The organism is Streptomyces sp. NPDC041796 (assembly GCF_055590785.1).
The window spans coordinates 1-57,437 of the sequence record NZ_JBVJAH010000016.1; the positions used below are offsets into that span (position 1 = coordinate 1).

At 71.9% G+C, this 57,437-nt stretch carries 51 protein-coding genes (1 of these 51 running past the window's edge); 39 read left to right on the forward strand and 12 right to left on the reverse strand.

The window, feature by feature from the left end; all coding sequences use genetic code 11:
* Window positions 1–164: 164 nt before the first annotated feature.
* From ACZ6C1_RS28060 to ACZ6C1_RS28080, 5 genes are all read right to left on the reverse strand, one after another.
* Complete coding sequence (locus ACZ6C1_RS28060) at window positions 165–1,049, reverse strand: geranyl diphosphate 2-C-methyltransferase (RefSeq protein ID WP_469244413.1); 885 nt, start codon at window positions 1,047–1,049, stop codon at window positions 165–167.
* 13 nt (window positions 1,050–1,062) lie between these two features.
* Window positions 1,063–2,457, reverse strand: coding sequence for a family 2 encapsulin nanocompartment cargo protein terpene cyclase (locus ACZ6C1_RS28065; RefSeq protein WP_469244415.1), 1,395 nt, complete (start codon window positions 2,455–2,457; stop codon window positions 1,063–1,065).
* Window positions 2,458–2,555: 98 nt separating this feature from the next.
* Entirely contained in the window at window positions 2,556–3,968 is a 1,413-nt protein-coding gene (locus ACZ6C1_RS28070) for a family 2B encapsulin nanocompartment shell protein (RefSeq protein ID WP_469244417.1), read from the reverse strand.
* A 273-nt stretch (window positions 3,969–4,241) separates the two neighbouring features.
* Window positions 4,242–5,486, reverse strand: a complete 1,245-nt coding sequence (locus ACZ6C1_RS28075; RefSeq protein WP_469244418.1) for an MFS transporter — start codon at window positions 5,484–5,486, stop codon at window positions 4,242–4,244.
* A gap of 123 nt (window positions 5,487–5,609) precedes the next feature.
* Complete coding sequence (locus ACZ6C1_RS28080) at window positions 5,610–6,326, reverse strand: TioE family transcriptional regulator (RefSeq protein ID WP_469244420.1); 717 nt, start codon at window positions 6,324–6,326, stop codon at window positions 5,610–5,612.
* 58 nt (window positions 6,327–6,384) lie between these two features.
* Here ACZ6C1_RS28080 and ACZ6C1_RS28085 point away from each other — a divergent pair, with 58 nt between their 5' ends.
* Window positions 6,385–7,617, forward strand: a complete 1,233-nt coding sequence (locus tag ACZ6C1_RS28085; protein ID WP_469244422.1) for an erythromycin esterase family protein — start codon at window positions 6,385–6,387, stop codon at window positions 7,615–7,617.
* Window positions 7,618–7,633: 16 nt separating this feature from the next.
* On the opposite strand, the gene ACZ6C1_RS28090 is transcribed toward ACZ6C1_RS28085, so the two are convergent.
* Entirely contained in the window at window positions 7,634–8,524 is an 891-nt protein-coding gene (locus ACZ6C1_RS28090) for a helix-turn-helix domain-containing protein (RefSeq protein ID WP_469244423.1), read from the reverse strand.
* Between the two features lie 198 nt (window positions 8,525–8,722).
* On the opposite strand from ACZ6C1_RS28090, the gene ACZ6C1_RS28095 reads away from it, so the two are divergent.
* Complete coding sequence (locus ACZ6C1_RS28095; RefSeq protein WP_469244425.1) at window positions 8,723–9,031, forward strand: hypothetical protein; 309 nt, start codon at window positions 8,723–8,725, stop codon at window positions 9,029–9,031.
* A 148-nt stretch (window positions 9,032–9,179) separates the two neighbouring features.
* Here the strand turns inward: ACZ6C1_RS28095 and ACZ6C1_RS28100 are convergent, their stop codons facing one another.
* Entirely contained in the window at window positions 9,180–10,745 is a 1,566-nt protein-coding gene (locus ACZ6C1_RS28100; RefSeq protein ID WP_469244427.1) for a phytoene desaturase family protein, read from the reverse strand.
* Between the two features lie 83 nt (window positions 10,746–10,828).
* Window positions 10,829–12,244 (reverse strand): amidase, encoded by a 1,416-nt coding sequence (locus ACZ6C1_RS28105; protein ID WP_469244429.1) that lies wholly within the window; start codon window positions 12,242–12,244, stop codon window positions 10,829–10,831.
* Between the two features lie 218 nt (window positions 12,245–12,462).
* On the opposite strand from ACZ6C1_RS28105, the gene ACZ6C1_RS28110 reads away from it, so the two are divergent.
* From ACZ6C1_RS28110 to ACZ6C1_RS28175, 14 genes are all read left to right on the forward strand, one after another.
* Window positions 12,463–12,612 carry a hypothetical protein gene (locus tag ACZ6C1_RS28110; RefSeq protein ID WP_469244431.1) on the forward strand — a complete coding sequence of 50 codons (150 nt, stop codon included), beginning with the start codon at window positions 12,463–12,465 and terminating at the stop codon, window positions 12,610–12,612.
* Between the two features lie 80 nt (window positions 12,613–12,692).
* Window positions 12,693–13,097, forward strand: a complete 405-nt coding sequence (locus ACZ6C1_RS28115) for a CU044_2847 family protein (RefSeq protein ID WP_469244433.1) — start codon at window positions 12,693–12,695, stop codon at window positions 13,095–13,097.
* A 41-nt stretch (window positions 13,098–13,138) separates the two neighbouring features.
* Window positions 13,139–17,440, forward strand: a complete 4,302-nt coding sequence (locus tag ACZ6C1_RS28120) for an nSTAND1 domain-containing NTPase (RefSeq protein ID WP_469244435.1) — start codon at window positions 13,139–13,141, stop codon at window positions 17,438–17,440.
* 9 nt (window positions 17,441–17,449) lie between these two features.
* Complete coding sequence (locus ACZ6C1_RS28125; protein ID WP_469244437.1) at window positions 17,450–17,839, forward strand: TOBE domain-containing protein; 390 nt, start codon at window positions 17,450–17,452, stop codon at window positions 17,837–17,839.
* Window positions 17,840–18,041: 202 nt separating this feature from the next.
* Window positions 18,042–18,437: a TOBE domain-containing protein gene (locus tag ACZ6C1_RS28130; RefSeq protein ID WP_469244439.1), complete on the forward strand. Its 396-nt coding sequence runs from the start codon at window positions 18,042–18,044 to the stop codon at window positions 18,435–18,437.
* 101 nt (window positions 18,438–18,538) lie between these two features.
* A complete protein-coding gene (modA, locus tag ACZ6C1_RS28135; protein WP_469244441.1) occupies window positions 18,539–19,345 on the forward strand; it encodes a molybdate ABC transporter substrate-binding protein in 807 nt (268 codons plus the stop codon).
* Window positions 19,346–19,424: 79 nt separating this feature from the next.
* On the forward strand, window positions 19,425–21,356 hold the full coding sequence (locus ACZ6C1_RS28140; RefSeq protein WP_469244443.1) for an ABC transporter permease: 1,932 nt from the start codon (window positions 19,425–19,427) through the stop codon (window positions 21,354–21,356).
* A gap of 118 nt (window positions 21,357–21,474) precedes the next feature.
* On the forward strand, window positions 21,475–22,563 hold the full coding sequence (locus ACZ6C1_RS28145) for a magnesium and cobalt transport protein CorA (RefSeq protein ID WP_469244445.1): 1,089 nt from the start codon (window positions 21,475–21,477) through the stop codon (window positions 22,561–22,563).
* 164 nt (window positions 22,564–22,727) lie between these two features.
* Complete coding sequence (locus tag ACZ6C1_RS28150) at window positions 22,728–23,279, forward strand: hypothetical protein (protein ID WP_469244447.1); 552 nt, start codon at window positions 22,728–22,730, stop codon at window positions 23,277–23,279.
* Window positions 23,280–23,414: 135 nt separating this feature from the next.
* On the forward strand, window positions 23,415–24,251 hold the full coding sequence (locus tag ACZ6C1_RS28155; protein WP_469244449.1) for a DUF4097 family beta strand repeat-containing protein: 837 nt from the start codon (window positions 23,415–23,417) through the stop codon (window positions 24,249–24,251).
* Between the two features lie 29 nt (window positions 24,252–24,280).
* On the forward strand, window positions 24,281–25,258 hold the full coding sequence (locus ACZ6C1_RS28160) for an ATP-binding cassette domain-containing protein (RefSeq protein ID WP_469244451.1): 978 nt from the start codon (window positions 24,281–24,283) through the stop codon (window positions 25,256–25,258).
* A complete protein-coding gene (locus ACZ6C1_RS28165) occupies window positions 25,255–26,049 on the forward strand; it encodes an ABC transporter permease (RefSeq protein WP_469244453.1) in 795 nt (264 codons plus the stop codon). Before ACZ6C1_RS28160 ends, ACZ6C1_RS28165 begins: the two co-directional genes overlap by 4 nt.
* A gap of 66 nt (window positions 26,050–26,115) precedes the next feature.
* A complete protein-coding gene (locus tag ACZ6C1_RS28170) occupies window positions 26,116–27,351 on the forward strand; it encodes a cytochrome P450 (protein WP_469244455.1) in 1,236 nt (411 codons plus the stop codon).
* A gap of 4 nt (window positions 27,352–27,355) precedes the next feature.
* The gene (locus ACZ6C1_RS28175) at window positions 27,356–27,571 is read left to right on the forward strand and encodes a ferredoxin (protein ID WP_469244457.1); all 216 of its coding nucleotides are present in this window, start codon (window positions 27,356–27,358) and stop codon (window positions 27,569–27,571) included.
* A gap of 232 nt (window positions 27,572–27,803) precedes the next feature.
* On the opposite strand, the gene ACZ6C1_RS28180 is transcribed toward ACZ6C1_RS28175, so the two are convergent.
* The gene (locus ACZ6C1_RS28180) at window positions 27,804–28,187 is read right to left on the reverse strand and encodes a hypothetical protein (RefSeq protein ID WP_469244459.1); all 384 of its coding nucleotides are present in this window, start codon (window positions 28,185–28,187) and stop codon (window positions 27,804–27,806) included.
* 269 nt (window positions 28,188–28,456) lie between these two features.
* Between ACZ6C1_RS28180 and ACZ6C1_RS28185 the strand changes: the two genes are divergently transcribed.
* From ACZ6C1_RS28185 to hypE, 15 genes are all read left to right on the forward strand, one after another.
* Window positions 28,457–30,181: a hydrogenase maturation protein gene (locus tag ACZ6C1_RS28185; RefSeq protein ID WP_469244662.1), complete on the forward strand. Its 1,725-nt coding sequence runs from the start codon at window positions 28,457–28,459 to the stop codon at window positions 30,179–30,181.
* 56 nt (window positions 30,182–30,237) lie between these two features.
* Window positions 30,238–31,326, forward strand: a complete 1,089-nt coding sequence (locus ACZ6C1_RS28190) for an NADH-quinone oxidoreductase subunit B family protein (RefSeq protein WP_469244461.1) — start codon at window positions 30,238–30,240, stop codon at window positions 31,324–31,326.
* Window positions 31,327–31,430: 104 nt separating this feature from the next.
* Window positions 31,431–33,212 (forward strand): nickel-dependent hydrogenase large subunit, encoded by a 1,782-nt coding sequence (locus ACZ6C1_RS28195; RefSeq protein WP_469244463.1) that lies wholly within the window; start codon window positions 31,431–31,433, stop codon window positions 33,210–33,212.
* Window positions 33,209–33,820: a hypothetical protein gene (locus ACZ6C1_RS28200; protein WP_469244465.1), complete on the forward strand. Its 612-nt coding sequence runs from the start codon at window positions 33,209–33,211 to the stop codon at window positions 33,818–33,820. Before ACZ6C1_RS28195 ends, ACZ6C1_RS28200 begins: the two co-directional genes overlap by 4 nt.
* Window positions 33,821–33,918: 98 nt before the next feature.
* Window positions 33,919–34,611 carry a DUF5947 family protein gene (locus ACZ6C1_RS28205; protein WP_469244467.1) on the forward strand — a complete coding sequence of 231 codons (693 nt, stop codon included), beginning with the start codon at window positions 33,919–33,921 and terminating at the stop codon, window positions 34,609–34,611.
* A complete protein-coding gene (locus tag ACZ6C1_RS28210; RefSeq protein ID WP_469244469.1) occupies window positions 34,608–35,246 on the forward strand; it encodes a DUF6084 family protein in 639 nt (212 codons plus the stop codon). The genes ACZ6C1_RS28205 and ACZ6C1_RS28210 overlap by 4 nt, the downstream gene beginning before the upstream one ends.
* Window positions 35,243–36,685, forward strand: coding sequence for a hypothetical protein (locus tag ACZ6C1_RS28215; RefSeq protein ID WP_469244470.1), 1,443 nt, complete (start codon window positions 35,243–35,245; stop codon window positions 36,683–36,685). The genes ACZ6C1_RS28210 and ACZ6C1_RS28215 overlap by 4 nt, the downstream gene beginning before the upstream one ends.
* On the forward strand, window positions 36,685–37,260 hold the full coding sequence (locus ACZ6C1_RS28220; RefSeq protein ID WP_469244472.1) for a hydrogenase maturation protease: 576 nt from the start codon (window positions 36,685–36,687) through the stop codon (window positions 37,258–37,260). The genes ACZ6C1_RS28215 and ACZ6C1_RS28220 overlap by 1 nt, the downstream gene beginning before the upstream one ends.
* Complete coding sequence (locus ACZ6C1_RS28225) at window positions 37,257–37,376, forward strand: DUF6893 family small protein (RefSeq protein ID WP_399430220.1); 120 nt, start codon at window positions 37,257–37,259, stop codon at window positions 37,374–37,376. Before ACZ6C1_RS28220 ends, ACZ6C1_RS28225 begins: the two co-directional genes overlap by 4 nt.
* Window positions 37,377–37,529: 153 nt before the next feature.
* Window positions 37,530–37,934, forward strand: coding sequence for a hydrogenase maturation nickel metallochaperone HypA/HybF (locus tag ACZ6C1_RS28230; protein WP_469244474.1), 405 nt, complete (start codon window positions 37,530–37,532; stop codon window positions 37,932–37,934).
* Between the two features lie 2 nt (window positions 37,935–37,936).
* Entirely contained in the window at window positions 37,937–38,632 is a 696-nt protein-coding gene (gene hypB, locus ACZ6C1_RS28235) for a hydrogenase nickel incorporation protein HypB (protein ID WP_469244476.1), read from the forward strand.
* Complete coding sequence (hypF, locus tag ACZ6C1_RS28240) at window positions 38,629–41,058, forward strand: carbamoyltransferase HypF (RefSeq protein ID WP_469244478.1); 2,430 nt, start codon at window positions 38,629–38,631, stop codon at window positions 41,056–41,058. Before hypB ends, hypF begins: the two co-directional genes overlap by 4 nt.
* Window positions 41,059–41,068: 10 nt before the next feature.
* The gene (locus ACZ6C1_RS28245) at window positions 41,069–41,395 is read left to right on the forward strand and encodes a HypC/HybG/HupF family hydrogenase formation chaperone (protein ID WP_469244480.1); all 327 of its coding nucleotides are present in this window, start codon (window positions 41,069–41,071) and stop codon (window positions 41,393–41,395) included.
* A complete protein-coding gene (hypD, locus tag ACZ6C1_RS28250) occupies window positions 41,392–42,552 on the forward strand; it encodes a hydrogenase formation protein HypD (RefSeq protein WP_469244482.1) in 1,161 nt (386 codons plus the stop codon). Before ACZ6C1_RS28245 ends, hypD begins: the two co-directional genes overlap by 4 nt.
* Before the next feature lie 70 nt (window positions 42,553–42,622).
* Window positions 42,623–43,612 (forward strand): hydrogenase expression/formation protein HypE, encoded by a 990-nt coding sequence (hypE, locus tag ACZ6C1_RS28255; protein ID WP_469244664.1) that lies wholly within the window; start codon window positions 42,623–42,625, stop codon window positions 43,610–43,612.
* A gap of 34 nt (window positions 43,613–43,646) precedes the next feature.
* On the opposite strand, the gene ACZ6C1_RS28260 is transcribed toward hypE, so the two are convergent.
* From ACZ6C1_RS28260 to ACZ6C1_RS28270, 3 genes are all read right to left on the reverse strand, one after another.
* Window positions 43,647–43,877 carry a hypothetical protein gene (locus tag ACZ6C1_RS28260; RefSeq protein WP_469244484.1) on the reverse strand — a complete coding sequence of 77 codons (231 nt, stop codon included), beginning with the start codon at window positions 43,875–43,877 and terminating at the stop codon, window positions 43,647–43,649.
* Window positions 43,861–44,112: a DUF6400 family protein gene (locus ACZ6C1_RS28265; RefSeq protein WP_469244486.1), complete on the reverse strand. Its 252-nt coding sequence runs from the start codon at window positions 44,110–44,112 to the stop codon at window positions 43,861–43,863. Before ACZ6C1_RS28265 ends, ACZ6C1_RS28260 begins: the two co-directional genes overlap by 17 nt.
* 517 nt (window positions 44,113–44,629) lie before the next feature.
* On the reverse strand, window positions 44,630–45,253 hold the full coding sequence (locus ACZ6C1_RS28270) for a TetR/AcrR family transcriptional regulator (protein WP_469244488.1): 624 nt from the start codon (window positions 45,251–45,253) through the stop codon (window positions 44,630–44,632).
* Window positions 45,254–45,379: 126 nt separating this feature from the next.
* Between ACZ6C1_RS28270 and ACZ6C1_RS28275 the strand changes: the two genes are divergently transcribed.
* The 8 genes from ACZ6C1_RS28275 to ACZ6C1_RS28310 form a co-directional block, all read left to right on the forward strand.
* Window positions 45,380–46,549 (forward strand): FAD-dependent monooxygenase, encoded by a 1,170-nt coding sequence (locus ACZ6C1_RS28275; protein ID WP_469244490.1) that lies wholly within the window; start codon window positions 45,380–45,382, stop codon window positions 46,547–46,549.
* Between the two features lie 326 nt (window positions 46,550–46,875).
* Window positions 46,876–47,559 carry a Crp/Fnr family transcriptional regulator gene (locus tag ACZ6C1_RS28280; protein ID WP_469244492.1) on the forward strand — a complete coding sequence of 228 codons (684 nt, stop codon included), beginning with the start codon at window positions 46,876–46,878 and terminating at the stop codon, window positions 47,557–47,559.
* Window positions 47,560–47,773: 214 nt separating this feature from the next.
* Complete coding sequence (locus tag ACZ6C1_RS28285; protein ID WP_469244512.1) at window positions 47,774–48,937, forward strand: hypothetical protein; 1,164 nt, start codon at window positions 47,774–47,776, stop codon at window positions 48,935–48,937.
* Window positions 48,922–49,719 carry a hypothetical protein gene (locus ACZ6C1_RS28290; RefSeq protein WP_469244516.1) on the forward strand — a complete coding sequence of 266 codons (798 nt, stop codon included), beginning with the start codon at window positions 48,922–48,924 and terminating at the stop codon, window positions 49,717–49,719. The genes ACZ6C1_RS28285 and ACZ6C1_RS28290 overlap by 16 nt, the downstream gene beginning before the upstream one ends.
* Window positions 49,716–53,462: a CHAT domain-containing protein gene (locus tag ACZ6C1_RS28295; RefSeq protein ID WP_469244518.1), complete on the forward strand. Its 3,747-nt coding sequence runs from the start codon at window positions 49,716–49,718 to the stop codon at window positions 53,460–53,462. The genes ACZ6C1_RS28290 and ACZ6C1_RS28295 overlap by 4 nt, the downstream gene beginning before the upstream one ends.
* Before the next feature lie 66 nt (window positions 53,463–53,528).
* Window positions 53,529–55,388 carry a caspase family protein gene (locus ACZ6C1_RS28300; RefSeq protein WP_469244520.1) on the forward strand — a complete coding sequence of 620 codons (1,860 nt, stop codon included), beginning with the start codon at window positions 53,529–53,531 and terminating at the stop codon, window positions 55,386–55,388.
* An 87-nt stretch (window positions 55,389–55,475) separates the two neighbouring features.
* Window positions 55,476–56,777, forward strand: a complete 1,302-nt coding sequence (locus tag ACZ6C1_RS28305) for a hypothetical protein (protein ID WP_469244522.1) — start codon at window positions 55,476–55,478, stop codon at window positions 56,775–56,777.
* A 120-nt stretch (window positions 56,778–56,897) separates the two neighbouring features.
* Window positions 56,898–57,437 carry the 5' portion of a cytochrome P450 gene (locus ACZ6C1_RS28310; protein WP_469244525.1) on the forward strand. The gene runs 786 nt beyond the window's last position, so only the first 540 of its 1,326 coding nucleotides appear in the window; it begins with the start codon at window positions 56,898–56,900; the stop codon falls past the right edge of the window.

Here is a 57,437-nt window from a genome sequence, read left to right on the forward strand (position 1 = left end):
CTGCTGCTTACGGCGCCCGTCCCCCTCCACCGCGCCCGTACATACCCCCCCCCCCCCCCCCCCCCCCCCCCCCCCCCCCCCCCCCGCCCCCCTCCCCCCCCCCCCCCCCCCCCCCCCCCCCCCGGCGGTCGGCGGATCGGCCGGTCGACGTGCCGACGGGCCGGTCAGACCCGGTCGGCCGCGATCAGGACGTACTGGAAGGAGCCGTCCTTGTACGAGTTGATGAACGCTTCCTCGATGCCGGTGACCAGGGAGGAGGTGGCCCGCAGCTCCCAGTAGGGCAGGGTCGCGGCAGTCAGGTCGACCACGGCCTGCGGTACGAGACGGTTGTCGGCCATGGCCCTCAGGTACTCCCGGCGGGAGTGGATGTTGCACTCGAAGTGCGCGTTGATCTGGGAGACCCACTTGGAGGGCTGGCCGTAGCGCGGGTTCCAGCAGCCGGTGATGGTCACGTAGCGGCCGCCGACCGCGAGGATGCGGGAGTGCTCGGCGAAGAGGTCGTGGAGGTCGACGTACATGCTCGACTCGTTGTTCCACGAGCCCGCCGCCCGGCCCGTCTCGAAGGGCATGTCGAGCATGTTGCACACGCGGGCGCGGACATGGTCGTCGATGCCGAGTTCCCCGGCGCGCCTGTTGGCGAAGTCGGCCTGCTTGGCCGACAGGGTGACGCCCTCGACGCGGCATCCGAAGCGCTGGTGCGCCATGACCATGGAGCCGCCCCGGCCGCAGCCGGCGTCCACGAGCGTGTCGTCGTGGCCGATGGAGCCGAGGTGGTCCAGGAGCACCTCGGCCTGGGCCGACTCCAGACGGTGCAGCTCGGCGATCAGCTTCTTCTCGTACTCGCTGTCGTCGGGGCCGCCGAGGGCGGCGTGGTCGACGTCGCCGATGCCGTAGTGGTGGTGGTACAGCCCGTCGACGTCGCCGAGACGCAGGTTCACGGGCCTGGCCTCCTGGTCCCAGTAACGGGCGATGTCACCCTGGTAGGGCGACGCCGGGGAGGGAACGAACGTGGAGGTGCCGTTGGCGGTGGTGAGCTCGGTGCTGGTCACAGATAAGTCCTTCTTACCAGAAATCGGGCAGGCTGTAGCGGTAGGTGTTGGTCATGTGCCAGTAGTGGTTGCCGTCGACCCAGACGGCCACCCCTCGCAGGAAACGCAGCACGCTCGGCACGGGACAGGCGGCGGCCAGGGCTGCGGCTTCGGATTCGAAGGCGTGCATGAGGTCGTTGTGAACCTCGACGGCCTTCAGGTAGGCGTCCCGTTCGGACCGGTCCTCGCGTTCGGCGATGACCACGGGGAGGTTGAGGTGACGGCCGGGACTGTCGAGTTCCTTGGTGTACGAGTACAGGTCGTTGACGATGGTGGTCGCGTTTCCGGCGAGCGCGATGACCCTTTGCATGGCGGGCTGGGCGTGCAGGTCCGCCGGCAGCTCGTACCCTCCGACGGCGTCCGTGATGGTGGGACAGGGACGGAAGTTGTTGAACTGACGCATCGCCAGGTACTCCCACACCTCCGGCACATGATCGGTCTCCGCCCACGCGGCTTCCGCCAGGTACCCCATGTGCAGACGGGCCATGTCGTGCCGGTACCGGTCGGCCTGGGACGGCGTGGCCAGCCGGGTGAAGTACTCCATGGCGGAGCGGTAGGCGCGCCGGGGGGCGTCCGACTCGAGCGACTCCACCCAGCCCGGCTCGTACTCCTTCGTCGTGTGCAGCGGGTCGAGAGCCGTGTGCGCCAGCAGAAGCCGGCTGCCGAGACCGATGGGTGAGCCGCCGTGGTCCTCGCAGTAGCAGTCGTCGACCGCGTTCTCGGCGACCATCAGCCGCGTGGCGATCATCAGGTGGTCGATGGTGGGAGCGTCCGGGTGGCAGGCGACCATGTAGCGCCCGACGGAGAAACCGTCGAACTGGTCCTCCCACTCCGGGGGGTACGCCTGGACCTCGTCCACGGCCCATGACTTGATCCTGCGGCTGACCTCGGCCACCCGCACCGGATCCGGCTCCGCGACCGGGTGGTGGTAGAGCCCGGGGATCGGCCTGCCCTGCGCCGGTGCCTCCGGCGCCGGGGGCGCCTCGGGCTCCTCGTGCCGGACCAGGTGCAGACCGGCCGTCCCCAGACCGCTGGGGCCGCGCAGGATCCGTTCCAGGGCGGGGTTGCCGTTGGGCAAGGACATGGACGCGGATGCGGATACGGGTGCGGGTGCGTTCGCGGACGCGGCCGCCGGTGCGGATGCGGTCGCGGAGGCGGACCCGGGCGCGGATGCGGATGAGGTCGCGGGCGCGGGCATGGTGACGGCGGTGCGCACGGAGGGCGGGCCGGGCAGGGGGGACAGGGTGGGCGGGACGTCGGCGGCGGCCTCGGCCCCGGTGGTGCGGGCCTGCTCGACGACGTGGGTGCCGAAGCGTTCCGCAGCGGCGGGCAGGCTCGACTGCAGAGGGGAAAGCCCAGGATCGGGCATCCGTAGCTCCTTGGTGAGGTGGGTGGGCTGCCCCGGGTCCCGGGCGGGCTCGCCCGGCCCGGGAAGGTCCGGGCCGAGGTGGCCGTCGGACGGGTCCACTAGTCTCGCCTGCGAGCGATCTGCACGTTCTCCAACACGCCGAGTGCGTCGGGCACCAGGATGGCGGCGGAGTAGTAGGTCGTGACCAGGTACGAGATGATCGCCTGCTCGCTGATGCCCATGAAGCGCACCGAAAGGCCCGGCTCGTACTCCTCCGGCAGGCCGGTCTGGCGCAGACCGATGACGCCCTGGTTGTCCTCACCGGTTCGCATGGCGAGGATGGAGCTGGTGTTCTCCTTGCTGATGGGAATCTTGTTGCAGGGCAGGATCGGGACCCCGCGCCAGGCCGGGACGTGCTGGCCGCCGACGTCGACGTGGTCCGGGTAGATCCCGCGGGCGTTCCACTCCCGCCCGATCGCGGCGATCGTCCTGGGGTGGGCGAGGAAGAGCCTGGTGCCGCGACGGCGGCAGAGCAGCTCGTCGAGGTCGTCCGGGGTGGGCGGGCCGGAGTGGGGCTGGATGCGCTGCTTGAAGGCGGCGTTGTGGAGCAGACCGAACTCCCGGTTGTTGATCAGCTCATACTCCTGGCGCTCGCGCAGCGCCTCGATGGTGAGCCTGAGTTGCTCCTCCGTCTGGTTCATCGGCCCGTTGTAGAGGTCGGCGACCCTCGTGTGGACCCGCAGGACGGTTTGCGCGACGGAGAGTTCGTACTCGCGCGGGTTGAGTTCGTAGTCGACGAAGGCGCCGGGCAGCTCGACTTCGCCGGTGTGACCCGCGGACATCGCGATCTCGGCCTCGCCGTGACGGTTCTGGCGCTGCAGGGGCAGCGAGCTGAACCGCCGGATGTGCTCCTGGAGCGTCGGCGCGGAGGACATCACGGCGGCGAAGTCGGCGCGGGACAGGGTCAGCAGGGTGCCCGAGGTCTCGGCGGTGGCGGTGTAGTCCCAGGTGGCATCGGCGTCCAGGAGGGCGTTCTCGCCGAAGCGGTCGCCGTCGGCGAGGACGGCGACGGTGACCTCGTCGCCGTACTTGCCGACGGAGGTCTGGTTGACGCGGCCGTGGGCGATCAGGTGGATCTGGTCGGCGGGAGCACCGCGCTCGGCCAGCACCTCGCCGGCCCGGAAGTCCCGCTGGACGCACCGGCCCGCGATCGTGGTCAGCACCTCCACGTCGTCGAAGCCCCGCAGCAGGGCCAGTTCGCCGAGCTCGCGGGGGATGACGCGGACGGAGGCGCCGTCCTGGACGAACTCGATCTGCCCGTCGCCGACGGTGTAGGTCAGCCTGCGGTTCACCCGGTAGGTGCCGCCCTTGGTCTCCACCCAGGGGAGCATCCGCAGCAGCCAGCGAGAGGTGATCTCCTGCATCTGCGGGGCGGACTTGGTGGTGGTGGCGAGGTTGCGGGCGGCCGCGGTGCTCAGGCTGGACTGCCGAGGCGGTTCCGGCCGCGTGTCCGGGCTGGTCTCAACGGTCATCGGGTGAGCTCTCCTTGGCGAGGGGGGTGAGGGGCGTACGCGCGCACGCCGGTCGGCGAAAGAGGCGAAAGACGTGCAAGACGTGCAAGACGTGCAAGACGAGCAAGAGGAGCAAGAAGGAGCAATCTCTTGGGAATCCGTCCAGATCCCGGGGAACACTAACGGCCGGTAGGCCCCGTTCGCCCCATGAGAACGAGATCATTACCTCGATGCGGTGATCTTGCTTGGCGCGAGGTTTGCCCGAACGACCGATGACGCACGGAGCCGGATCGGTCAGACGGTGTCCGGGGCCGGCCGTCGCTCGCCCTGTGTCGTGTGCCGGCGGCGGGGAAGCAGGAACGGGGTCATCAGCATCAGGACACCGGCCACCCCGATCGCGGCACGCGACCCGATGAGGCCGGCCAACACGCCCCACAGGGTGGTCAGTACGGCGACGCCGGCGTTGCTGGTGACCGTCCAGGCGGACAGGGTCCGGGCGACCCGGTCCGTCGCGGTCTGCCGCAGGCGGTAGGTGGCGAACACCGGGTTGAACACGCCCATGCAGGTGATCATGCCGAACTGGACGGCCACCACGAGCACGATGCCGGCGGCGCCCGGCTGGACGAAGACCAGCCCGAGCAGCCAGCAGGCACGCAGTGTTCCGGCGGTGAGCATCACCCGGTGCTCACCGAACCGCTCGACCAGTGGACGGGCCAGGCGTGAACCGAGGATGCCGCCGACGCAGGGGAGTCCGAAGGCGAGTCCGTACTGCCAGGGGGCGAAGCCGAGCGGCCCGAGCATGAGGACGGCGAGCAGCGGCGAGGTGGCCAGGATCAGGCCATTGATCAGGACGGTGTTGAACAGCAGCGGGCGGAGCGCCGGGTGGGTGAGGACGAACCGCCACCCCGCGAACAGTTCACCCGTCCTCGTGCCCGGTTTCCCGGTGCGCTCCGGCCGCTGTTCCGTGCCACCGATCGCGTGGATCCCGAGGGCGGAGAGCAGGTAGCCGGCCGCGTTGGCGACGACGGTCGCCACCGGGCCGAGCAGGCCGATCGCGGCACCACCGAGCGGCGGTCCCAGCACGGTGGCGGTCCAGGTGGTGGATTCCAGCCGCCCGTTCGCGATGAGCAGGCCCTCCGGCGGCACGAGTGCCTTCAGGTACGCCCCGCTTGCCGCGCGGTACGTGATGCCGGTGGCCGCGAGGACCACCGACACCACCAGGAGGTGGGCGAGGCCGAGCACATCGAAGAGGAACGCGAGGGGGATGGTCATCAGCGCCACGAAGCGGACGAGGTCCATCGCGATCATCACCGGCCGCTTGCGGCGGAACTCCACCCACGGCCCCAGCGGCACCGCCACCAGGGCTCCCACCGCCGGCCCCACGGCCGCCAGCGCCGACACCGCGGCCGGCCCGGCGTCCAGCACGAGGATCGCCATCAGGGGAAAGGCGTCGAAGGCGAGCCACGTACCCACGGTTCCGGCCGTGTACGACGCCCAGAGCAGGCCGAACCCCCGCCCCAGGGACTGTGCCCCCACCACGCTCCCTTTCCCTTGCCCGCCTTGGACCGTCGCTCGCGGAACGGTGAGATCGAAGCGAGCAGCGTACCGGGTGGCCCCGGCCCGGGAGCAGGCCGACATCGGGGGGATCCGGGCTCCCGGGTGTCATCCGCGCTCGTCGAGGTACGCCTCCAGCTCCGCCGCTCCGGTCAGCATCGCCCGGCCGCGGGCGGCCAGCCGGCCGTGCCAGTCGCGCAGGGCGGCCTCCAGAGGCCGGAGCCCGCCGGCCGCCCGCACCTGGGTGATCAGCGGGGCGATCTGCTCCAGCAGGTGGCCGCCCCGCCTGAGTTGGTGGACCAGCCGGGCGTCCCGTACGTCGTCCTCGTCGTAGACGCGGTACCCGGTCCGCGGGTCACGGCGCGGTCGTACCAGCCCGAGGCGCTCCCAGGTGCGCAGGGTCGCGGGCCGGACGCCGAGCTTGTTCGCCAGCGGTCCGATGAACGTGCCGCCGGGCTCGGGCGCCGCGGTGGTGGGCTCCAGGTCGCGGAGGGCGCTCTCGACGGCCTGGAGGGTCCGCCGGTCGTCGAGGAGCTGGGCGTGGCTCTCGTCAATGTGACGGAACGCCTCTTCGGCCGCGCCCTGGTTCACGGCCCGCATGATCGACGTCGCCGTGCGGTGGCCGTGGCCGGGCAGCAGGGCGAGGAACGCGCGCAGGGCCGCCGCGTGCAGCGGGGTGTAGGTGCGGTAGCCGTGCGGTGTGCGATCGGCGGGCGGCAGGATGCCGGCCTCCTCGTAGTTCCTGATGGCCTGGGTGGACAGACCGTGCCCCCGTGCCAGATCAACCGGCCTGAGCCGCCTGCCGGTTTGAAGGTTTCGCCCCATGAGGCCGAGGATACTGCGCAAAAGTTTCAACCGAGGCTTCAACGATAGCGTTGATGGCATGGCTACCGACATCAAGGACACCGCCCATGCCGTCGCGGCTTCCGCCGTCATGAGGCTGCTTCCGGCCCGGCCCAGGCTGCTCGCCCTGGGCGAGCCCACCCATGGCGAGGACGCCCTGCTCGACCTACGCAACGAGCTCTTCCGGCAGTTCGTCGAGCAGGAGGGCTACCGAACGATCGCGATCGAGAGCGACTGCGTGACGGGCCTGCTCGTGGACGACTACGTCACCTCGGGCACGGGCACGCTCGACGAGGTCATGGAGCACGGATTCAGCCACGGCTGGGGCGCCTCCGCGGCCAACCGTGAGCTCGTGCGCTGGATGCGCACCCACAACGACGGCCGGCCCGCCTCCGAGCGGATCCGCTTCGCCGGTTTCGACGGCCCGCTGGAGATCGCCGGCGCCGCGAGCCCCCGGCAGGCCCTCACCGCGCTCCACGGTTACCTCTCCGCCCGGGTGGACGCGAGCCTCCTCCCCTGCACCGCGGAAGCACTCGACCGCCTGCTCGGCGCCGACGACCGGTGGACCGAGCCCGCCGCGATGATGGATCCGGCCCGGTCCACGGGTCGGTCGGCCGAGGCCCGGGAACTGCGGTTGCTCGCCGGCGAACTGGTGGCACTGCTCGACGAGCAGACGCCGCACCTGCTGGCGGTGACCTCCCGGGACGACTGGGACCGGGCACGCCTGTACGGGCGCACCGCCACCGGCCTGCTGCGCTACCACCACTGGATGGCCGACACCTCGGCGGTCCGCCTGACCCGGCTCGCGGGCGTACGGGACCGGATGATGGCCCACAACCTCCTCGCCCTCGCCGACCGGGGCCCGGTGCTGGTCCACGCCCACAACTCCCATCTCCAGCGGGAGAAGAGCTCGATGCGCATGGGCGGGATGCCGCTGGAGTGGTGGGGCGCCGGTGCGCTGGTGAGCGCCCGGCTCGGCGCGGAGTACGCCTTCGTGGCCACGGCCCTCGGCACGATCCGGCACCAGGGGGTGGACACGCCGCCGCCGGACACCGTCGAAGGTCTCCTGTACGCGCTCCCGGAGGAGCGCTGCCTGATCGACGCCCGGCGGCTGGCCGCCGTCCTCGGCGACAGGCGGCCCGCGCCCCGCGTGTCCCCGTGGTTCGGCTACGCCCCCTTCGACCCGGCCCACCTGGCGGACAGCGACGGCATCGTGTTCGTCAGGGACGTTCCGCGCAGTGTGTCCGGCGGACAGGTTCCGTCCAGCGGGTGACGTGCGGGACGTGAGGTCAGCGTGGGAACGCGACCGAGGTGAAGGGGTGGGTGAGGGTACTGGTGTCGCCCGTGGCGCCGTGGGCGGCGAGTGCCTGGAGGCCGGTTGCGGTCATGCCGGCGAAGGCGCGGAAGTCGCGGGCGAGATGGGCCTGGTCGTGGTAGCCGCACGCAGCGGCCGTCTCGGCCCAGGTTCCGCCCGGCTTCAGCAGCCTTGTCAGGGCTTTCTGAAAGCGGAGAACACGGGCGGCGCTCTTGGGAGCGAGGCCGATCTGCTCCGCGAAGAGGACCTCCAGGCGGCGACGGCTCCGCCCGGTCGCCTCGGCCAGTCGCCCGACCGGCAGCGTGCCGTGGCTGGCCCGGAGCAGGGACCACGCCTCCGACACCACGGGTGAGGGCCAGCAGCGGCTGTCGGCGAGCCGCAAGGAGATCGCCGCGTCGAGAATCGCCCAGCGGCTTCCCCAGTCGGCCGCGGAGGCGAGTTGCTCGGTCAGGCCGGCGCCCCAGTGTCGTCCCAGGACGTCCGCCGGGTGGGCCATGCTGTCGGCCAGGCGATGAAGCGGCATGCCGAGGAGGGCGTAACCTCCCAACGGCGTCAGCTCCACCTGGACGCCGTGGCCGGTGCCGCCGGTGCGGCTGGTCACCGGGCCGGTCTGCAGCCCCAGCAGCACCGCGTCCCAGCCGCTGCCCGATGGCTGTTCCCGGTCGGAGGCGAGGTCCAGCGGGGCTCCCCACGTCAGACACAGCGTCACGGTGGTCGAGGGGAGGTTCAGCCTCCGTGTGACCGGCGCCGCACTCATGCGGTAACCGGTGTAGCTGACCACATGCGCCCGCAGCGGTGCCGGGGGACGGTGGCGCACCCGGCAGCGCTCCGAGGCCGAGCCGTTCGGTGCTGACTCGCGGGCCACAACCGCCGCCCTTCTCGATCCACCCGGGCTCCCGAGGACACGTGCCCGGCAGAGTGCGCGTTCCTACAAGACGCGGCCCGGCCGTGGTTCCAGTCTGGTGGTGTTCACAACGGGTCGTGAAGCCAAGATCACGCCATCTGGTCGCCGGCGTGTTGTCGGCCACGGCGCCTTTCCTCCAGACGAATCGAAGGAGCACCCATGCGTTTCCGTACGGCTGTCGCAGGACTGGGGATAGGAGCGGCACTGGTGGTGGGAGGTGTGTCGGCGCCCGCGCAGGCCGCCGCCCACGACGGGGCGTCCCCGGCGCTCGGGCCCTCGTGCGACAAGGGCAAGAACCTCACCAACGGGTGGGGGAAGTGCAGGACTCCCGGGAACTACAAGTGGCGTGTCAACGTCGACTGCACGCTGGGGGGTTGGGGGTCGAGCAGCACCGTGACCGGAGCGACCCGGACGAACGCGTACTGCAACTGGGGCAACGTGGAGTACGTGTCGATCGAGTTCCTCTGATCAGCCCTGCGCCTGCGGCGTCCCACCGGTGCCGCGAGCGCGCCGAGGTGCTGACCGCCGGACCCTGATCCGCGGTCGTCCCGGAACGGCCCGGCCGCAGGGGTGCCGGGCCGTTCCTCCGCGACGGCGTCACCACGCCACCGGCCGGTCAGCCGCCCAGCACGGCCATCGCCGCGTTGTGACCGGGGATGCCGCTCACGCCGCCGCCGCGCACGGCGCCCGCGCCGCACAGCAGCACGTTGGGGTGGGCGGTCTCCACACCCCAGCGTCCCGTCGTCCCGTCCGCGTACGGGAAGGCGAGGGAACGGTGGAAGATGTTGCCGCCCGGCAGCCGCAGTTCGCCCTCCAGGTCGATCGGCGTCTTGGCCTCGATGCAGGGACGGCCGTCCCGGTCGAGTGCGAGGCAGTCGGCGAGCGGCTCGGCCAGCACCGCGTCCAGTTCCGCCAGGGCCGCCTTGACCAGGGTGTCCCGTGCCGCCGCGTTGTTCCGGCGGAACAGCCGGGCCGGGGTGTGCAGGCCGAACATCGTCAGCGTCTGGTAACCACGGGCGGCGAGTTCCGGACCGAGGATGGAGGGGTCGGTCAGCGAGTGGCAGTAGATCTCCGAGGGCGGGGCCGACGGGAGCCGCCCGTCTGCCGCCTCCTGGTGGGCGCGGGCCAGTTGGCCGTAGCTCTCGGCGATGTGGAACGTACCGGCGAAGGCCTCCTTCGGGTCCACGGAGGTGTCCCGGAGCCGTGGCAGGCGGCGCACCAGCATGTTGACCTTGAGCTGCGCGCCCTCGGCGGACTCGGTGACGGTGTCCCCGAGCATCCCGGCCAGCGCCTGAGGTGAGGCGTTGACGAGGACCTTGCGGCCCCCGACGGTGGCCTCGCCGGAGCCGTCGTCGTAGGTGACGAGCGGGAGGCTCGCGTCGGGTTCGATGCGCACCACCTCGTGGCCGGTCGCGATCTCGGTGCCCGCTTCCCGTGCCACCCGGGCCAGTTCGTCGGTGAGCGCCCCCATGCCGCCGATCGGTACGTCCCAGTCGCCCGTCCCGCCGCCGATGACGTGGTAGAGGAAGCAGACGTTCTGGGCCAGTGAAGGGTCGTGCGCGTCGGCGAAGGTGCCGATGAGCCCGTCGGTGAGCACGACACCGCGTACCACGTCGTCCCGGAACCGCTCCTCGACGGCGACACCGAGCGGTTCCTCGAACAGCGTCCGCCAGGCTTCGTCGTCGCCGATCCGGGCGCGCAGGTCCTCGCGGCTCGGCAGCGGTTCGGTGAGTGTGGGGAACACCCGCCGGGCCACCCGGCCGGTCATGTCGTAGAAGTCCCGCCAGGCCGTGTACTCGGCGTCGGAGCCGGTGAAGTCGCGGAAGGCGGTCCGGGTCCGCGCCTCTCCGCCGCCGATCAGCAGACCGGTGGCGCGACCGTCGCGGACGGCCGGGGTGTACGAGGCGATGGACCGCTTCCGCACCCGGAAGCGCAGCCCGAGATCGGCCACGATCTTCGAGGGGAGGAGGGACACGAGGTACGAGTAGCGCGAAAGACGCGCGTCCACGCCGGAGAAGGCGCGGGTCGACACCGCCGCGCCGCCGGTGGTGGCGAGCCGTTCGAGCACGAGCACGGAACGTCCCGCACGGGCCAGGTAGGCGGCGGCGACCAGACCGTTGTGACCGCCACCGACAATGACGACGTCGTAGACGTCCTTCGCGAACGCGGCTTTCCGAGGCATGCCCCTTGCTAACACGCCGCCCCGCAGGCCCACAATCACGCGACGGGCGCAGGCGTCCGGTCAAGCCGAACGGGTCCGTGCGGTCACACGTCCTGGATACGCCGGAAGGGCCGGTCCTGCTCCAGGGCGAAGGCCACTTCGAGCAGCGTCCGTTCACTGCCGGGGCGGCCGGAGAACATGACACCGATCGGCAGACCGTCCGCCGTCGTCCGCGGGGCCGGCACCGAGATCGACGGTGTGCCGACGACGTTGTTGAGCGGTGTGAAGGCGACGTACGCGAGGATCCGCTCGATCAGTTCCCGATAGGGAACGGTCGGGCTGAGGTGGCCGATCGGCGGCGTGGTGTGGGCGAGCACGGGGGAAAGGACGAGGTCGAGCCCGCGGAAGGCCGCCGCGTACGCCTCCCTCGTACGCTTCAGCCTCCGCAGTGTGCCCGGGGTGTTCCGCCAGTTCGCCAGGTAGGCCTCGCGCAGCCCCCGGCTGAGGCCGTCCATGCGGCGCCGGTCGAAATCCGTGCCGAGGGTCCGGCCCGTGACGCCGAGGAGGAACGACAGCAGGCCCCAGTAGGTGAGGAAGTCCTCGGTGAAACGCGGGTCGAGTGCCAGCTCCACCGGCTCCACGGTGTGGCCGAGCCGTTCGAGTGTCGCCGCCGTCTCCGTGACGGCGGCGCGGGTGGCGGTGTCGGATGGGACACCGTTGGGCGAGTCCAGCAGGAACCCGACGCGCAGCCGCCGCTCCGAGGGGCCTTCGACCAGCCCCAGGGGTGGGAGCTTCGGGTTGCGCCAGTACGTCTCGGCGGCGGCGAGGAACGCGGCGGTGTCCCGGACGGAACGGCTCACGACACCGTCGGAGACGATGTCAATGGGCAGTTGACGGCTCTGGGCATTGGGCAGGACCCGGCCACGGGTCGGCTTGAGGCCGACGAGTCCGCACGCGGCGGCGGGGATCCGGATCGATCCACCGCCGTCGTTGGCGTGCGCGATGGGCACCGCCCCGGCAGCGACGAGCGCCGCGCTGCCGCCCGACGAACCGCCCGCCGAATAGTTTGTGTTCCACGGATTGCGGACGGGCTCGGCGCCCTCGTACTCCGTGGTCGGACTGAACCCGAACTCCGGCAGCCGGGTCTTTCCCAGCACCGTGACGCCGCTGCTCAGGAACTGCCGGGCGAACGGCGCGTGCCGCCGTGCGGCCCTCGGGGTGAAGGCAGCGCTGCCGTGGCCGGTGGGCAGTCCGAGGTAGTCGGTGTTGTCCTTGACGAACGTCGGCACCCCGGCGAGGGCACCGCCCTCCCCCGCGGCGTGCGCGGGCGCGTCGATGTGCACCTGGACCGCGTTGAGCCGCGCCTCCACCGCCCGCACCCGCTCGGCCGCGTCCCGGGCGACCTCGGCGGCGCCCACCTCGCCCCGCCGGAGGGCATCGGCGAGCCCGACGGCGTCGTACTCGCCGAGGGCGTCGTCCCGGAAGGCGTGCACCGTGGTTCGTTCCTCGAAAGTCGTCACCGCTACCTCAGCCCCCGGCCGTGTGGATGGTTGTGCGCCATCATCCCCTACCAGCGGGTAACGGGCGAGGGGGGCGCGCCTACTCGCGTCACGGACCGGAGATGTCCCCTTCGGCGGCCGTGTTCCGCCTTTTCAGTCCGCTGCCGTCCCGTCGGGCAGCGCGGCGAGCGCGGCGCGGTCCACACGCCCCGGCGGGCTTCTCGGACCCCCGCGTCCCTGTGGGTGGACTGCGCCACCGGGACGACTGCACGGAGGACCGGTCCGACCTGGACGCGTTCCCGGGCGACCACTTCTCCCCGACCGCCCGCCACGCGGAGGGCACCCGTAGCCTGGCCGACCGCCTGCTCCCCGCCCCGTCGGCGGCCTGACCGACCGGGAAGACGGCCTCAGCCGCCGGGGAGCGGAGGGCTTTTCAACGCACGTCATCTGCACGGAGGTTGGCTTCGTTATGATCACCAGCTCCCAGCCGCTGGAGGATGTCATGACCGAACGCCTTGTCCACGTCGAAGTGCCCCTGGGCGACGGCAGCGACGAAACGATCCGCGTCCAGATACGGGAACAGGAGGAGGACCTGGTACGGGTGGGCCGGGGAGGGCGGTCCATCGCGCGGGCCGAGCGGACTCTGGGCGAAATGCTGGACACCGTACGCCCGGTGGCCGAGAGCTTCGTCGGCCGCTTGAGAGGAATGGCCGACGCACCGGACGAGATCACACTGGAGTTCGGCGTATCGCTGTCGGCCCAGGCGGACGTCGTCATCGCCAGCACCGCGACGTCGGCCAATTTCACCGTGAGTCTGACCTGGAACAGGAGTGACACCCGGGACACGACTGACCATAATCCGCAAGGAACGTGACCGGACGGACTCATCCTGATCAGGGAAAGGGGAGGTGGCCGGTGACGGGGGCGGAACGGCGCAGCGCGGACGAGGCACTGGCCTCGACGGTGGCCAGAGTGGCGGGGCAGGACGGTGAAACGGCCGGGGCGGGCGCTCTCGTCGCCCCCGATCTGGTGCTGACCTGCGCGCACGTGGTGTCGGACGCCTTGGGCCGGCCCCGGCACGAGACGGTGCCCAGAGGGGCCGAGGTCACGGTCGAGTTCCCGCTGGCGGACCGCCCCGCCGGCCGTTCGGGGCCCCTGCGCCGGACGGCGAAGGTCGAGGACTGGATCCCCACCCGGGCGGACCGTACCGGTGACATGGCCGTGCTGCGGCTGGGCGACGCCGTCCCCGACGTCCCTCCCCTGCCCATGGCCGATCCCGGAAGTGTCTGGGAGCACGAGGCACGGGCCGTGGGTTTCACGGGCGGCGAGCCGGGCGAGATCTGGTTCCGGGGAAAGCTCGGCGGGAACACGAGCGAGGGCTGGGTCCAGCTTTCCCGCGCCGACGGCCAGACCGCGCACGTCAAGCGGGGCTTCAGCGGCACTCCCGTCTGGGACGACGACCTCGGCGCGGCCATCGGTCTCGTCGTGGCGGCCCAGCCCGAGCGGGAGAGCCAGCAGGCCTTCGTCCTCCGCACCCGGACCCTCCTGCGGGAACTGCCCCACCTCGCCCCGGTCGTCCTTCCCGCCGCGCCCTTCCGGGGACTGGCGACCTTCCAGGAGAGCGACGCGGACGTCTTCTTCGGACGCGACGACGACGTCGACGCGGTGGTCCAGGCACTGCGAGGCGGCAACCCGACCGTCACCCTGTACGGCCCGTCGGGCTCGGGCAAGTCGTCAGTGGCGCTCGCCGGGGTGGTGCCCCGGATGCGGCAGGCCGGGTACGACGTGCTGGTGCTGAACGCGGGCCAGGTCTCGTCCCCGCGCTCCGCACTGGCCACAGAGCTGTACGAAGCCGCCAGGACGGGACGGTACGGGTTACCGCCGCGGGCGCGGGACGCCGACGCGATCGAGGGGTGGCTCGCGGCGAAGGGCCTCGCGGACACCCTCCACCGCGTCCGCGGAACGGCCTCCGCCAAACTCCTCGTCGTCCTCGACCAGGCCGAAGCGCTCCTGGACCGTACCGAGACCGAGGTCGCGCAGGCGGCGGACCTCCTGTTCCCCGAGCGCCACCCCGACGGCTTACGGGTGCTGCTCACGCTCCGGGCCGACTTCATCGACGCGGTACTGAAACATCCGCTGCTCGGCCCCGCGCTGCGCGACGGCATCACCCTCCCGCTGACGCCCATGTCGCGGGAGCAGCTCAACGACGTGATCACCAAGCCGCTGGAACGCATCCCGGCCGTGGCCTACGACCCCGGCCTCGACCGTCGCATCCTGCAGGACGCGGGCGGCGAACCGGGCATCCTGCCGCTCCTCGGCTTCGTCCTGGAACAACTGTGGGAACAGCGGGCGGCCGGACGACTGCGCGCGACGACGTACGAAGAGATGCACGGCGTCGCCGGGGCCCTGGAACTCCACTCCGAACGCGCTTGGCGGGAATGCGTCGGTGAGCAGGCGGGCCTGGAGGCCGAAGCACTCCGGCTGCTGACCGGCCTCGTCCGGGTGCTCCCGGGCAGCGAGACTCCGCTGCGCCGCCGCCTCACCCGCGCCGAGGCGGGCGAGACCCGGTGGAGGATCGCCCAGGCATTCGCCGGCCGGCGCCTGCTCGTGCTGCACGGGGGCGAGAAGGAGCCCGAGACCGCCGAGCTGGCCCACGAAGCGCTCATCACCGCCTGGCCGGCGCTCCGGCGCCAGGTGAAGGCCGACGCCGAGTTCCTGGCCGGCCGGGCGGAGCTCGCGCACGACCACGACCGCTGGGAGCGAGGAGGCAGATCCGCCGACCTCCTGCCCGGTCGGTCACAACTCGCGGCGGTCGAGCGGTGGCTGGGCGGCCGCGAACAGGAGCTGACCGAGGACGAGCGGGCTTTCCTCCTGCTCGCGCGGCAGCGTCACCGTGCCCGTCGGACCCGTGCCCGGGCCGCGTGGACGGCGGTGGCGGTGGTGTTCGCGCTGATCGCGGGGCTCGGCACCTTCCTCGTCCACCAGTCGGAGGTCAACGAACGGCGGGAGGCGGAGTCGCGTTCCCGGTCCTTGGCGAGCCTCTCCGAGGAAGTGGCGAAGACGGATCCGGGGCAGGCGGCGCTGGCCGCCGTGGCCGCGTACGACATCGCACCGACGCAGGAGGCCCGCAGCGCCCTGATGCGCAGGTACGACCGGTTCAAGGAGGCCGCGTGGGCACTGACCGGCGCCGAGGGGGAGATCGACGGGGTCGCGACCAGCGCGGACGGGGCGGTGACGTTGGTGACGTCCAAGAGCGGACGCGCGACACTGTTCCTCCGCGACGGTGGGACGGTGCTGCGCAAGCCACTGCAACTCCCGGTCGCGGTCGGCGGCCCGATGGTCAGCAAGGACGGCCGGCGGATCGCTTACGTGGCGAATGCGGACGGCGCGCTCTCCTGGCACGACGTGCATCGCGGAGCGAAGGACGCGGACGAGGTGCTGAGGAAGGCCGGAACGATCCCCGGGGCGGGCTTCAGGTCCCCCGATAAATTCAGCTTCAGCGGCCAGGCCGGCCGCGCGGACATCTCACCGGACGGCAGCAGGGTGGCCGCGGCACACAACGACGGGCAACTGTGGCTGTGGGACCTGACGACGCGCGAACAGGGGAAGTTGCCGGTGGCCGGGCCCGCCGTCGAGAGGGTGTGGTTCGGCCCCGACCGGGACACCGTCGTGGCCCAGCGGTCCGAGCGGGGGACGCAGGAACCCGCCATGTCCTCCATGACGGCGATCGACACGCGCACCGGGAAGGCGCGGACCTTGGCGGAGGGGGTGCACACGGAGTCCGGCGTCGCCCAGTTGGGGATGTCCGCCGACGGGTCCAAGCTGGCCGTCTGCCAGCGTGGCGCCACAGTCAGTGAGTCCGTCTACCGGCTCATTCGTGTGGCGGACGGCCGCGAGCTAAACCGCTACGGCGTCGAGACGGGCTGCAACGGCATCGCGATCAGCGCGACGGGTGAGCAGTACGGAGTGTTCCAGGTCGGTGGCTGGCACCTCGTCGACTCACGGCCCGGTCGCCGAGTGAAGCCCTTCTTCGCGCCGCGCCCCGGACTCCTCTCCGACCTGCCTCTCGTGGGAGACGCGCGAGCTCCGACCCTGGTCGTCCGGGACGAGACCTCGGTGACCGGGCATCCGCTGGATTTCAACTCCGGGTCCGTCGACAGTGCCCCGGTGCTGCTCGACGGCGGCAGCAGCATGCTGGCCCACTTCGGCAAACGCGGTGAGCAACTCGTGGTCATCGACATGCGGGAGGAGACGAGCAGTGGGCCCGGACCGCTGCGGATCCTCGCCTCGGCCAAGCGGAACCCGGCGACAGCTCCGGACCCTTCCCGGGACCTCATCGTCAACCGGCCCGAGACACTCGTGGCCGACCTCGTCGACCGCGACAAGGTCATGGTCCGAGAGCTTCCCTCCCTGCGGCGGGTCACGGAGATCACCACCGCCATGCCGCCCCTCGACGCGTCGGGGAAACCGAAGGACTCGGTGGAGTTCATGTTTCCCACCGACGACGAGCTCGTGACGGTCTCCGGCACACGTATCGAGCACTGGAACGCCCGCAACGGCAAGCGCCTTTCGAAGCCCTTCGACGTGAAGGACCTCCGGCTCACCAAGAAGAACCCGCCGGCGTTCTTCCTGGACCCGCACCCGGAGCCGGGGCATGTGAGGATCATGCTCGCTGGTGACCCGACCCTCTACGCCGTCGATCTGCGAAAGGGCCGCGAGAACCGAGACCTCCGTCTGGAACTCGGCCCCGACGTCGTCAACGCGGTACTCGCCAAGAACGGGAGGTACGCGGCGGCGAAGACGAAGGGCGACATGCTGGAGCTGTGGTCGGTGCCGGCCCCGTCCGAGGGAGGGAAGCCCGAACGCGTCGTCGGGCCGATCGGGCCGTTGAAGGACGACGCCTACGAGGCGGGATTCGTGGGAGACAGCTCCGACTTCTTCCTGGCCAACGAGACGTCCGTGCGCTTCCTGCGGCTGTCGGACCTGAGCCGCAGCGAGTCCTACGACTTCGCCGAAGGGCAGTACTTCCTGTCGACCGCGCAGGGCGGGAAGGCGCTGCTCCGGTATTCGAGCGGAGGGGCGGTGGATCTGTTCCGCCTCGACCCCGCGCTCTGGAAGGCCCACGTGTGCGAGGTCGTGGGCCGTGAGCTGGACGAGGACGAGCGCCGGAGCTTGTATCCGGGATTGCCCGACCGGATCTGCCCGGCCGGGACGTAAGGTGCGGACATGCCGTCGTACACCATTGGCCAAGCAGCACGCCTCCTCGGTGTGAGCCAGGAGACCGTCCGTCGCTGGGCCGACAAGGGACGGCTTGCGGCGGACCGGGACGGCTCCGGGAACCGGGTGATCGACGGGGTCGCGCTCGCCGCGTTCGTCCGGGCCCGGGCCGTGGAGCCGGATGCCGGTGGTGTCGTCACCTCGGCGCGCAACGCGCTGACCGGCATCGTCACCGCCGTCCGGGCCGACGATGTGATCGCCCAGGTGGAGATCCAGTCGGGCCCGCACCGCGTGGTGTCACTGGTCTCCCGGGAGGCCGTCGAGGAGCTGGGACTCGAGCCGGGGGTCACCGTCACCGCCCGGGTGAAGTCGACGCAGGTGCACATCGACCTGCCGTGAGCCAGTCGGCCGGCCGTGTCCTCGGACCGGTGTCGTGGCCCGGACCGGTGTCGTGTCCCGGCACGCGCGGCGCCCCGTGCGCAAGGGCCCTCAGGGTGGCCCTCCCCGCCGCTTGGCCGATCATCCAAGTGACCTCGCATCTGCCATGGAGAAACGCTCGAACAATTGCAGATGAGGGCGTTACGGCTCTAGCGTGGCGCACATGCAGTCCTACACAATCGGTCAGGCAGCGCGATTGCTGGGCGTCAGCCCGGACACCGCGCGGCGCTGGGCTGACGCCGGCCGCGTCGCGACCCACCGCGACGAAGCCGGCCGCCGCGTCATCGACGGCCGTGACCTGGCCGCGTTCTCCATCGAGGTCGCGCAGGGCGGCCCGGGGGACGACGACAGCCCGTACACCAGCGCTCGCAACGCCTTCCCGGGCATCGTCACCGCGGTGACGCTCGGCGACGTCGCGGCCCAGGTCGAGATCCAGGCCGGGCCCCATCGACTGGTCTCACTGCTGACCCGGGAGGCCGTCGAGGAACTGGGTCTGGAAGTGGGGATGCAGGCCACCGCCCGCGTGAAGTCCACCAGCGTGCACATCGACCGCACCTGAGCCGTTCAGCATCCCGTGGCGTGGCGTCGGTGCACTGACGCGGCCGCTCTGCTCGCCCGGGCACGCCCGCTCGTGCGCACATCACTTCAGGAGTCGACTTCATGTTCCTCACCCTCACCCCGCGCCGCGCCGCGGCCGCCGTCGTCGCCGCCGCGCTGCTCCTTCCCCTCTCCGGCTGTGGCGGTGACGACGGCGCGAAGGACTCCGGCCGCGACGCGGGCAAGTCCGCGTCGACGCCGCCCCGGGCGGAGCTGACAGTCCTGGCCGCGGCCTCCCTGACCGACGTCTTCAAGACCGCGGGGGCCGCGTACGAGAAGTCCCACCCCGGTACGAGGATCACCTTCTCGTTCGCGGGCTCCCAGGAGCTCATCGCGCAGGTCAGGCAGGGAGCCCCGGCCGACGCGCTCGTCACCGCGGACACCAGGAGCATGGACGGCGTGAAGTCCGAGACCGGCACCCCGGCCGTCATCGCGAAGAACCGCCTCGTCATCGCCACCGTCGAGGGCAACCCGAAGAAGATCGACACGCTGAAGGACCTCGGCGACCCGAAGCTCAAGGTCGTCCTGGCGGCGCCCGAGGTGCCGGCAGGCAAGTACAGCAAGAAGATCCTCGACGCCCAGAAGATCACGGTGAAGCCCGTCTCCCAGGAGCCGAACGTCCGCGCCGTGCTCAGCAAGGTCGAACTCGGTGAGGCCGACGCGGGCCTGGTGTACAAGACGGACGCCGACAGCGCCCCGGACAAGGTCGACGCCGTCACCGTCCCGGACGCGCAGAACGCCATCGCCGAGTACCCCGCCGCCACGCTCAAGGGCTCCAAGAACGCGGAAGCCGCAGCCGCCTTCGTGGCGTGGCTGTCCTCGCCCGAGGGGCAGAAGATCCTTCAGGACGCGGGCTTCCAGAAGCCGTAACCCCCTCCCCCGTACCGCACGAGGGCCGCCCGTTCGGGGGACCGGGCAGCCCTCGCGCCCCGACCAGCAGGGCTCACCGATGCAACGCTTCCGTCCGCGCACACCCGTCGCCCTGGCGCTCCCCGCGCTGCTGGCCGTCGCGTTCCTGCTGCTGCCCCTGATCGGCGTCCTGTCCCGTACGTCGTGGGGTGAACTCGGCGGTCACCTGACCAGCCCCCAGTCCGTCGAAGCACTGCGGCTGTCGCTGGTCGTGTCGTGCTGGGCGCTGGGGCTGTCCCTGCTGCTCGGCGTTCCGCTGGCGTGGCTGCTGGCCCGGGTGCCCTTCCCGGGCAAGGCCCTGGTCCGGTCGCTCGTGCTGCTCCCGATGGTGCTGCCGCCCACCGTCGGCGGTGTCGCGCTCCTCATGGGCTTCGGGCGCCGGGGACTGCTCGGGCCGTGGCTGGAGGACTGGTTCGGTGTCACGCTGCCGTTCCACACCTCCGGGGCGGTGGTCGCCGCGGCCTTCGTCTCCATGCCGTTCCTGGTCATCAGCCTGGAAGGCACGCTCGCCGGGCTCAGCCCACGGTACGAGGAGACCGCGGCTTCCCTCGGTGCGTCGCCCTTCCGGGTGTTCGTGACCGTCACGCTGCCCATGGTCGCCCCGGGTCTCGTCGCGGGGGCGGCCCTCACCTGGGCCCGTGCGCTGGGCGAGTTCGGCGCGACGATCACCTTCGCGGGCAACCTGCCCGGAAGCACCCAGACCCTCCCGCTGCAGGTCTACCTGCTGCTCCAGGAGCAGCCGGAGGCGGCGACGTCCGTCTCGCTGATGCTGCTGGCCATCGCGATGGGCGTCCTGGTCGCCCTGCGCGGCCGGTGGACCGCGGGCCCCCGTACGGGCACACCGGGGCGGACCGAGGCGGCGCCCTCGGACAACGACGGAGCCGCCGTGGCCGACTCGGGCGGGCAGACCGACGTGCCGGTGCCGGCTCAGCGGGCGTGGTCGCTCCACGCCGAGGTCGACGGCTTCAACCAGCTCGTCCTGGACGCGGAACCGGGCACCACCATCGCCGTCGTCGGACCCAACGGTGCCGGCAAGACGACGCTGCTGCGGGCGCTCCTCGCCCTGACCGACCGGGCCCACGCACGGCTACGGCTCGGTGACACCGACATCACCGACCTGCCGCCCCACCGCCGCGGCGTCGCGTGGGTACCGCAGGACGGGGCCCTGTTCCCCCACCTGTCCGCGTTGTCCAACACCGCCTACGGGCTGCGGGCCCACGGCGTGGCACGCGGCGAGGCGCGTCACATCGCCCAGGGCTGGCTCGACCGCCTCGGTGTCGGCCACCTCGCGCACCGCCGCCCCACCCAGCTCTCCGGCGGGCAGGCGCAACGGGTCGCGCTGGCCCGGGCCCTCGCCTCCAGGCCCCGTCTCCTGCTGCTCGACGAACCACTGGCGGCGCTGGACCAGGCGACCCGGGCGCACGTCCGGCACACGCTGCGCCGCCACCTGGACGGGTTCGGCGGTGTGTGTCTGATCGTCACCCACGACCCCGTCGAGGCCGTGTCACTGGCCGACCGGGTCCTCGTCCTCGAGCAGGGCCGCGCCGTCCAGGACGCCTCACCGACGGAGGTCACCCGCCACCCGCGCTCCCCGTGGGTGGCCCGCATGCTCGGCCGTAACGCCTGGTCCGGGACGGCCACGTCCCAAGGCCTCGTCGTCACGGACGCCCTCACGCCGGTGATCGCGGCGGAACCGGTCCGCGCCGGAACCGAGGCGCTCGCGGTCATCGCCCCGGAGGCCGTGTCCCTCCACCGTGACAGGCCCACCGGCAGCCCCCGCAACAGCTGGCCGGGCACCGTCCGCGAGATCACGGCCGTCGGCAGCCGCCTCCGCGTCCTGGTGTCGTCCCGGCACGTGCCGGACCTCGTCGCCGAGATCACCCCGGCAGCGGCGGTCGAGCTGGAACTGGCCGAAGGGACCGAGGTGTTCGCGAGCGTCAAGGCCACGGAGATCACGCTGGTACCGCGCTAGTGGCTCGTGGCGCGTCGGCCCGGGAGGTCCCGGCGAGGCCCTCGCCCACGTCCGGGCGGTGATGGAGCGCGGCGGGACAGTGGCACACTGGCCGCCGGTCGTGAGAAGGAGCCCTGCCGTGCCCGTGATCCGCAACATCCGCCGTGCCGTGCGCGGCGCCTATCGCAGGACCGTGGACCTGAGCCACCCCGCTCGCTCCCCGCTGGGCAATGCGGTGGTGAACTGCGTGGTGTACGAGGACGGTGTGCGGCAGTCCGGGTCCTGTTCCGTGGAAGAGGCACTGCGGCGCGTCCGCAAGACCGGCCGGGGATTCGTCTGGCTCGGTCTGCACGAGCCGGCCGAGGACGAGTTCGGCAGGATCGCCGAGCTGTTCGGGCTGCACCCCCTGGCCGTCGAGGACGCCGTGCACGCGCATCAACGGCCGAAGGTCGAGCCGTACGACGACACGCTCTTCGCGGTCTTCAAGACGTGTCGTTACGTCGAACACCATGAGCTCACCGCCACCAGTGAGGTGGTGGACACCGGCGAGGTCATGGTGTTCACCGGTCCCGACTTCGTGATCACCATTCGGCACGGCCGGCACGGGTCCCTCGGCCCGCTCCGGGAGGCGCTGGAGGAAACCCCCGAACTGCTGGCAAAGGGTCCGTCCGCGGTCCTGCACGCCATCGCCGACCAGGTGGTCGACGGCTTCCTCGCCGTCGCCGACGCGATGCAGGACGACATCGACCAGGTCGAGACGGTCGTCTTCAGCGAGCTGGCCACCCGCGGTGAAGCCGGCCGGATCTACCAGCTCAAGCGCGAACTCCTGGAACTGAAGCGTGCCGTGACGCCGCTGGACCGGCCGCTGCAGGCCCTCGCCACCAGGCCGCTGCCGCCGGTCGACCCGGACATACGGGCGTACTTCCGTGACGTGGCGGACCACCAGATGCGGGTCACCGAGCAGATCACCGCCTATGACGCGTTGCTCGACTCGATCCTCCAGGCGCACCTCGCCCAGGTGACGGTCGCTCAGAACGAGGACATGCGCAAGATCACGGCCTGGGCGGCGATCATCGCCGTTCCCACCATGGTGTGCGGCGTGTACGGCATGAACTTCGACCACATGCCCGAGCTCCGGTGGGCGTACGGGTATCCCCTCAGCCTGGGCGTCATCACCCTCGCCTGCTTCTTGATCCACCGCGGCTTCCGCCGCAACGGCTGGCTCTGATCCGCCGCACCGCGGCTGGCTCTGATCTCCGCACCGCGGCCGGCTCCGATCCGCCGCACCGGCGGCCGGCTCCGATCCGCCGCATGGCACCGTCGTGGCACTGGTGGCACCATGAGGCACCACAACGCCTTGCGATGGCGCCATAATGGTGCCATGATGGCGTTATGGACCTCACGCCCTACGTCGACCACCTCCGCCAGCAGCTCGCCGTCGCCGCGGACGCCGGTGGGGACGAAGCCCGCGCCATGGCCGAGAGGCTCACCACCTCCCTGGAGTCGGCCGCCCGGCTGACCATCCTGAACGCACTGTCGGCCGCCTCCGAGGAGATCACCCGCGAGCTGGCCCCGGGCTCCGTGGACGTGAGGCTGCGCGGACTCGATCCCGAGTTCGTGGTGACGGCACCACTCGCCCCGGAAGCGCCGGACACGGTGCCGAGCGTGCCCGCAGTCCCCATGGCGCCATCCATGACGCCATCCATGGCACCTGTGGCACCACCCTCCGGGGCTGAGGGGGACGAGGGCTCCACCGCGCGTATCAACTTCCGGCTCCCCGCCCACCTCAAGGCCCGCGTCGAGGACGCGGCGAGCCAGGACGGCCTGTCCGTGAACGCCTGGCTGGTACGGGCCGTGGCCACGGCCCTGGAGCCTGCCGCTCCCGGCCGCCCCGCCACGCGCGCCGCCCGTCACGGACAGAGCTACACGGGCTGGGTCCGCTAGCTGCTCGGGCCGGGCGCGCCGGCCATCCACGACACCGGTGCCATCTCGCCCACCGCACCGGCGTCCTCCCGCGCCACCCCACTTCACGCGCCTCACCGGCGCGAACACCACCAGAGCCACGAGGACGGAACCGCCATGCCTTCTTACGAGACGCCCGAACCCATCACCGCCACGCTGGAGTTCGACATCGGCCACGCCCGGATCGTCGCGAGCAAGCGCGCGGACACCGTCGTCGAGGTCCTGCCGAGCAACGGCGCCGACGAGGCGGACGTCAAAGCCGTGCAGCAGACCACGGTGACGTACGCCAACGGCACCCTGACCGTCAAAGGCCCCAAGAAGCGCTCCCTCTTCGGCAGGAACGGGTCGATCGAGGTGACCGTCGAGCTGCCCGCCGGCTCGCACATCCAGGCCACTGCCCCCATCGCCGACTTCATCGGTGAGGGCCCGCTCGGGAACTGCCGCCTCAAGACGTCGCTGGGTGACATCCGGCTCGACGAGGCGGACACGGTGAACCTCCGCACCGATCACGGCGACATCCGTGTCGACCGTACGAGCGGCGACGCCGAGATCCACGGCGCCGGCCGGATCTCCATCGGCGAGATCACGGGAACCGCGACCGTGAAGAACGGTAACGGCGAAACGACAGTCGGCGAGGTCACCGGCGACCTGTCCCTCAACTCCGCGAACGGCCCCATCTCAGTGGGCGTGGCGCACGCCTCGGTGGAGGCCAGGTCCGCCAACGGCGGGATCCTCATCGGCGAAGTCGCCCGGGGCCGGGTCCAGCTCCAGACCGCCGCGGGTGCCGTGGAGGTCGGCATCCGCGAGGCCACCGCGGCCTGGCTGGACGTCAACTCCCGCGTCGGCACCGTACACAACTCGCTCGGCGCCGCCGAAGGCCCCGGCAACTCCGACGAGACCGTCGAGGTCCGCGTCCGCACGGGCGTGGGAAACATCGTCATCCGCCGCTCCTGACTCACCCCCTTCAGAAAGGCACCACCGCCATGTCCTTATCGACCGCACCACCCACGACGACGGCTCCCGCCGTCTCCGTCACCGGCCTGCGCAAGTCCTACGGCGACAAGGTCGTCCTCGACGGCATCGACCTGCACATCCCGGAGGGCACGATCTTCGCCCTCCTCGGCCCCAACGGCGCCGGAAAGACGACGACTGTCGAGATCCTGTCCACCCTGATCCCCGCCGACGGCGGTCAGGCACGGATAGCGGGCCACGACCTCGTCCGCGAGCCGGACCGCGTACGCCGCGCGATCGGCGTCACCGGCCAGTTCGCCGCGGTGGACAATCTCCTCACCGCCGAGGAGAACGTGCTCCTCATGGCCGACCTCGGGCATGTGCCCCGCCGCGAGGGCAGACGACGCGCCTCCTCCCTGCTGGAGCGCTTCGGCCTCACCGAAGCCGCCCGCACTACCGTCTCCACCTTCTCCGGCGGCATGCGCCGCAAGCTCGACCTGGCGATGACCCTCGTGGGCGACCCGCGCGTCATCTTCCTCGACGAGCCGACCACCGGCCTCGACCCGCGCAGCCGCCGCATCATGTGGGAGATCATCCGCGCCCTGGTCGTCGACGACGGGGTCACCATCTTCCTGACCACCCAATACCTGGAAGAGGCCGACCAGCTCGCCGACCGCATCGCCGTGCTCGACCGTGGCCGGCTCGTCGCCGAAGGCACCGCGGACGAGCTCAAGCGACTCGTCCCCGGCGGCCACATCCGCCTCCGCTTCGACGATGCGGCCGAACTGGAAGCCGCCGCGGGGCTCTTCGGCCTGGCGGCACACGACGCCGACGAACTGACCCTGCGCATCCCCAGTGACAGCAGCATCCCGACCCTGCGCGCCGTACTCGACGTCCTGGACGGGGCGTCCGTCCGAGCCGAGTCGCTCACCGTGCACACCCCGGACCTGGACGACGTCTTCCTCACCCTCACCGGACGCTCCGACACTCTGAAGGAGACGCGCCGATGAGCGCCCTGGCACACGCCGTCAGCGACTCGATGACCATGCTGCGGCGCAACCTCAAGCACGCGCTGCGCTACCCCGCCATGACGTTCTCCGTCGTCGCCATGCCCGTGATGATGCTGTTGCTGTTCACCTACGCCTTCGGTGGCGCCCTGGGCGCCGGCATCGGCTCGGTGCAGGACACAGGGGGCGAGGAGTACATCGACTACGTCGCCCCCGGCATCATCCTCATGGCCGCCACCGCGGGGGCGGTCGTCACCGCCGTCGGCGTGTGCGTCGACATGACCGAGGGCATCGTCAACCGGTTCCGCACGATGTCCATCTCCCGCGGCGCGTTCCTGACCGGGCATGTCGTCGGCAGCGTCATCCAGACGATGGTCGGCGTCACGCTGGTCATCGGCGTCGCCCTGGCCATCGGCTTCCGGCCCGACGCCACGCCCGTCGAATGGCTCGCGGCGGTCGGCCTGCTCATATTGCTCACCTCGGCGCTGACCTGGCTGGCGGCGGGGATCGGTCTGGTGTCCAAGACCCCCGAGTCGGCGAGCAACACACCCATGCCGCTGACGTTCCTGCCGTTCCTCGGCAGCGCCATCGTCCCGACGGACTCGATGCCGACCGGGTTGCGCCTGTTCGCCGAGTACCAGCCGTACACGCCGATCATCGAAACCCTCCGCGGCCTGCTCATGGGCACCGGAATCGGCAACAGCGGGTACATCGCGCTCGTCTGGTGCCTGGGCCTGACCCTCGTCGGCCTCCTCTGGGCGCGGTCCGCCTTCGGCCGCCCGCCCAAGCGGTGAATCGCCACAGGCGCCCACCACTTCCGCAGCAGCACGTCCCGCACTCCACCTTCCTCGGAGGACACCATGCAGTACGAACCGTCGACGGACTCCACCCCGAGCAGGACGCACGAGCCGGTCACCCTGCCCACCGAGCGCGCCGCCGGCTGCCCCTTCGACCCCGCCGCCGGGCTCGCCGAACTCCGCCAGGAAAGGCCGCTGACCAGGATGGCCTACCCCGACGGGCATGTGGGATGGCTGGCCACCGGCCACTCCGTGGTCCGTTCGATACTGTCCGACCCGCGCTTCAGCTCGCGCTACGAGCTCATGCACTACCCCTTCCCCGGCGGCCCCCAGGGGGCGCTGCCCCCCGCCCCGGTGGGCGACATGACCGGGATGGACGCGCCCGAGCACACCCGCTACCGGCGGATACTCATGGGCAAGTTCACCGTCCGGCGGATGCGGCTGCTCACCGAACGCGTCGAGGAGATCACCTCCGAACACCTCGACGCCATGGAACGCCAGGGCCCGGGCGTGGACCTGGTGAAGGCGTTCGCCCAGCCCATCCCGGCGCTGATGATCTGCGAACTCCTCGGTGTGCCCTACGCCGACCGTGACACCTTCCACCATCACGCCACCACGCTGATGACCATGGACGCCACACCCGAAGAGCAGTACGCCGCCATGAACGGACTGGAGGAGTACATGCGGCGGCTGGTCGAGGCCAAACGCGGCGCACCCACCGACGACCTGCTCAGCGACCTGGCCCGGGACACCGACCTCACCGACGACGAACTGGCCGGTCTCGGCGGTTTCCTGCTCGCCGCCGGTCTCGACACCACCGCCAACATGCTCGCCCACGGCACCTTCGCCCTGCTGAGCAACCCCGAACAGGCTGACGCCCTGCGCGCCGAGCCCGAACTGGCCGGCCAGGCCGTCGAGGAGCTCATGCGCTATCTGACGATCGCCCACACCACCGTGAAGTCGGCGCTGGAGGACGTCGAGCTGGGCGGGCAGGTGATCAGGGCGGGCGAGTCGGTCACGCTGGCGCTGAACGCCGCCAACCGCGATCCCGAGAAGTTCCCCCGCCCCGACACCCTCGATCTGCGCCGCAGTGCCGCCGGGCACCTGGGCTTCGGGCACGGGATCCACCAGTGCCTGGGCCAGCAGCTCGCCCGCGTCGAGATGACGGTCGCCCTCCCGGCGCTCCTGACACGTTTCCCCACCCTGCGGCCGGCGGTGGCACCGGAAGAAGTGCCCCTGCGCACCAATATGAACATCTACGGCGTGCACCGGCTGCCCGTCACCTGGGACGAGGACTGATCCCATGGACATCACCGTCAAGCGCGAGCGGTGCGTCGGCGCCGGAATGTGCGCACTGACCGCCCCCGCGGTCTTCGACCAGGACGACGACGAAGGCCTGGTCCTCCTGCTCGACGCGCGGCCCCCGCGCGAGCATCACACGTCCGCCCGCATCGCCGCCTGCACGTGCCCCGCGGGTGTCATATCCGTCACCGAGCAGGGACCCTCCACCGCCTCCTGAGGCCGGCCCGCCCCGCACCACGGGCCCCAGCTCGTGCTCGATGCCCGGCACGCGCTCGTGCTCGATGCCCGGCACGGGGGAGCTCCGGAATCAGCCCCCAGCCGGCGCCGGGACGCCCCGTGCCGGTACCGGCCGGGCGGCGGCACTGGCAGGGTGTCCAGTGCAGTGCAGCATTCGCCCTCCGGCCGGATACGCATCCGGCCGGCTCCGGGAGCCACGGCGGGCCGGGGTGTCAGCCGGGGCGGGGGCCGCTCTCGGTGTCGTTGGGGTCGACACCGGTGAACGCGGTGTCGTCCTTCGTGCCGGAGGGGCGTCCGGAGCGGCCCTTGCGGCCGGTGTCCCGCATACCCTTGTCCGACTCCTTGCCGTACTCCTCACCCCGCGCGGTGCCGCTCTCGGCCTTGTCGCCGGGCACCGGGGTGCGCTCCTCCTTGGACTTCTTGCGGCCCGAGCCGGGCGGCGGGGCGTCCTCCGCGCGGAAGGAGCGACGGGCGCTGGGGTTCTCCTGCTGTCGGGTCTCGTCGACATCGGGTGACCAGCCGTGGTGCTCGGTCCCCTGGTGCCGGCTCGGCCCCTGGTCGCGTGACGGCTTCGATGGCTTCTGTTCCTTGGGCATGCGCCGACCTGCCTGTCCGCTGCGGTGGAGGCACGTCTCCCGTGCCAGGGCAGTAAGGATTCTTCCACTCCCACACAAAAACGGCATATCGACCGAATTCGGAGAGGCAGCCGGTCACGGGTCGGTCCATGCCGACCATGTGGCACGAACCCGTGACCCGTACGAGTGATGCGCGGGATTCGTGTCGACGCCCGGGTGGGCCCGTGGCGGACCATCTCAGGCAGCCGGTTCGCGTCACCACCGACCGCCGCACCCTGGGAGGGGTCGCCATGCGCATCCTGCTCGTCGCCAGCGCCTACAACAGCCTCACCCAGCGCCTGCACGCCGAGCTGCGCGAGCGGGGGCACACCGTCGCCGTCGAGGTGACGCCGAACAGCGGTGACGTACGCGCCGCCGTCGGCCGGCACGCGCCCGAGCTGGTGGTGGCGCCCATGCTGAAGGCGGTCGTACCGCGTGACGTGTGGACGGCCCGGACCTGCCTGATCGTGCACCCGGGCCCCGTGGGCGACCGGGGGCCGTCCTCCCTGGACTGGGCCGTCCACGAGGGCGCGGGCGAGTGGGGCGTCACCGTGCTCCAGGCGGAGGAGGAGATGGACGCCGGGCCCGTGTGGGCGACCGCGACGTTCCCCGTCCCTCCGGTGGGAAAGAGCGATCTGTACCGCAACGAGCTCGCCGACGCGGCCGTCGAAGCGGTGCTCCTGGCGGTCGGACGCTTCGCCTCCGGCCAGTACGTTCCCCTCGACCAGGGCACCCTCCCCAAGGCGGCGGGCGCGCGCACCAGGCCCCCGATGCGCCAGGCGGACCGCCGTATCGCATGGGCCGACGACACCACCGACACGGTGCTTCGCACACTGCGTGCCGCCGACTCCCAGCCGGGTGTCCTGGACGACCTCCTCGGCGGGCAGTGGTTCCTCCACGGCGGCCATCCCGAGCGCGAGCTGCGCGGCCGCCCCGGCGAGCTGCTGGCGACCCGGGCGGGCGCGATCTGCCGGGCCACCGCCGACGGGGCGGTGTGGATCCCCGAGCTGCGGGCGCGTACCGGACCCGGCGCACCGCGCGCCTGCAAGCTGCCCGCCACCGTCGCGCTGGGCGGCTCCCCGGAGCTGTCCGGCGTGCCCGAGCTGCCCTCCCCCGCCCTCCCGCCCGCCGACGACGACAGCACCTGGTCGGACATCCGGTACCGGGAGGACGGCCCGGTGGGCGTCCTGTCGTTCTCGTTCCCGGGCGGCGCGATGTCCACCGGGCACTGCCGGCGTCTGCTGGACGCCTATCGGGCGGCGTGCGCCCGGCCCACCACCGTGCTGGTCCTGGGCGGCGGCCGGGACTTCTTCTCCAACGGCATCCACCTGGGCGTCATCGAGGCCGCGACCGATCCGGCGGCCGAGTCATGGGCCAACATCAACGCCATGGACGACCTCGTCGAGGCGATCCTCACCACCACCGACCGCCTCGTCGTCAGCGCGATCGGCGGCAACGCCGCCGCCGGGGGCGTCATGCTGGCCCTGGCCGCCGACGAGGTGTGGTGCCGCTCGGGATCGGTGCTCAACCCGCACTACCGGCGTATGGGGCTGTACGGCTCGGAGTACTGGACCCACACCCTGCCCCGCCGGGTGGGCGCCGCCATGGCCGAGCAGCTCACCGAGGAGGCGCTCCCGGTCACCGCCGGTCGCGCCCAGGACATCGGCCTGATCGATCGGGTGGTCGACTGCGCCCCGTCGCGCTTCACCACCGAGGTGACCGGGCTGGCCGCCCACCTCGCCGTCTCTCCTCGCGCCCAGACGCGCCTCGCCGCGAAGAAGGAGGAGAGCGAGCACCGGGAGACCGTCACCCCATTGGCGGACGTCCGGGAGCGGGAACTGGCGCGCATGCGGGACATCTTCCAGAACCCCGCCGCGCCCTACCACGCCCTGCGCAGGGCCTTCGTCCGCAAGGAACCGGCCGCCGCCGAACGAACCGCCGCGGGTGCGAGGAGCGCCCCGCTGGCGGACTCTTAGCCCGGTAAAGGCTTATCCGAGCGGTTTCGCCGTTTGCCTCCCCGAGGAGGGTTTCGATGAACACAGCGTCGCCGACCACGGTCGAAGAGGCGGGCACTCCCGGCTCACCCGGTACCGAGGAGAAACCGATCCACATCCTCTGGATCAACGCAGGGCTGAGCTGCGACGGTGACTCGGTCGCCCTCACGGCCGCCATGCAGCCCAGCATCGAGGAGATCGCCCTCGGGGCCCTGCCCGGGCTGCCCAAGATCGCCGTGCACTGGCCGCTGATCGACTTCGAGTGCGGGCCGGTGGACGGGGCGGACACGTTCATCGAGTGGTTCTTCAAGGGTGAGCGCGGCGAGATCGACCCGTTCGTCCTGGTGATCGAGGGATCCATCCCCAACGAGGCGATCAAGCAGGAGGGCTACTGGTGCGGGTTCGGTGACAACCCGGACACCGGCCAGCCCATCACCACCAGCGAGTGGATCGACCGCCTGGCCCCCAAGGCCCTCGCCGTGGTGGCGATCGGCACCTGTGCCACCTACGGCGGCATCCACGCCATGGCCGGGAACCCCACGGGCGCGATGGGCGTACCCGACTACCTGGGCTGGGACTGGAAGTCGAAGGCGGGCATCCCCATCGTCTGCGTACCGGGCTGCCCCATCCAGCCGGACAACTTCGCCGAGACCCTGACCTACCTGCTCTACCAGGCGGCGGGGTCGGCGCCGATGATCCCGCTCGACGACAAGCTGCGCCCCACCTGGCTGTTCGGAGCCACGGTCCACGAGGGCTGCGACCGGGCCGGCTACTACGAGCAGGGCCAGTTCGCGATGGAGTACGACTCGCCCAAGTGCCTGGTGAAGCTGGGCTGCTGGGGCCCCGTCGTCAAGTGCAACGTGCCCAAGCGTGGCTGGATGGCCGGCATCGGCGGCTGTCCGAACGTGGGCGGCATCTGCATCGCGTGCACCATGCCCGGCTTCCCCGACAAGTTCATGCCGTTCATGGACGAACCTCCTGGTGGAAAGCTCTCCAGCACCGCCAGCGGAGCCTACGGCGCGGTGATCCGCCGCCTGCGGACGATCACGGCCCGGACGGTGGACAAGGAACCCAAGTGGCGGCACACGGGCCGGGAGATCACCACCGGTTACCGGCCTCCCTGGTGACCGCGCCCGGCACGGCATCCGCTCCACGCCCCTACCCCCAGCCCGGCTCACCCCCCGGCCCACTCCCCCGCTCACAGCACTGACCGAAGGGCATCACAGACACAATGGCGACCTCGACGACGTCCGGTGACGGCACCGGCCTGGTGGAGATGGCGTGGGACCCGATCACGCGGATCGTGGGCAGCCTCGGCATCCACACGAAAATCGACTTCAAGCAGAAGCGGGTCGCCGAGTGCTACAGCACCTCGTCGGTCTTCCGCGGCTACAGCGTCTTCATGCGGGGCAAGGACCCGCGCGACGCGCACTTCATCACCAGCCGCATCTGCGGCATCTGCGGTGACAACCACGCCACCTGCTCGGTGTACGCGCAGAACATGGCGTACGGGGTGAAGCCGCCCCACCTCGGCGAGTGGATCATCAACTGCGGCGAGTCCGCGGAGTTCATGTTCGACCACAACATCTTCCAGGAGAACCTGGTCGGGGTCGACTACTGCGAGAAGATGGTCCGCGAGACCAACCCGGGAGTGCTCGAACTCGCCGAGCGCACCGAGGCACCGCACGCCGCCGACCACGGCTACCGCACGATCGCCGACATCATGCGCTCGCTCAACCCCCTGGAGGGCGAGTTCTACCGGGAGGCGCTCCAGGTCAGCCGGTACACGCGGGAGATGTTCTGCCTGATGGAGGGCCGCCATGTGCACCCCTCCACCCTGTACCCGGGCGGCGTCGGCACCATCGGGTCCGTACAGCTCTTCACGGACTACATGTCCCGGCTGATGCGGTACGTGGAGTTCATGAAGCGCGTCGTGCCCCTGCACGACGACCTGTTCGACTTCTTCTACGAGGCGCTGCCCGGCTACGAGGAGGTCGGCCGCCGGCGCGTGCTGCTCGGCTGCTGGGGGGCGTTCAACGACCCCGAGTACTGCGACTTCAGCTACGCCAACATGACGGACTGGGGCCGGCGGATGCTCGTCACGCCCGGTGTGATCGTGGACGGCAAGCTGGTCACCAACGACCTCACCGAGATCAACCTCGGCATCCGGATCCTGCTCGGCAGCTCCTACTACGAGGACTGGGCCGGCCAGGAGCAGTTCGTCACCCACGACCCGCTCGGCAACCCGGTCGACCCGCGGCACCCGTGGAACCAGCACACCATCCCGGCCCCGCAGAAGCGTGACTTCAACGACAAGTACAGCTGGGTGATGTCCCCGCGCTGGTTCGACGGCAAGGACTACCTGCCGCTGGACACGGGCGGCGGCCCCATCGCCCGCCTGTGGTCGACCGCGCTGTCCGGACTCGTCGACATCGGGTACGTGAAGGCCACCGGCCACAGCGTCGTCATCAACCTCCCCCGTACGCTCACCAAGCCGGAGACCACCTTCGAGTGGAAGATCCCCCGCTGGAGCAACGCCCTGGAACGCAACCGCGCCCGCACCTACTTCCAGGCGTACGCCGCGGCCGTCGCGCTGCACTCCGCCGAGATGGGCCTCGCGGAGGTGCGCGCCGGACGCACCCAGACCTGGGAGAAGTTCGAGGTGCCGGACGAGTCCATCGGTGTCGGTTTCACCGAGGCGGTACGCGGGGTCCTGTCGCACCACATGGTCATCCGGGACGGCAAGATCGCCAACTACCACCCGTACCCGCCGACGCCCTGGAACGCCTCCACCCGCGACACCTACGGAACGCCCGGACCGTACGAGGACGCCGTGCAGAACACGCCCATCTTCGAGGAGAACCCGCCGGAGAACTTCAAGGGCATCGACATCATGCGCGCCGTGCGCAGCTTCGACCCGTGTCTGCCCTGCGGTGTGCACATGTACGTCGGTGACGGCAGGACCGTGAAGTCCATGCACGTCCCCACCGGCCTGAGCGGTCTGGCCGGATGAGCGGCGCCACCGGCGTGGGCGCCGCGCCCACGGTGTCCGCCGCGCCCGCGTCCGGCGCGATGAACGCGGAGACGGCCGGCCGGCTGGTCGAGGAGGTCCTCGACCGGCTGGCGGACTCCGGCGACCGCGCGGCGTGCGAGGCCGCCGAGGAACTCGTACGCGTGCTCATGGAGTTCTACGGGGCCGGGCTGGCCCGTGCGGTCGAGCTGATCGGACGTCACCCCGACGCCCCGGCCCGTGACACCCTGGCCACCCTCCTCGGCGACGAACTCGTCGCGGGCCTGCTGGTCCTGCACGGCCTGCACCCCGACGACGTGCACCGCCGCATCGACCGGGCCCTCGACGGCCTCCCCCACCCGGTGACGACCGTCGGCTTCGACGCCACGACCGGCGTGCTGCGGCTGCGGCTCACCGGGTCGGCGGGCTGCGGCTGCGCCGGCACCCGGGAGGGCATCGAGCAGGCGGCGCGGGACACCCTCGCCTGCTTCGCGCCCGAAGTGACGGCGGTGGAACTGCAGGAGGCCCCCCGGGAGCCCGCCCTCCTCCAGATCGGCGCCGGTCCGCCACACGCCGTCGACCGCGGCCGCTCACCGGCCACGGCCCCGTGAGCGCGCCCGGAGCCGGGACGGCCCGCAAGGGCCCGCGCCGGCCGGACACGGCGGCCCACCCGGGCTCACCCGACGCGAGCACGGCAGCCCACCCGGGCATGTCCGAGCCAGGCACCGCCGCCCGCCCGGGCCCGCCCACACTCGGCGCGGCGCGGGCGGGGCGGGGGCCCGGATCGCGGGGGCTGCGGCGTTTCGTGGCCCCGCCCCCGCCCCGCGAGGAGCGGTGCGAGCTGTGCGCCGTGCCTCTGGCCGGCGAGCGTCACCGGCACCTCGTCGACACCGAGAAGCGGGCGCTGGCCTGCGTCTGTGCCCCCTGCGCCCAGTTGCTGGACGGCTCCGGCGGGGCGGGGGGCCGCTTCCGCGCGGTCCCCGGCCGCTACCTGAGCGACCCGGGGCACGGCATCGACGAGCAGTCCTGGGAACACCTGCGCATCCCCGTCGGTGTCGCGTTCTTCTTCCGCAACTCGGCGCTCGACCGGCTCGTCGCGCTCTACCCGAGCCCGGCCGGGGCGACCGAGAGCGAGCTGGACCCGGCCTCCTGGCAAGCCGTCCTCGCCGGTTCGCCTCTCGCGGAGCTCCTCGAACCCGACGTGGAGGCGCTGCTGCTGCGTCGCCACGAGGGCTCGGTGGAGTGCTTCCTGGTGCCCGTCGACATCTGTTACGAACTGGTGGGCCGCATGCGCCTGCGGTGGCAGGGCTTCGACGGTGGCGCGGAGGCCCGCGCCGACCTGGACGCCTTCTTCGCCCACGTACGCGACCGTGCCCGTGACGTCCGAGGGAGCGGGTCGTGACCGACTTCACCTTCACCTGCACCGGGGTGCGCGCCGACCCGTACGCGGCGGGCCCCACCCTGGTGTTCCGGCTGCGCATCACCGCGTCCGAGCGGGCCCGCGTCCACGCGCTGGCGCTGCGCTGCCAGATCCGCATCGAGCCCGTCCGGCGCGGCTACGGCGACGCCGAGGCCGCGCGGCTGACGGACCTGTTCGGTGAGCGGTCGCGCTGGGGCAGCAGTCTCAACCCGGTGCAGTTCGCCCAGGTCTCGGTGATGGTCCCCGGCTTCACCGGCGAGGTCGAGACCGACCTGGTGGTGCCGTGCACCTACGACATGGACATCGCGTCCACCCGTTACTTCCACGCCCTGGAGGAAGGGGAGGTGCCGCTGCTGATGCTGTTCTCCGGCACCGCCTTCACCGGCGCCGGCGGCTTCCGCGTCGAGCCCGTCCCCTGGGACAAGGAGGCCACCTTCCGCATGCCGGTGAAGACCTGGCAGGAGATGGTCGACCAGCACTTCCCGGGTTCCGGCTGGATCCGGCTGCCCCGGGACACCATGGACGCGCTGCTCGCCCACCGGTCGCGGCGCGCCCTGCCCTCCTGGGAGGCCACCGTCGAGGCGCTCCTGGACGCGGCCGGGGAGAGGACGCCATGACGACGATCACGACCACGACCTCGTTCACCCCGGGAACCGAGGCGCGGCTGGCCGTGGCCCGCCAGGTCGCCGACGCCGTGCTCTTCGAGGGGTACGTGCTCTACCCGTACCGCGCGTCGGCCGCCAAGAACCGCCTGCGCTGGCAGTTCGGGGTGCTCGTGCCACCGGCCTGGACCGCGAGGGCCGACGAGCACGAGTTCCAGCACACCGAACTGCTCATGGAACCCAGACAGGGGGCCACGCTCGCCGTCGAGGTCCGGTTCCTGCACACGCAGCGGCGCACCGTGCAACGGGTGCGCCCGGACGGCACCTTCGAGACGGTGGGCGAACTGCGCCTGGACGACCAGGTGATCGTCCCGTGGGACGAGGGCCATGAGCAGGTCGTCCGGCTCACCGTTCCGGTGGACAGCCTGGTGGACGAGGGCATCGTCGTCCCGTTCACCCGCCCCGCGTCCGAGGAGACCGAACCGGTCCCGGACTCCACCGGGCAGGTGGTGGGCCGGCTCGTGCGCCGCCGCGAGGAGGTCACCGGTGCGCTGCGGATGTCGACGAGCGAGCTGGAAGGTCCATACCGCACGCACCGGCTGAGCGTGGTCGTGGAGAACACCAGCGACTGGGCACCGGACGCTGACGCGGACCGCGACGCGGCGCTGCCCCGGTCCCTGGTCGCCAGTCATACGCTGCTGTGCCTGGACTCCGGGCGTTTCCTGTCGATGACGGACCCGCCGGAGTGGGCGCGGGGAGCCACCGCCGCCTGCCGCAACCTGCACACCTGGCCGGTGCTGGCCGGCGAGCCGGGCCGCGGCGACCTGGTGCTCTCCTCGCCGATCATCCTGGAGGACCATCCGGCGATCGCGCCCGAGAGCCCCGGCGCGCTGTACGACGCGACGGAGATCGACGAGATCCTGGCGCTGCGCACCGCTGCCCTGACCGACGAGGAGAAGCGCGAGGCCCGGGGCACGGACGCACGGGCGGCAGCCGTCATCGAGCTGGCCGACACCATGCCACCGGAGGTCCTGGAGCGCCTCCACGGCGCCGTGCGCGGCCTCCGCGAGGTGACCGAGCCGGCCGTCGCGGCGAACGTCCCCCTGCCGTCCGACCCCTTCGGGCGGAGCGGGGTCACACGGCCGGACACCCCCTGGTGGGACCCGGGCGCGGACGCGTCCGTGGACCCGGCCACCGACCACGTCCTCGTCGACGGACGGCCGGTACGGGCCGGCAGCCGCGTCGTGCTGCGTCCCCGGCTGCGCCACAGCGACGCCCAGGACCTGTTCCTCAGTGGCCGGCTCGCCCTGGTGGAAGCGGTCCTGCACGACGTGGACGGTGGCGTGCACATCGCGGTCACCCTCGACGACGACCCGGGCGCCGACATCCGCCGTGAGCAGGGCCGCTTCCTCTACTTCCAGCCCGACGAGGTCGATGTCGCGGAGGACGCGTGATGGCCGCCACCCGGACCCGCCCGCGCACTCTGGTCGCCGGTGCGGGGAACATTTTCCTCGGCGACGACGGCTTCGGCGTCGAAGCGGCACGCGTGCTGGCCCGTCAGGACCTGCCCGCCGGTGTCGAGGTCGCCGACATCGGCATCCGCGGCGTCCACCTGGCGTACCAGCTCCTCGACGGGTACGACGCCCTCGTCCTCCTGGACGCGACGGCGCGGGGCGGTGAGCCGGGGACGCTGTACGTGATCGACGCCGCCGAGCCGGGCTCCCGGCAGGCGGCCGAGAGCGTTCCCCTCGACGGCCACCGCATGTCCCCCGACGCCGTACTGGCGCTGCTGGACAGCCTGTGCGCGGGTGCCGGCGCCACTCCACCGGGACGCACCCTGGTCGTGGGCTGCGAGCCCGCCACCGTCGAGGAGGGCATCGGGCTCAGCCCGCCCGTGGCCGCCGCCGTCCCGGAGGCGGTGCGCCTGGTGACCGAACTGGTCACCGAACCGCCCCGCGGCGAAGCCGTCGTCGGAGACGGCCCCGCCCGCACGACACCCCCACACCGACCTTCACGGAGAGCACCATGAACAAGCGCCTCATCGGCGGTGCGGCCGCCGCCACCGCCGCCGCCACCGCGCTCGCGGCCATCGTCGCCAACGTCCTGCCCGACGTCCGGCGCTACCTGCGCATCCGCCGGATGTGACGCACCGGCCGACGCCCGTCGCCGCCCCGGCGGACCGGGCTGGGCCGAACGGCCTACGCACCCGTGTGACCCCGGCGCGCCGGTCGGCGTGCCGGGGTCACACGGCCGTGTAATGAGCTCCGGAGCGACATCCCCGGGCCCGGACGGAGACCGATGCACGAGATGTCCGTCGCCCTGTCCGTGGTGGACCAGGTCGAGCAGGCGGCACGGTCCCGCGGCGCGCGGGGCGTGCAGCATGTGCACCTCGACATCGGCGAGCTGGCCGGAGTGGTCTCCGACTCGCTCCGCTTCTGCTTCGGGCTCGCCTGCGCCGGGACCGTCCTGGAGGGCGCCGAGCTCGTCACCCGTTCCGTCCCCGGCAGCGCGCGGTGCGCCCCGTGCGGGCGGACCTGGGACACCGGGATGCCCCCGGACATGCTCTGCCCGGACTGCCGTGCGGCCGCCACCGAGCTGGTGGCGGGCCGCGAACTGCGTATCACCGAAGTGCGCTGGGCCGCGGACACCACAGCGCCCGGATCCCCCGGCGCAACCCCCGCAACCATCCTCGAGGAGAGCTGACGATGTGCCGTGTGGTCGACCTCCAGCAGGCGGTGCTCGCCAAGAACACGATGGCGGCCGGCGTCCTGCGCAGTGAACTGACGGCCAGGGGCACTACCGTGGTGAACCTCCTGTCCAGCCCCGGCAGCGGGAAGACGGCCCTGCTGGAGCGGGAGCTGACGATCGCCCGGGAGCGCGGCGTCCCGGCCGCCGCGCTGACGGCGGACCTCGCGACGGAGAACGACGCGGTACGCCTGGGCCGTTCCGGAGTGCCGGTCAAGCAGGTCCTCACGGACGGACTGTGCCACCTGGAGGCGGACATGCTCGCGGGGCACCTGCACAACTGGCTGCCCGAGGACACCCGTCTGCTGTTCGTGGAGAACGTCGGCAACCTCGTGTGCCCGGCGTCGTACGACCTCGGCGAGACGCTTCGCGTGGTCCTCGCCTCGGTGACCGAGGGCGAGGACAAGCCGCTGAAGTACCCGACCGCGTTCGGCCTCGCGCACCTGGTGATCGTCACCAAGGCCGATCTGGCCGGTCCCGCCGAGTTCGACGAGGCCGCGTTCCGGGCCAATGTGCAGCAGGTCAACCCCGGTGTGGAGGTCGTCCTCAGCTCCGTACGGAGTGCCCGGGGCGCCGGTCTGCTGGTGGAGCGGGCGCTGGCGGCGGCCGAGGGGGCGAAGGTGCACGCCCCGGTGATGGCACAGGCCCGGGCGTGAACGCGACGCCCGAGGCGGCCGCGTCACCGCAGGTGGTGGCTCCGGCGCCGCCGGTGCGGCGCGTCCGGGCCGTCGTGCGCGGGGTGGTGCAGGGCGTGGGGTTCCGGCCGTATCTGTACGCCCTGGCCTCGGAGCTGCGGCTCGCCGGCCATGTGACCAACACCGGCGAGGGTGTGGTCGTGGAGGTCGAGGGCGAGGCGGCGCTCGTCGACCGGTTCTGCGCGCGCATCGCGCCCGACGCCCCGCCGCTGGCCGTCGTGGAGTCCGTGGACACCACCGACCTGCCCCCCACCGGCGGCAGCGGTTTCGGCATCGTCCCGTCCCGCACGTCCGGACCCGTGCGCACGCTGGTCGCCCCCGACACCGCCACCTGTGGCGACTGTCTGGCCGAACTCGCCGATCCCGCGGACCGCCGCCACCGCCACCCCTTCATCACCTGTACGCACTGCGGGCCGCGGTTCACCATCGTCACCGGCCTGCCCTACGACCGCGAGCACACCACGATGGCGGGTTTCCCGCTGTGCCCCGCGTGTGACCGCGAGTACCGCGATCCGGCAAACCGGCGCTTCCACGCCCAGCCCGTGGCGTGCCCCGCGTGCGGCCCGCGCCTGCGGCTCGTCACGGCCGCCCCGTACGTGCGGCCGGAGGGCGAGGACCCCGTAGACGGGGCGCGGGCGCTGCTCGCCGCGGGGGCGATCGTCGCCGTCAAGGGCATCGGCGGGTACCACCTGGCGTGTGACGCCACCGACGGCCGGGCGGTCGGTGAGCTGCGCCGCCGCAAGGCGCGCGGTGGCAAACCCTTCGCGCTGATGGCCCGGGACGTGGCCGATGTGGCGCACCTCGTGCACATCGGCCCCGCCGAGCGGGAGTTGCTCACCGGCCGGGTCCGCCCCGTCGTGCTGTTGCGGCGGCGCACCGGCGCCACGGACGTGCCGGGGGCTGTGGTGCCGGCCGACGCGGTCGCGCCCGGCAGTCCCGACCTCGGGGTGATGCTGCCGTACACACCGGTGCACCATCTGCTGCTCGGCGGGGGCGGGCCCCGGCTGCTGGTGATGACCAGTGGCAATCTCTCCGGAGAGCCCATCGTCACCGACGACGACGAGGCCCTGGACCGGCTGGCCGGCCTGGCCGACGCCTGGCTCACCCACGACCGGCCCGTCCACGTGCCGTGCGACGACTCGGTGGTGCGCGTGTGCGACGGTGAGCCGTTGGTGCTGCGCCGTTCCCGGGGTTACGCCCCGCTGCCGCTGACCCTGCCCGTGCCGGTGGTTCCCGCCCTGGCGGTCGGTGGCGATCTGAAGAACGTCTTCTGCCTCGCCGAGGGCGACAAGGCATGGTTGTCCGCGCACGTCGGGGACATGGACGACCTCGCCACCCAACGCGCGTTCGGCCGCGCCGAACGGCAGCTGGAGTCCATCACGGGTGTGCGCCCCGAGCTGCTCGTCACCGACACGCACCCCGCGTACCGCTCGGGCGCCTGGGCACGGCGGCACGCCGCGGGGCGCCCCGTCGCGCGGGTCCAGCACCATCACGCGCACGTCGCCGCCGTCATGGCCGAACACGGCGTGGCGGAGGGCGACCGGGTGATCGGGGTCGCGTTCGACGGCACGGGCCACGGCGCGGACGGTGCGGTGTGGGGCGGGGAGTTCCTGCTCACGGGCTACGACGGCTGTCGCCGGTTCGCGCACCTGGCCTACGTACCGCTTCCCGGGGGTGACGCGGCCGTCCGGCGGCCGTACCGCATGGCGCTGGCGCATCTGTGGGCGGCGGGCATCGCGCCGGAGGCGGACCTGCCGTGCGTCGTCGCCTGCCCGCCGGAGGAACGGGCGGTGCTGGCACGGCAGTTGGAGCGGGGACTGAACTGTGTGCCCACGTCCAGTATGGGGCGGCTCTTCGACGCGGTCTCGTCCCTGGCGGGCGTCTGCCATCACGCCGAGTACGAGGCCCGGGCCGCGATCGAGCTGGAGGCCGCCGCGGTCGCCGCCGGGAGCGAGGACGAGGACCCGCGTTACGTCTTCCGCCTGACCGGGCGGGGCCCGGCCGGTGCGTCTCCGGTGACCGCCGATCCGGCGCCGTTGCTGGCCGCGGTCGTCGAGGACGTACGGCGGGGTGTGCCGGCCCCGGTCGTGGCGGCGCGGTTCCACCTGGCTGTCGCCCGGATGGTACGGACGGTCTGTGTGCTGGCCCGTGAGGCGACCGGACTGGAGACGGCCGCGCTGACCGGTGGGGTCTTCTCCAACGTGCTGCTGTCGTCGGCCTGCGCTCGCGCTCTGCGGGCGGACGGTTTCACCGTGCTGCGCCACCGGAGTGTCCCGCCGAACGACGGGGGGCTGGCCCTCGGTCAGCTCGTGGTGGCTGCCCGGGCCACGGCCCGTGCGGAACCGGCGGTCACGGACACGGCCACGGATTCCGTGGCGCGAGAGTGAGGAGACACATATGTGCCTGGCGGTACCAGGGAAGGTACTGGGGGTCGAGGAACGGAACGGCACACGGATGGCCAGCGTCGACTTCGGCGGTGTGGTCAAGGAGGTGTGCCTGGAGTACCTGCCGGACCTTCAGGTCGGTGAGTACGCGATCGTCCACGTCGGTTTCGCCCTGCAACGGCTGGACGAGGAGTCGGCCCGCCGGACGCTGGAGCTGTTCGAGAACCTCGGCATGCTCCAGGAGGAGTTCGGCGACCCGTGGGAGCAGGCCGCCGCGGAGGCGGGCGGGAACGGACACGGGCCGGACGGCGCCGCCACGGCCGGGGAGGTGCTGCGGTGAAGTACATCGACGAGTTCCAGAACCCTGAGCTCGCGGCACGGCTGCTCGACGAGATCAGGGCGACCGTGACCAGGCCCTGGGCGCTGATGGAGGTGTGCGGCGGCCAGACGCACACCATCATCCGCCACGGCATCGACCAACTCCTGCCCGAGGAGGTGGAGTTGATCCACGGGCCCGGCTGTCCGGTGTGCGTGACCCCGCTGGAGGTGATCGACAAGGCGCTGGAGATCGCCTCGCGTCCCGAGGTGATCTTCTGCTCCTTCGGCGACATGCTGCGGGTGCCCGGCACCGGGCGTGACCTCTTCCAGGTACGCGGGGAGGGCGGCGACGTCCGGGTGGTGTACTCGCCGCTGGACGCCCTGCGGATCGCCGAGGAGAACCCGGATCGTGAGGTCGTCTTCTTCGGCATCGGCTTCGAGACGACCGCGCCGCCCAACGCGATGGCCGTCCACCAGGCGCGCAAGCGCGGCATCGGCAACTTCAGCCTGCTGGTGTCGCACGTCCGGGTCCCGCCCGCGATCGAGGCGATCATGCAGTCGCCCGACTGCCGTGTCCAGGGCTTCCTCGCGGCCGGTCATGTGTGCAGCGTGATGGGGACGGAGGAGTACCCCGGTCTCGCCGAACGGTTCGGGGTGCCCATCGTGGTCACCGGTTTCGAGCCGCTCGACATCCTCGAGGGCGTACGGCGCACCGTGTGCCAGTTGGAGCGGGGCGAGCACACGGTGGAGAACGCCTACGAGCGGGCCGTCCGGCCGGAGGGCAACCCCGCCGCGCGCGCGATGCTGGACGACGTCTTCGAGGTGACCGACCGTGCCTGGCGCGGCATCGGCGTCATCCCCGCCAGCGGGTGGCGGCTGTCCGCGCGCTACCGGGACCACGACGCCGAGCACCGTTTCCAGGTGGGTGACATCACCACCCGTGAGCCGGCCGAGTGCCGCAGCGGAGAGGTGCTGCAAGGACTGCTGAAACCGCACGAGTGCGAGGCGTTCGGCACCACGTGCACGCCGCGCACCCCGCTCGGGGCCACGATGGTCTCCAGCGAGGGCGCCTGCGCCGCCTACTACTTGTACCGGCGGCTGGACCTGCCGGTCCGCTCGGTGCCGGTCACGGCCCCGGCGACGACCGCCCACACCCTGGAGGGCAGCCCCGTTGTCTGACACGTACACAGGGCCGGACGTCCTGTCCTGGACCTGCCCCGCCCCGCTGCGGGACCGGCCGCGGGTGGTGATGGGCCACGGCGGGGGCGGCGCGATGTCCGCCGAGCTGGTGGAGCAGGTCTTCCTCCCCGCCCTGGCGGGCCCGGAGCCGGGTGGGCTGACCGACTCGGCCACCGTCGAGCTCGGCGGGGCACGGCTCGCGTTCTCCACCGACTCGTTCGTGGTGCGGCCCTTGTTCTTCCCCGGTGGCAGCATCGGGGACCTCGCCGTCAACGGCACGGTCAACGACCTCGCGATGAGCGGGGCCCGGGCCGCCTACCTGTCGTGCGGCGTCATCCTGGAGGAGGGCGTCGAGATCGCCACGGTGGGCCGGGTGGCCGAGGCGCTGGGCGCCGCCGCCCGCACCGCCGGTGTACGGGTGGTGACGGGCGACACCAAGGTGGTGGAGGCCGGTCACGGAGACGGCGTCTACATCAACACCTCGGGCATCGGACTGGTCCCGCGCGGGGTCGACCTGCGTCCGGAGCGGGTCGTGCCCGGTGACGTGGTGATCGTCAGCGGGGCGATCGGGCTCCACGGGGTGGCCATCCTGAGCGAGCGGGAGAATCTGCGGTTCGAGGTCGACATCGAAAGCGACTGTGCGGCGCTCGGCGGCCTGGTCGAGGCGATGCTCGCCGTCACACCGGATCTGCATGTGCTGCGCGACCCCACCCGAGGGGGTCTGGCCGCGTCGCTCAACGAGATCGCGGCGGCCTCGGGCACCGGGGTCGTCGTCCAGGAGCGTGCCGTCCCGGTCCCCGCGCCGGTGGCGAGCGCCTGCGCGGTCCTGGGCCTCGACCCGATGTACGTGGCCAACGAGGGGAAGCTGGTGGCGTTCGTGCCCCGGGAGCACGCCGACGCGGTCCTCGCCGCGATGCGGGCGCACCCCCTGGGTGCCGAGGCGGCGGTCATCGGTGAGGCGGTGGCCGAGCACCCGGGCATGGTGGTGGCCCGCACCGGCCTGGGCGGGACGCGGGTGGTGGACATGCCGCTCGGGGAGCAGCTCCCCCGGATCTGCTGACCGGTGCCCGCCTGAGCCCGCGCGCCTCGTGGGCTCAGGCGGCCGGGCCCCGCCTGCCGGGGCGGGTGTCCAGGGTCCAGGTGTGGGTGCAGCCGGGGCACTGGAGGTGGACCCGCGCGCCCTCGTTGGCTATGAGGTAGCGCCAGTGGTCGGAGCAGTTGCGCCGTTCCGCGCAGGTCACGCAGTCGCGGGCGTCGTCGCACCCCGGGCAGGGCACCCAGGCGCGGCGGGCCCGGTCCGCCTGCGGGTCAATGGGAAGCCGCATCGCCCGCGTCCCGTCCGGGCAGCACACCGGCCTCCACCAGCATGGCGTACGTCCGCTCCTGCTCGGCGTCCAGACCCGAGTACAGCAGGCGGTGCGCCTCCTCCTCCGAGCGGAGCACGGCCAGGGGGTCCCAGTCGTCACCGAGTGCGGCCACCACCGAGGCGCGCCGGCGGGACTCCTCCAGGGTGAGGTCGAGCGAGAAGGCCACGGGGTCGTGGCCGGGGCTGTCGTTCATGCGGGGAGTACCTTCACACGGGATGTCACTGGTCCCAGCCACCTGTACCAGGTGGGTCTCCGTGCCGGAAGGCATTGTGACGCACCTCATCGGAGTGGGGCCCGGTGCCACCGGACGGCCCGTACCACCCGACGGCCCGTACCACCGGACGGCCCGTACCACTGTCTGCGCCGGTGGCGGACCGGGCGGCGGCCCGTCCGGCGGTCCCCGTCGCAGCGCCTCCTCCGTGAGCTTCGGCCGGCACCCGCCGACCTGGAGGGCCCGGGCGCGCGAGGAGCCGGCGCCCGCCGCCCCGGCCCCGGAGCGCGGAGGTGAGCCCGTCGCTCGTGTTGGCCACGATCGGTTCGCGCCGGCGCTCGGCGAGCACGGACAACCGTCCCGAACATCGCGCGGCCCTCCACGGTGGCGGTGCCGATGCCCTGTTCGGCGACGTGCAGCCCATGCGGCGTTCGCCGGGCCCCGCGCCCGGGGTCCCCAGCTGTTGCGGCACGGCGGGGGCCGCTGATTCAAGCGCCGGTCAGCCGGTGCTCGGTGTGGGTCCGGCCAGGCCGTGCAGGAGCAGGGCGGTGAGGGTGTCGACGATCTCCTCGTCGGTCGCCTGCGGGCCGTCTTCCCCCGCGGTGATGACCGCGTAGCCGAGCGTCGAGACCATCGCCCCCATGGCCGCGGCGACGAGCTCGGGGTCGCCCGGGAGCGGGTGACCCCGTCGGCGGAGCCAGTCCAGGTGCTCGCGGATGATGCCCGTCTCCCCGGTCAGGCCGGCCCAGGCGCGGCCCTCGCCGGGCGGGCCGGCGAAGTTGGTCTGCATCAGCGCCACGACCACCGGCAGATGGTCGCGGATCACCCGCCAGGTGACGGCCAGATGCTCGCGCAGCTGGCTGCCGTCGGTCAGATCGTGGTCGGCCGGGTGGCCGTCCGCGCCGATCTCCGCGTCGGCCTGCGTGTCCATGTCCTGCATCAGCGCTTGGAGCAGGGCGTTCTTGTCCGCGAAGTGGGCGTAGAAGGAGCCGGTGGCGCGACCGGCCTCCCGGGTGATGTCGGTGATCTTCGTGTCGAGGTAGCCGCGCTCGGCGAACAGCCGCCGCGCCGCCTCTTTCAGTGCCGCCTCGGTCTCGGCGGCCTGCTCCTTGCGTACGCCCATGCTCCCGGCGCTCCTGTTCGGCTTGACGTGTAGCCCTCGGCCCCATCATAGTGAATCACAATTCGATGAATCCGTATTCACTGAATGCCAATTCACCAGAAGCGCGCGGAAGAGAACGGGGGGCAGATGACTGCCATCGTCATAGGCGGCGGAGTGGCCGGAGCAGCCGCCGCGACAGCGCTGCGGCGCATCGGTGTGGAGGTCACCGTCTACGAGGCGTACGCCGAACCGGCCGGTCAGGTGGGCTCGTTCCTGAGTCTGGCGTCCAACGGCCTGCGGGTGCTGCGCTCCCTCGGCGTGCTGGAGCAGGTACGGAGGGCCGGGATCGACGTGCCGGGCCAGCGCATGTGGTCCAGCTCGGGCAAGCTCCTGGGCGATGTGCCGCGGGGCCGGCTGAGCGGCGACCACCTGCACAGCGTGACCCTGATGCGGGGCGCGCTGGTCGCGGTGCTGCGCGCGGAGGCGCTGGCGGCCGGGGCGCGCATCGTCACCGGTGAGCGCCTGGTGGACGCGGTGACCACCGAGGCAGGGGTACGGGCGGTCTTCGCGAGTGGCCGTACGGCGGAGGCGTCCTTGCTCATCGGCGCCGACGGCATCTGGTCGGCGACCCGGTCACTGCTCGACCCGCACGCGCCCACCCCCCAGTACGCCGGCCTCTACAGCATCTCGGGCATCGCCGAAGGCATCGAGACCGACCCGGGTGTCTTCAACCTGACCTTCACCCGCAACGGCGCCTTCCTCCACCTCTCCGCCCCCGGCGGCAAGGTCTGGTGGTCGGCACAGGTCGCCTGCCCCGTACAGCCGGATCTCGCCCTCACGGACGCGCAATGGCTGCGCCGCCTTGGCGAACTGCACCGGCACGAACAACTGCCGACCGCGATCCTCGAGGCCACCACCGAACTGCACCGCCCGACCCTGATGCACACACTCGACGCGGTCCCGGTCCGCCACAACGACCGCATCGCACTCCTCGGCGACGCCGGACACCCCGTCGGTGCGGGCCAGGGCGCGTCGATGGCCCTGGAGGACGCACTCGTCCTGGCCCAGTCCCTGGCCGCGGAGCCCTCGGTGTCGGCCGCCCTCTCGGCGTACGACGCCGCCCGCTCGGCCCGTATCGCCAAGATGGTCAAGGCTGCGTCGGACAATCGCGCCGCCAAGACGGCCGGCCCGCTCACCCGGCGGATACGCGACCTGGTGATGCCGCTGGCGGTCCGCCTCTTCTACGAGAAGGCCACAGCCTGGCTCTACACCCACGACTGCGGCGAACTGCCGACACAAGCAGGGGCAGTGACGTGACGGGGGGCCGGACCAAGCCGCTGATGCCGGCCGATCCTGTCCGTAGCCGGCGGTAAGCCGGCCACCGCCGCACCTTCGAGGCCAGTGCGTGGACGCACCGCACGTGTTGCCGTGGCGGGACGGGCCGTGTCCGGACGCCCGCGCCGGGTACGCATGTTCCCATCTGGTAAGTAAGTTCACGCCTTGCGGCGTATGCCCCTTTGCTCAACGATGAGTTGCGGAAGCTGGACGTCCGGGAGGGGGACGGGGTGCTGAATGGGGACATTTCAGGCGGGGGATGCGGACCGGCGATCCGGCCTGCCGGGGGCGCATACCCGCGAGGGACCTTGCTGTGGGAGCTGAACGACGCGACCGGGAACGAAGCCGCCTCTGCCGGCCCCGTACGGTCGGCGCTGCTGCGGGCCGGTACCGCGCACACCTACCAGGCCGGGGAGATCATGCTGCTGGCGGGGGCCACGGACACGTTCGTACTGGTCCTGCTGAACGGCTTCGCCAAGGTCACCACGACTGACAGCCGGGACGCGGCCGTGCTGGTGGACATCCGCGCGGGCGGCGATGTGGTGGGGGAAACCGCGGCGTTCGACAACGAGCCCCGTTCGGCCACGGTCACGGCGTGCGACAAGGTGTCGGTCCGCCGGATCTCGCAGGACGAGTGGCTGGGGTGGATGGCCCGGTACCAGGCCGCCGGCCTGGCGGTCAGCCGGAGCCTGGCGCATCGCAGCCGTACGGCGGTCCGCCGGCGTACGCAGTTCACGCGCGGCCCCGTCATCGCCCGGCTGTGCCGGGCCGTGCTGGACCTGACGGAGCAGTACGGCGCCCGGACCCCGGAAGGTCTGTCGGTCAGGCCCGGGCTCACCCATGCGGAGTGGGGCGAGCTCATCGGAGCGCGTGAGCGACGTGTGCAGCACGCGTTGCAGGAACTGAGGACCCAGAAGGTCGTCAGCTACGGGCGGTGCCGTCTCACCGTGCACTCGGTCCCCGCTCTGCGCAGGATCGCCGTGGATCACTGACCGCGGGGGCCCGGCGGACCACCTGTCCGCCGGGCGATCTTGGCCGGAACGTTTTTGTGCCAGACGTTCCAGCGAACCCGCACTGCGACCGGTTCGTGCGCGCACCAAAACGTTCTACTACCGGCAGGAGAACGGCGGGACCGTCGCACACGGCTCGCCGTACTCGCCTGTGCGCCAAGGAAAACCGCCACCTGAAGCCAATGCGAGGCACCGCATGCCGGCCATTCCCGTCACCGTGCTCGGACCGTCCCTGTCCGGCAAGACCGTCTACCTCGCCAGTCTGTTCCGCAGACTCTCCATCCCTCGGCCGGACATGGGCTTCCACGTCCAGTTGCCGCCCTTGCAGTCGACCTTGCTGAACAAGGTCTACCAGGATATTTCGAAGCCCGTCGTGTGGCCGGACCCCACCCGGCGTGCGGACATGTCCGAGTGGCACTTCACCTGCTCCGTCCGCACGTCGCGGAACGAGACCTTCAGCCCGTTCTCCATCACCTACGTGGATTATTCGGGCGAGAACCTCACCGAGCCGGACGGACGGGTGGAAACGGCCGACCGCCTCCTCAGCCGGATCGAGGAATCGGAGTTCCTCCTCGTGCTGCTGGACGGCGCCAAGGTCCTGCGCTTCTTCGACGGGGACCACGAACTGGCGGACGACCTCGTCCCGATCTTCAACTACATGCTGAAGAGCCGGGCCATCGTGCACTTCGTCATCACCAAGTGGGATCTCCTCGCGGCGGCGGGGCACACCGTGCAGGCTGTCACGGACGCTCTCCTGAAGCACCCCGACTTCAAGGACGGCGTGGCGACCCTGATGCGCAACCCGCGCGGTACCAGGGGGATTCGCTTCATTCCGGTGAGTTCGGTGGGTCTGGACTTCGCCACTCTCGGCCCCGACGGCCGGACCATGGTCAAGAAGGGCGGTATCCCGGCACCGCTGTACGTCGAAGTCCCCTTCATGGCCGTCCTGGTGGACCTCTTCCAGGCCGAGCTGAACAGGATGAACCAACAGGCCGCCCCCGAGCCGCAGCTGATCGCCCGGGAGAAACAGCGGCTGAACTGGGTGCGCATCGTCAAGGACAGGATCCCGCTGGCGCGGGCGTACATACGGGCCGCGGCTACGCACTCACCCGTGATGCGGCTGGTACGGGACCACATGGCCGACGCGTTCATCTCCTATGTGGAGGCCCGTGTCACCGACTACGGCGACCGCGTCGAACGGGACGTCGCCCGGTTGCGGGAGCGCATGCTGACGGCCACGTCCGAGAAGGAGGCGCTGAACGGTCTGGTCGAGCTGTTCCACGCCAAGCTGGCCGAGTTCGAGGCGGAGCATCCGGGTTCGCGGCTCATCGAGGAGGAATCATCATGGACCACGGTATGAACGCCACGGCCGCGAACGTATGGCCGTTCGCCCTCACCCGGTCCGTCAACACCGGCTTCCGGGTGGTGGTCGCCCCGGAGTTCCTCGTGGACGAGGACAGGTACGCGCTGCTGCACGACGTGACGAGCGGCGAGGTCAGCGAGGACGCCGTCTACCTACGCGAGTACCACGGGCCCGTGTCCGAGACGCTGTGGCTCCTGTACCGGGTCGTCCATCTCAAGGCGGCCGATGTGGGGCTGGACGGCGACTACGCGATGAGCGGTCCCAGGCGCACCCCCCTGATCGAGGGGGTCGTCTGCCGGACACCTCCCGAGTCGCTCGCCACACAGGAGCTCTTCGCCGAGGTCCACCGCAGGTGTGGGGCGGAGGTACGGGAGTTCTTCGAGGCCGACACGACCACCCGTCCGGTCAGCCGCTCCCAGGCGTTCGGCGCTCCGGCGGGCGGCTCACCCATGCGGATCGTGGAACTCGACGCGTACCCCGCGGAAGGGAGTTCAACGACGGCCTTCGACGGCCGTCACCCATCGCGAGAGCGGCGACTCGCCGGACGGTTCCCGGCCGCCGTCCTCTCAGCCCTCGGTCTGGGCACTGGTCGACACGGTGACAGGAGGGGCGCTGAAGGCCGGGACGGTCGTGGACGAGGTCCTGCACATCCTGCTCCTGTGGCTCGAGCAAGCGGAAGGGCACGCCCGGCACCGGACTGGCCCCGACGAGCGGCGCGAGCCGCCGGGGTGATCGTGCTGACCGCCCTGGTCGTTGTCGTCGTCAGGAAATTCAAGTGACCCACGAGGGCCGTCACACGGTGGACGGCATCCGTCTGCTCACGCATCTTCTGATGATCGACGAGCGTGGCGTCGACCCCGCGGCCGTCCGGCCCGACCGCTGGGCGGACCCGGTGCGCGGCTGGCTGACGGCCGCGGCCGCTCTCGCCGCCGGTGAGGCCGGGCGGGCACTGGCCGTGCTGGGTGATCCCGTGCCCGAGGAGACGTACGACGATCTGGTGACACGTACGCTGCGGACGGCGGCGGTCGCCATGGACGTCAACCGGAGTCCCGGGGGCCTGGTCGGCTGGGCCCTGCCACCGGAGCACGAATCCGCGCTGCTCCAGGCCATGGACGGGACACACGCCCGTCTCACCGTCCTCGCCAGGGACCCCGGACTGCGGCTCCCCGCCTTCCTGGCGGGCCGGTACCTCCCCGACATGCTCGCGGCCCGTGCGCTGCTCGGGAACGGGGACGTCATCAACGCCCAGCCCGCCGATGTGGTGGCGGCGGTCGGCGGCGCCGAGGAAGTGCACGAGGCCGTGCGGTGGTTCGACGAGCTGCCGAGGGAGCTCGCCGAGGGCGGCCTGGTGGCCCCCGTCGCCTACCACCTGCTCGTCGCGGCGGACGTACGGGCCCGGGCGGGGGACCGCCGCCGGAGCGAGGCGCTGCGCCGGGAAGCGCTGCGGCTCGTGCCGGGCGACCAAGCCTTCGCGGGAATGTCGGAGTTACTGGCGGGCGACGCGGAGCTCGGGGTTCCCGGCGCGGCGGAGCGCTGTCTGCCGGTCCTGGTCGGCGGAAAGGCGCTCAGCCGCGCCGCGAAGCACTACGCCAGGGGTGAAGCGCTGTTCCGCAGGGCAGGCGCCGCCCGAGGCCGGGCAGCGGCCGGTCTGCGTCTGGCCCACGTGGCCCGGCTGCGCCGGAAGCCCGACGACCGCACCGCTCACGTGGAGCGCGCCCTCGCGCAGGCCACCGTCGCCGGTGACGGGGCGTGCGTGGCGCTGCTCACCGTGCATCGCATGCTGGACGCCGTGGAAGACGGCCGGCCCCTGCCCGAGCACGACGTGGAGCCGGTCCGCCGCTGGGCCTCGACCGTGGGCAGCGGCTCCTGGCTCCTGGGCATGGCGCACCTCGTCTCCGCCAGGGCCGCGGACTGGACCCGGCAGGGGTACGTCGTCCGGGGCAGGGAGGCGGGTGACCTGGCACAACGGCTCGCGGAGCGGCGCGACGGACCACGGGGCGCGGGACGGCCCGCGCCGGACGGGGACGGGGGCGGGGACACGGACGGGGACGGAGACGGGGACACGGACGTGGACGGGGACGGGGACGGGGACGTGCGAGGATCCGTGCCGGGCGCCCCGCACGATACGACCCGGGCAGGGGCAGGTCCTCTTCAGGCGTACCACGACGCCCGCCACCGGCTGGCGGCCCTGGTGCTCGCCGACATCGAGCTGCACACGCGGGTGCGACGGCTGGAGGACGGGGACGGGGAGGCCGCCGACGACGTCACGCGGCCGGATGCCGCGGACCGGCAGCAGGTCACGGCCGCGGCGGTCAACGCGTGGCTGTCCGCCGCGCTCGCGGCCGAACTCTTCCTCAACGAGGCGGTAGGACTGGGCGATCCGGACCTCGTCGCCGCCGCACGGCCCCGGCTCGCGCGCGTGATCGATCTGGGCACGCGCCTGCTGCGCGGTCAGGAAGTGCCGTCGATCACGGCGAAGGCTCTGTGCGACTCCCTGGAGGGGTTGCGGTCCGGGCTGTCGTCGACACACGCCGTCGAGGCACTGCACCGACTGCGCAGGCACAGGTCGGCCGGTCGGCCGGCCGATGCGGAGCGGACCGCCGCGGAGGCGTCGGCGCTCGCCGAACGGGTCCCGCCTTCCCTGGCGCGCTGTGCGCTCCTGGTGGAGACCGGCCGGAAGGCGCGGGCCCGGGCGGAGGCCGACGAACTCGAGGCACGTGGGTCGCTCACGGCATGGCAGTCGGCGGCGCTCCGGCTGCGGCTGGGGCAGCCCGAGCGCGCCGCCGAGGCGGTACGTCGCGTCGGGGCGGACGGCACGGGACCGGACAGGCCGTGGGCGCTTCCCGCGCTCGAGGCGGAGGCGTTGCTCGCCCTCGGCGACCCCAGGGGCGCCGCCGACCGGGCCCTCGAGGCGGTCACCGCCTACGAGGAACACCGGTTGAGGATGGGGCGGGACACCCTGCGGGCGGCATCGGCCGACGATCCCGTGGTGGCGCGCGCCTATCACACGGCCGTGCTGTCCCAGTGGGAGCTGCCCGGCGGTGAGGCCACCGCGTTCTCCACCGCGGAGCGGAGCCGGTCCGGCTTCCTCGATGCCGTGCACGCCCTCGACAGCGCGGGCGGACAGCCCGAGGCGGTACGGGCGGTACGCCGCTGGCTCCAGGCGGAGACACGGTGGGCCGGACGGTTCGAAGAGGCGGCCGCCGGACTGCGCGGCGGCGGGCCGGGTGCCCCGAGGTCGGCCGCTGAGTCGGCAGGGGCGGCCGTCGCGGGTGCCGCGCAACGCCGCATCACCGAAGCGGACCGGTCCCTCGGCGCGGCGGAGGCCGACGTGCGCCGAATCGTGCCCCGCGCGCTCGCCTCCCGTCGGGACCCCGGCGTCGTACCGGACGTCGCCGCGGTGGCGGGCGCACTGCCACCGGACACCGTGCTCCTCCAGTATCACCTGCTCGACCAGGACCTCTTGGGCTGGGCGGTCACCCGCGAAGGGCTGACGGCCGACCGCCGGCGGCTGCCCGCGGACGGCCTGGTCGCGACGGCCCGACGCTTCCACACCGCGTGCGCGTCGGGCGGCGATGTGACGGAGCCGGGACGGGAGCTGTCCGAAGCCCTCCTCGGTTTCTGTTCACCGCTGCTCTCCAGCCACCACAGGATCATTGTGGTGCCGCCTGCTTCGCTCTCCCTGGTGCCGTTCCACGCCCTTCCGCGTGCGGGTGCGGTCCTCGGCGTCACGCACGACGTCTCCTACCTGCCGGCAGCCTCCCTGCTCACCAGGACCGGTCCCCGGCCGGCGGAGGGGAACTGGGTGGACAGGACGGCTCTGTTGGTCGGCGCGCCGGCCACCGCGCCCGAGCGCCGCCTGGCGCGGCTGCCCGGCACGGTGACGGAGGTCGCCGCCATCGAGCGGCTGCTGCCCCGCAGCAGGGTGGTCACCGGGCGGGCGGCCGGGCGTGAGCGGGTCCTGGAGCGCGCCGCCGGGTGCGCCGTACTCCATCTGGCGACGCACGGCGACGTACGGGAACTGACGCCGCACCTCAGCCGCCTGGCGCTCGCAGGCCACGACCACCTCGGTATGGACGACCTCCTGGGTCCGGACCTCGCCCCGGAACTCCTCGTTCTGTCCGCCTGCGACACCGGTCGCGGCGCCGCCACCGCGGGAGGGGATGTGCTCGGACTGACCCGGGCGGCCGTCATCAGCGGCGCCCGCCACGCGGTGGTGTCGCTCTGGCCGGTCGAGGACGTCACCGGATGCCTTGTGATCACGCGCATGTACCAGCATCTGGTGTCCCCGGACCACCCGCCCGTCGGCACCGCGCTCGCCCGCGCACAGCGGGAGATCCGGGCACTGTCGGAGGACGAGCGCGAGGAGGAGTACGCCCGGCTCGCCGACCGGGCGGACGTCCGCCCGGATCCCGCCGGGTCACGGGTACGGACCCGTGACAGCCGCCTCGGGCCCGCTCCGGCCGCCACCGACGGGCGGCACCCGTTCCACTGGGCGCCCTTCATCCACGTGGGTCCATGAGGCGCGACCGGCCGAAGAGAGCACAAGAGAGCGGAAGAGAAATAGAAGAGGATCGAGGAAACCGGCATGACGATGCGCGCCCTGCTGATCGGCGCCCAGACCTACGACCTGACCGGTGTGGGTGAGGACATCACGGTCATGGAACGGCTCCTGAGCGACCGCGGATTCACCCGGCTGCGCGTCTGCGGGGAGGGCGAGGCGAGTTACCACGGCATCGATGAGGCACTGACGCGGCTCGCACGTGAGACGCAGCCGGGTGACGCGGTTGTCGTCTACTACTCGGGGCACGGGGCTCTGCTTCCCGTGCCCCCGGCCCTCCGGGACCACCTCCCCGGCGGCCCGGCGAACCTTCAGTGCCTGGTGCCCGGCGACCACCAGGAGAGCACCACCACCGACTTCCGCGGCTACCTGGCCGAGGAACTCACCGCGGCGCTCCGCCGCCTCACGGTGACCACTCCGAACGTCACCTGCATCCTGGACTGTTGTCACTCCGGAGGTATGGTCCGTGATCCCGGCCGGTGGCGGATCAAGTCGGTACGGACCGACGTCCCCGTGGAGGCCGGCGTCCAGCGGTCGGCACGGCTCGCCACCGTACCGCGCGTGCCCGACCCCGACGTCGTGCGGCTGGTCGCGTGCCAGCGGCACGGTCTCGCCTACGAGAACGAGCGACAGGGCCTGTTCACCGCCGGCCTGGCCAAGGCGCTGGAGGACTTCCGTCATACACCCGTCCCATGGTCGGTGCTGATGTCCCGGGTCCGTGACCACGTCCAGCTGTCCGAGGTGCTCCAGCGGCCCGACGCCGGCGGGCCGTCCGGTCGGCTGCCCTTCTCGCTCGACGTGCCCGAGCAGCCCGAACGGCTGCCGCTCAAGGCGTACGGCGGTGAGCTGCGCGTGACCGGCGGCGCCTTGTTCGGCCTGCGCCACTTGGACCGGGTCCGGCTCGTGTTCCCCGCCGACGGAAGGGGGCCCGCCCGTACGGCGGAGACGCGGGTCGTGGCAGTGGACGCGGCTGACACGCTCGTGGACCCGCCGCCGGGAACGCCCATGGTTCCACTGCCGCCCGGTGCGTACGCGCTTCCCGTACGCGTCCACACGCGTCATCCCGTGCACATCGCGGTGAACGGGCCCCTGGCCGATGCCATCCGCACACGGCTCACGTCGTCGCCGCGGCTGATCGAGGCCTCCCCCGAGAACGCGGCCCTCTCCCACGTACAAATGAGTGAGGGAAAGCTCGAAGTGACCGACGCGCGGGGGATGCCGTACCGGCATCCGGAGGACGTGCCGGTGCTCGCCGGGGAGCAGTTCACTGCTGCCGCTCGCAGGACCGTCGCCCTGCTGGAGACTGTCGCGCGGGGCGAGCGGCTGCGAGGGCTGGCCGACCCCGGCCCCGACGGCTTGCCCCGGAAGGACCTGCGGGCCTGGATCGAAGTGGAGACGAGGCCGGGCAGCTTCGACTTCCGTGCGTCGCCGGCCCTCGACGGGCTGCGTGCCGGGGACCGCTACCGGGTCTCCGTCACCAGTGGCTCGCACACCCCGCTGTACGTCTGGCTGCTCGGCGTCGGGCTGAGCGGCCGTACCTCCCTCGTGACCCACGACCAACCCAGTGGCATCCGGCTGGAGGCGGATGTCGTACGGGACGGCGAGGCCGGCTGGCGGTCCGGTCCGGTGGAGATCTGGTGGCCCGAGGACGTACCGGCCAAGGGGAGCCGCCCGGAGAGCGTGCTGCTGCTGGTCGGCGACCGCCAACTCGACCTGAGCCCGCTGGGAGGCACTGCCCGCCGGCGTTGGTCCGAACCCGCCGCGTTGCGCACATTGCTGGACGAGGTCTGCGCCGGCGTCCGGGACTCACGGCCGGCGAACACCGCGGACGGGCTGCGGTACCGGGTGTTCGGCTGGCACACCCTCGTCGAGCCTCCCTCATCGTGAAGCGTGGACGACAGCCAAGGAGCGCGGGGAATGCAGGATCCAGCCGGTGCCGGCTCGTCGGCACCCCACGGAGATCACGTACACCAGGTGCCCGACGACGTTCTGGCCACCCCTGATCTGGTCTTCCGGGGTGCGCTGAAACCCAGGGGCACTCCGGCAGCCGGGATCACACTCGGCCGGCCCCTGGCCTACACCCTTCACGGCACCGGCGCGGGGGCTTCCGCGGCGGACGGCACGGCGGCGCTGCTGCTGTGTTTCCCCTTCGACCTCGAGGAGACCGCGGCCGGGTGGGGCTACCGGAAGATCGAGCTGGCGGTCACTTTCGACGACGAGGGCCTGAGAGCCCTGGACATGCAGCCCGGCGCCGGGTGGGCCGACCCCGACGGCACGCGGGTGGCCGCCTTCGGCCTCGGCGGTCATCGGCTGCGCTGGATCTTCGAGGAACCCCGCCACGACCGGGTCCTCCGCCCGGACGGTCGCTGGGCACAGGCCGTCGTGGCCTTGCCGTCGCCGCTCACGGAACTGTCCGGCCGGCTGGCGATCAGAGGGGTGGTCGAGCACCCGCTGCTGAGCGGCACCCGAGCGGACGGCGAGGTGCGGACCCGTGACGACGTGCCGTTCCTCGTGCCTCCGGCGGACGTCTGGACCGGGGCGCCCCTCGCGGGACGGGCACCGCGGCCGGGCGCCTGGGCGCTCGCCGGCTTCGAGGAACCGGGGACGCCGGACGGCCCGCTGCCTCCGGGGCGGCAGCGGTTGTGCCTCGCCGTCGACATCGAGAGGTACAGCGCCCACAACAACACGAACATGATCCGTCTGCAGCGCGCACTGCTGCGCGTCATGCGCGCCGCCTGCGCCCGGGCGGCGGTCGACTGGGACGCCTGCGGCCGCCAGGCCCAGGGGGACGGATACCTCCTGGTCCTGCCCCCGGACATCGACCACACCCGAGTCGTCCCCCACCTGATGCGGGGCCTCACCGGCGCTCTGAGCGCCGTGAACCACGAGCACCCACCGGAGGACACCGGTGCCGCGGCACCCGTACGCGTCCGGATGCGCGCGGCCTTCCATCACGGAATCGTCCACGAAGCGGACAGCGGCTACGCGGGCTCCACGGTGGTGGAGCTCTTCCGCGTGCTGGATTCCGCCCCGCTGCGGGCGCTCCTGGACGACGACCGGTCCACCGACCTCGTAGTCGCCTTCTCCGACCGGACGTACCAGGACCTCTTCGTCCACGGTTACGAGGGCCTGTCACCGGCCGGCTTCGTCCGGAAGGAGGTGGCGGTGAAACGGTTCACGGGAGTCGCCTGGATCCGATCACAACGGCCGACCCTGCTCACCCCTCCCGACCGCCGGGCAGCAGGCCATGATGCGGACGCACCGCGGGGCACCTGAGAGGGACCGTGCATACTGACGTCGCAAGGCGCGCTGTGGGGGAACACCGCGCGTAACCGTCCCTCGAGAACGGCCCGGGTGCGGTGCGGCCGCGCGTCGCCGCTCTCGGCGGAGGAATTCATGGCAGGCGGGACCAGCCCGGTGATCGACGGCGATGTCCTCGGTAACCTCGACCTCTTCGGCGACGGTTTCGTCGCGGATCCCTTCCCGGTGTTCGCCGGGCTGCAGGAGTCCGCACCGGTGCACCACGACGCCGCGACCGGCCTGTGGCTGATCAGCCGGTACGAAGACGTCGAGCGGATCCTCCTGGACCCCGCCGGTTTCCGGCCGGACAACGCCCAGCACGCCGTCACACGGCTCCCGATCCCCGCCCTGCGGGTCCTCGCCCGGGCCGGTTTCAGCCTGCCTCCCGCCCTCGCCAACAACGGCGGCCCGTCCCACACCGGTCTGCGCCGTCTCGTCACGCGCTTCTTCAGCGCCGCACGGGTGTCCGCCGCGATCCCGCTCATCGAGGAGACCGCTCGTGAGCTGCTGACCGGTGCCGAGCGCGAACTGGACGCCCGGGGCCGTTACGACCTCGCCGCCGACTACGCCAGGCTGCTCCCGTGCCGGGTGATGATGCGGATGCTGGGCATCGAAGGGGTCGCGCCGGACACCTTG

Coding starts and splice junctions, on each gene's coding strand:
- ACZ6C1_RS28065 (WP_469244415.1), bottom strand. CDS start 2,457: ATGCCCGATCCTGGGCTTTCCCCTCTGCAGTCGAGCCTGCCCGCCGCT.
- ACZ6C1_RS28070 (WP_469244417.1), bottom strand. CDS start 3,968: ATGACCGTTGAGACCAGCCCGGACACGCGGCCGGAACCGCCTCGGCAG.
- ACZ6C1_RS28080 (WP_469244420.1), bottom strand. CDS start 6,326: ATGGGGCGAAACCTTCAAACCGGCAGGCGGCTCAGGCCGGTTGATCTG.
- ACZ6C1_RS28085 (WP_469244422.1), top strand. CDS start 6,385: ATGGCTACCGACATCAAGGACACCGCCCATGCCGTCGCGGCTTCCGCC.
- ACZ6C1_RS28095 (WP_469244425.1), top strand. CDS start 8,723: ATGCGTTTCCGTACGGCTGTCGCAGGACTGGGGATAGGAGCGGCACTG.
- ACZ6C1_RS28100 (WP_469244427.1), bottom strand. CDS start 10,745: ATGCCTCGGAAAGCCGCGTTCGCGAAGGACGTCTACGACGTCGTCATT.
- ACZ6C1_RS28115 (WP_469244433.1), top strand. CDS start 12,693: ATGATCACCAGCTCCCAGCCGCTGGAGGATGTCATGACCGAACGCCTT.
- ACZ6C1_RS28125 (WP_469244437.1), top strand. CDS start 17,450: ATGCCGTCGTACACCATTGGCCAAGCAGCACGCCTCCTCGGTGTGAGC.
- ACZ6C1_RS28130 (WP_469244439.1), top strand. CDS start 18,042: ATGCAGTCCTACACAATCGGTCAGGCAGCGCGATTGCTGGGCGTCAGC.
- modA (WP_469244441.1), top strand. CDS start 18,539: ATGTTCCTCACCCTCACCCCGCGCCGCGCCGCGGCCGCCGTCGTCGCC.
- ACZ6C1_RS28140 (WP_469244443.1), top strand. CDS start 19,425: ATGCAACGCTTCCGTCCGCGCACACCCGTCGCCCTGGCGCTCCCCGCG.
- ACZ6C1_RS28150 (WP_469244447.1), top strand. CDS start 22,728: ATGGACCTCACGCCCTACGTCGACCACCTCCGCCAGCAGCTCGCCGTC.
- ACZ6C1_RS28155 (WP_469244449.1), top strand. CDS start 23,415: ATGCCTTCTTACGAGACGCCCGAACCCATCACCGCCACGCTGGAGTTC.
- ACZ6C1_RS28160 (WP_469244451.1), top strand. CDS start 24,281: ATGTCCTTATCGACCGCACCACCCACGACGACGGCTCCCGCCGTCTCC.
- ACZ6C1_RS28165 (WP_469244453.1), top strand. CDS start 25,255: ATGAGCGCCCTGGCACACGCCGTCAGCGACTCGATGACCATGCTGCGG.
- ACZ6C1_RS28170 (WP_469244455.1), top strand. CDS start 26,116: ATGCAGTACGAACCGTCGACGGACTCCACCCCGAGCAGGACGCACGAG.
- ACZ6C1_RS28175 (WP_469244457.1), top strand. CDS start 27,356: ATGGACATCACCGTCAAGCGCGAGCGGTGCGTCGGCGCCGGAATGTGC.
- ACZ6C1_RS28180 (WP_469244459.1), bottom strand. CDS start 28,187: ATGCCCAAGGAACAGAAGCCATCGAAGCCGTCACGCGACCAGGGGCCG.
- ACZ6C1_RS28185 (WP_469244662.1), top strand. CDS start 28,457: ATGCGCATCCTGCTCGTCGCCAGCGCCTACAACAGCCTCACCCAGCGC.
- ACZ6C1_RS28190 (WP_469244461.1), top strand. CDS start 30,238: ATGAACACAGCGTCGCCGACCACGGTCGAAGAGGCGGGCACTCCCGGC.
- ACZ6C1_RS28195 (WP_469244463.1), top strand. CDS start 31,431: ATGGCGACCTCGACGACGTCCGGTGACGGCACCGGCCTGGTGGAGATG.
- ACZ6C1_RS28200 (WP_469244465.1), top strand. CDS start 33,209: ATGAGCGGCGCCACCGGCGTGGGCGCCGCGCCCACGGTGTCCGCCGCG.
- ACZ6C1_RS28205 (WP_469244467.1), top strand. CDS start 33,919: ATGTCCGAGCCAGGCACCGCCGCCCGCCCGGGCCCGCCCACACTCGGC.
- ACZ6C1_RS28215 (WP_469244470.1), top strand. CDS start 35,243: ATGACGACGATCACGACCACGACCTCGTTCACCCCGGGAACCGAGGCG.
- ACZ6C1_RS28220 (WP_469244472.1), top strand. CDS start 36,685: ATGGCCGCCACCCGGACCCGCCCGCGCACTCTGGTCGCCGGTGCGGGG.
- ACZ6C1_RS28225 (WP_399430220.1), top strand. CDS start 37,257: ATGAACAAGCGCCTCATCGGCGGTGCGGCCGCCGCCACCGCCGCCGCC.
- ACZ6C1_RS28230 (WP_469244474.1), top strand. CDS start 37,530: ATGCACGAGATGTCCGTCGCCCTGTCCGTGGTGGACCAGGTCGAGCAG.
- hypB (WP_469244476.1), top strand. CDS start 37,937: ATGTGCCGTGTGGTCGACCTCCAGCAGGCGGTGCTCGCCAAGAACACG.
- ACZ6C1_RS28245 (WP_469244480.1), top strand. CDS start 41,069: ATGTGCCTGGCGGTACCAGGGAAGGTACTGGGGGTCGAGGAACGGAAC.
- hypE (WP_469244664.1), top strand. CDS start 42,623: ATGGGCCACGGCGGGGGCGGCGCGATGTCCGCCGAGCTGGTGGAGCAG.
- ACZ6C1_RS28260 (WP_469244484.1), bottom strand. CDS start 43,877: ATGCGGCTTCCCATTGACCCGCAGGCGGACCGGGCCCGCCGCGCCTGG.
- ACZ6C1_RS28265 (WP_469244486.1), bottom strand. CDS start 44,112: ATGAACGACAGCCCCGGCCACGACCCCGTGGCCTTCTCGCTCGACCTC.
- ACZ6C1_RS28270 (WP_469244488.1), bottom strand. CDS start 45,253: ATGGGCGTACGCAAGGAGCAGGCCGCCGAGACCGAGGCGGCACTGAAA.
- ACZ6C1_RS28275 (WP_469244490.1), top strand. CDS start 45,380: ATGACTGCCATCGTCATAGGCGGCGGAGTGGCCGGAGCAGCCGCCGCG.
- ACZ6C1_RS28285 (WP_469244512.1), top strand. CDS start 47,774: ATGCCGGCCATTCCCGTCACCGTGCTCGGACCGTCCCTGTCCGGCAAG.
- ACZ6C1_RS28290 (WP_469244516.1), top strand. CDS start 48,922: ATGGACCACGGTATGAACGCCACGGCCGCGAACGTATGGCCGTTCGCC.
- ACZ6C1_RS28300 (WP_469244520.1), top strand. CDS start 53,529: ATGACGATGCGCGCCCTGCTGATCGGCGCCCAGACCTACGACCTGACC.